The 54,955-nt window shown below is 69.6% G+C and carries 57 protein-coding genes and 2 tRNA genes (2 of these 59 running past the window's edge); 32 read left to right on the top strand and 27 right to left on the bottom strand.

Features of this window, described 5'->3' with window-relative positions; translation table 11 throughout:
* The 3 genes in view from KE274_RS10095 to mscL are tightly spaced (at most 25 nt apart) and all read left to right on the top strand, a layout consistent with a single transcriptional unit that may run on beyond the window.
* A protein-coding gene (locus tag KE274_RS10095) for a 5-formyltetrahydrofolate cyclo-ligase (RefSeq protein ID WP_211543301.1) crosses the window boundary here: on the top strand, positions 1-581 show its 3' portion. The gene continues 16 nt to the left of window position 1, outside the view; 581 of the gene's 597 nt are visible here — the last part of the coding sequence; its start codon lies off the left edge, out of view; its stop codon occupies positions 579-581.
* A 15-nt stretch (positions 582-596) separates the two neighbouring features.
* Entirely contained in the window at positions 597-869 is a 273-nt protein-coding gene (locus KE274_RS10090; protein ID WP_211543299.1) for an FmdB family zinc ribbon protein, read from the top strand.
* 25 nt (positions 870-894) lie between these two features.
* Entirely contained in the window at positions 895-1,308 is a 414-nt protein-coding gene (mscL, locus tag KE274_RS10085) for a large conductance mechanosensitive channel protein MscL (RefSeq protein WP_211543297.1), read from the top strand.
* A gap of 280 nt (positions 1,309-1,588) precedes the next feature.
* Here the strand turns inward: mscL and KE274_RS10080 are convergent, their stop codons facing one another.
* Positions 1,589-5,257, bottom strand: a complete 3,669-nt coding sequence (locus tag KE274_RS10080; protein ID WP_211543295.1) for an AAA family ATPase — start codon at positions 5,255-5,257, stop codon at positions 1,589-1,591.
* Positions 5,258-5,495: 238 nt separating this feature from the next.
* Here KE274_RS10080 and KE274_RS10075 point away from each other — a divergent pair, with 238 nt between their 5' ends.
* The gene (locus KE274_RS10075; RefSeq protein WP_211543293.1) at positions 5,496-6,008 is read left to right on the top strand and encodes a methylated-DNA--[protein]-cysteine S-methyltransferase; all 513 of its coding nucleotides are present in this window, start codon (positions 5,496-5,498) and stop codon (positions 6,006-6,008) included.
* A gap of 106 nt (positions 6,009-6,114) precedes the next feature.
* Here the strand turns inward: KE274_RS10075 and KE274_RS10070 are convergent, their stop codons facing one another.
* Positions 6,115-7,752 (bottom strand): solute symporter family protein, encoded by a 1,638-nt coding sequence (locus tag KE274_RS10070; protein WP_211543291.1) that lies wholly within the window; start codon positions 7,750-7,752, stop codon positions 6,115-6,117.
* Positions 7,749-8,096 carry a DUF485 domain-containing protein gene (locus KE274_RS10065; RefSeq protein ID WP_211543289.1) on the bottom strand — a complete coding sequence of 116 codons (348 nt, stop codon included), beginning with the start codon at positions 8,094-8,096 and terminating at the stop codon, positions 7,749-7,751. Before KE274_RS10065 ends, KE274_RS10070 begins: the two co-directional genes overlap by 4 nt.
* Positions 8,097-8,206: 110 nt before the next feature.
* On the opposite strand from KE274_RS10065, the gene KE274_RS10060 reads away from it, so the two are divergent.
* Together KE274_RS10060 and KE274_RS10055 are read left to right on the top strand one after the other, a co-directional pair.
* The gene (locus tag KE274_RS10060) at positions 8,207-9,064 is read left to right on the top strand and encodes a LuxR C-terminal-related transcriptional regulator (RefSeq protein ID WP_211543287.1); all 858 of its coding nucleotides are present in this window, start codon (positions 8,207-8,209) and stop codon (positions 9,062-9,064) included.
* Positions 9,065-9,137: 73 nt separating this feature from the next.
* Positions 9,138-9,491, top strand: a complete 354-nt coding sequence (locus KE274_RS10055) for a histone-like nucleoid-structuring protein Lsr2 (RefSeq protein ID WP_211543285.1) — start codon at positions 9,138-9,140, stop codon at positions 9,489-9,491.
* A 17-nt stretch (positions 9,492-9,508) separates the two neighbouring features.
* Here KE274_RS10055 and KE274_RS10050 read toward each other — a convergent pair whose 3' ends face one another.
* Positions 9,509-10,171 (bottom strand): MarR family winged helix-turn-helix transcriptional regulator, encoded by a 663-nt coding sequence (locus KE274_RS10050; protein ID WP_211543283.1) that lies wholly within the window; start codon positions 10,169-10,171, stop codon positions 9,509-9,511.
* 73 nt (positions 10,172-10,244) lie between these two features.
* Here KE274_RS10050 and idi point away from each other — a divergent pair, with 73 nt between their 5' ends.
* Genes idi through KE274_RS10010 form a run of 8 tightly spaced genes read left to right on the top strand, consistent with a single transcriptional unit; the run spans position 10,245 to position 18,166 of the window.
* Positions 10,245-10,766 carry an isopentenyl-diphosphate Delta-isomerase gene (idi, locus tag KE274_RS10045; RefSeq protein ID WP_211543281.1) on the top strand — a complete coding sequence of 174 codons (522 nt, stop codon included), beginning with the start codon at positions 10,245-10,247 and terminating at the stop codon, positions 10,764-10,766.
* Between the two features lie 3 nt (positions 10,767-10,769).
* Positions 10,770-11,852, top strand: coding sequence for a polyprenyl synthetase family protein (locus KE274_RS10040; RefSeq protein ID WP_211543279.1), 1,083 nt, complete (start codon positions 10,770-10,772; stop codon positions 11,850-11,852).
* The gene (locus KE274_RS10035) at positions 11,849-12,757 is read left to right on the top strand and encodes a phytoene/squalene synthase family protein (protein WP_211543277.1); all 909 of its coding nucleotides are present in this window, start codon (positions 11,849-11,851) and stop codon (positions 12,755-12,757) included. The genes KE274_RS10040 and KE274_RS10035 overlap by 4 nt, the downstream gene beginning before the upstream one ends.
* Complete coding sequence (crtI, locus tag KE274_RS10030; RefSeq protein ID WP_211543275.1) at positions 12,754-14,343, top strand: phytoene desaturase family protein; 1,590 nt, start codon at positions 12,754-12,756, stop codon at positions 14,341-14,343. Before KE274_RS10035 ends, crtI begins: the two co-directional genes overlap by 4 nt.
* The gene (locus KE274_RS10025; protein WP_211543273.1) at positions 14,343-14,687 is read left to right on the top strand and encodes a lycopene cyclase domain-containing protein; all 345 of its coding nucleotides are present in this window, start codon (positions 14,343-14,345) and stop codon (positions 14,685-14,687) included. The genes crtI and KE274_RS10025 overlap by 1 nt, the downstream gene beginning before the upstream one ends.
* Positions 14,684-15,043, top strand: coding sequence for a lycopene cyclase domain-containing protein (locus tag KE274_RS10020; protein WP_211543271.1), 360 nt, complete (start codon positions 14,684-14,686; stop codon positions 15,041-15,043). Before KE274_RS10025 ends, KE274_RS10020 begins: the two co-directional genes overlap by 4 nt.
* On the top strand, positions 15,040-15,933 hold the full coding sequence (locus KE274_RS10015; protein ID WP_211543269.1) for a prenyltransferase: 894 nt from the start codon (positions 15,040-15,042) through the stop codon (positions 15,931-15,933). Before KE274_RS10020 ends, KE274_RS10015 begins: the two co-directional genes overlap by 4 nt.
* A gap of 46 nt (positions 15,934-15,979) precedes the next feature.
* The gene (locus KE274_RS10010) at positions 15,980-18,166 is read left to right on the top strand and encodes an MMPL family transporter (RefSeq protein WP_211543267.1); all 2,187 of its coding nucleotides are present in this window, start codon (positions 15,980-15,982) and stop codon (positions 18,164-18,166) included.
* Positions 18,167-18,186: 20 nt separating this feature from the next.
* Here KE274_RS10010 and KE274_RS10005 read toward each other — a convergent pair.
* The 4 genes from KE274_RS10005 to KE274_RS09990 form a co-directional block, all read right to left on the bottom strand.
* A tRNA-Arg gene (locus tag KE274_RS10005) sits at positions 18,187-18,260 on the bottom strand.
* Between the two features lie 49 nt (positions 18,261-18,309).
* Positions 18,310-18,807: an HNH endonuclease gene (locus KE274_RS10000; protein ID WP_136031557.1), complete on the bottom strand. Its 498-nt coding sequence runs from the start codon at positions 18,805-18,807 to the stop codon at positions 18,310-18,312.
* Positions 18,808-19,111: 304 nt separating this feature from the next.
* Positions 19,112-19,861: a M23 family metallopeptidase gene (locus KE274_RS09995; protein WP_307872184.1), complete on the bottom strand. Its 750-nt coding sequence runs from the start codon at positions 19,859-19,861 to the stop codon at positions 19,112-19,114.
* Between the two features lie 353 nt (positions 19,862-20,214).
* On the bottom strand, positions 20,215-20,916 hold the full coding sequence (locus tag KE274_RS09990) for a metal-dependent transcriptional regulator (RefSeq protein ID WP_136031553.1): 702 nt from the start codon (positions 20,914-20,916) through the stop codon (positions 20,215-20,217).
* A gap of 99 nt (positions 20,917-21,015) precedes the next feature.
* On the opposite strand from KE274_RS09990, the gene serC reads away from it, so the two are divergent.
* Positions 21,016-22,128, top strand: coding sequence for a phosphoserine transaminase (gene serC / locus KE274_RS09985; RefSeq protein ID WP_211543263.1), 1,113 nt, complete (start codon positions 21,016-21,018; stop codon positions 22,126-22,128).
* A gap of 9 nt (positions 22,129-22,137) precedes the next feature.
* Here serC and KE274_RS09980 read toward each other — a convergent pair whose 3' ends face one another.
* Positions 22,138-22,740, bottom strand: coding sequence for a DUF3027 domain-containing protein (locus KE274_RS09980; protein ID WP_211543261.1), 603 nt, complete (start codon positions 22,738-22,740; stop codon positions 22,138-22,140).
* Complete coding sequence (locus KE274_RS09975) at positions 22,724-23,104, bottom strand: cold-shock protein (RefSeq protein ID WP_149083303.1); 381 nt, start codon at positions 23,102-23,104, stop codon at positions 22,724-22,726. Before KE274_RS09975 ends, KE274_RS09980 begins: the two co-directional genes overlap by 17 nt.
* Before the next feature lie 116 nt (positions 23,105-23,220).
* Here KE274_RS09975 and KE274_RS09970 point away from each other — a divergent pair, with 116 nt between their 5' ends.
* From KE274_RS09970 to KE274_RS09945, 6 genes are all read left to right on the top strand, one after another.
* Complete coding sequence (locus KE274_RS09970) at positions 23,221-23,496, top strand: multidrug ABC transporter ATPase (RefSeq protein WP_211543259.1); 276 nt, start codon at positions 23,221-23,223, stop codon at positions 23,494-23,496.
* A gap of 10 nt (positions 23,497-23,506) precedes the next feature.
* Entirely contained in the window at positions 23,507-25,216 is a 1,710-nt protein-coding gene (locus tag KE274_RS09965; protein WP_211543257.1) for a helicase-associated domain-containing protein, read from the top strand.
* 37 nt (positions 25,217-25,253) lie between these two features.
* On the top strand, positions 25,254-26,900 hold the full coding sequence (locus tag KE274_RS09960) for a DNA repair helicase XPB (RefSeq protein WP_211543255.1): 1,647 nt from the start codon (positions 25,254-25,256) through the stop codon (positions 26,898-26,900).
* Between the two features lie 73 nt (positions 26,901-26,973).
* On the top strand, positions 26,974-27,666 hold the full coding sequence (locus tag KE274_RS09955; RefSeq protein WP_211543253.1) for a response regulator transcription factor: 693 nt from the start codon (positions 26,974-26,976) through the stop codon (positions 27,664-27,666).
* A gap of 55 nt (positions 27,667-27,721) precedes the next feature.
* Complete coding sequence (locus KE274_RS09950; RefSeq protein ID WP_211543251.1) at positions 27,722-29,410, top strand: sensor histidine kinase; 1,689 nt, start codon at positions 27,722-27,724, stop codon at positions 29,408-29,410.
* Positions 29,411-29,554: 144 nt separating this feature from the next.
* Positions 29,555-29,842 (top strand): WXG100 family type VII secretion target, encoded by a 288-nt coding sequence (locus KE274_RS09945; RefSeq protein ID WP_211543249.1) that lies wholly within the window; start codon positions 29,555-29,557, stop codon positions 29,840-29,842.
* Positions 29,843-29,916: 74 nt separating this feature from the next.
* Here the strand turns inward: KE274_RS09945 and groL are convergent, their stop codons facing one another.
* From groL to KE274_RS09925, 4 genes are all read right to left on the bottom strand, one after another.
* The gene (gene groL / locus KE274_RS09940) at positions 29,917-31,536 is read right to left on the bottom strand and encodes a chaperonin GroEL (RefSeq protein WP_211543247.1); all 1,620 of its coding nucleotides are present in this window, start codon (positions 31,534-31,536) and stop codon (positions 29,917-29,919) included.
* 121 nt (positions 31,537-31,657) lie between these two features.
* Positions 31,658-32,236, bottom strand: coding sequence for a LytR C-terminal domain-containing protein (locus tag KE274_RS09935; RefSeq protein ID WP_307872183.1), 579 nt, complete (start codon positions 32,234-32,236; stop codon positions 31,658-31,660).
* A 68-nt stretch (positions 32,237-32,304) separates the two neighbouring features.
* Positions 32,305-32,562, bottom strand: coding sequence for a DUF3263 domain-containing protein (locus tag KE274_RS09930; RefSeq protein ID WP_211543245.1), 258 nt, complete (start codon positions 32,560-32,562; stop codon positions 32,305-32,307).
* 9 nt (positions 32,563-32,571) lie between these two features.
* Entirely contained in the window at positions 32,572-33,564 is a 993-nt protein-coding gene (locus KE274_RS09925; protein ID WP_211543243.1) for a DUF2332 domain-containing protein, read from the bottom strand.
* Between the two features lie 72 nt (positions 33,565-33,636).
* Here KE274_RS09925 and msrB point away from each other — a divergent pair, with 72 nt between their 5' ends.
* Positions 33,637-34,041, top strand: coding sequence for a peptide-methionine (R)-S-oxide reductase MsrB (msrB, locus tag KE274_RS09920; protein WP_211543241.1), 405 nt, complete (start codon positions 33,637-33,639; stop codon positions 34,039-34,041).
* Positions 34,038-34,763, top strand: coding sequence for a nitroreductase family protein (locus KE274_RS09915; RefSeq protein WP_211543239.1), 726 nt, complete (start codon positions 34,038-34,040; stop codon positions 34,761-34,763). Before msrB ends, KE274_RS09915 begins: the two co-directional genes overlap by 4 nt.
* A 1-nt stretch (position 34,764) precedes the next feature.
* Here KE274_RS09915 and KE274_RS09910 read toward each other — a convergent pair whose 3' ends face one another.
* The gene (locus tag KE274_RS09910) at positions 34,765-35,676 is read right to left on the bottom strand and encodes a DMT family transporter (protein ID WP_211543398.1); all 912 of its coding nucleotides are present in this window, start codon (positions 35,674-35,676) and stop codon (positions 34,765-34,767) included.
* Positions 35,677-35,852: 176 nt separating this feature from the next.
* Here KE274_RS09910 and KE274_RS09905 point away from each other — a divergent pair, with 176 nt between their 5' ends.
* Genes KE274_RS09905 through KE274_RS09890 form a run of 4 tightly spaced genes read left to right on the top strand, consistent with a single transcriptional unit; the run spans position 35,853 to position 39,528 of the window.
* The gene (locus KE274_RS09905) at positions 35,853-36,764 is read left to right on the top strand and encodes an ABC transporter ATP-binding protein (protein WP_211543237.1); all 912 of its coding nucleotides are present in this window, start codon (positions 35,853-35,855) and stop codon (positions 36,762-36,764) included.
* The gene (locus KE274_RS09900; protein ID WP_211543235.1) at positions 36,761-37,573 is read left to right on the top strand and encodes an ABC transporter permease; all 813 of its coding nucleotides are present in this window, start codon (positions 36,761-36,763) and stop codon (positions 37,571-37,573) included. The genes KE274_RS09905 and KE274_RS09900 overlap by 4 nt, the downstream gene beginning before the upstream one ends.
* A gap of 9 nt (positions 37,574-37,582) precedes the next feature.
* Positions 37,583-38,854, top strand: a complete 1,272-nt coding sequence (locus KE274_RS09895; RefSeq protein ID WP_211543233.1) for a sensor histidine kinase — start codon at positions 37,583-37,585, stop codon at positions 38,852-38,854.
* Positions 38,851-39,528 (top strand): response regulator, encoded by a 678-nt coding sequence (locus KE274_RS09890; protein ID WP_211543231.1) that lies wholly within the window; start codon positions 38,851-38,853, stop codon positions 39,526-39,528. Before KE274_RS09895 ends, KE274_RS09890 begins: the two co-directional genes overlap by 4 nt.
* Positions 39,529-39,532: 4 nt before the next feature.
* On the opposite strand, the gene KE274_RS09885 is transcribed toward KE274_RS09890, so the two are convergent.
* The 4 genes from KE274_RS09885 to KE274_RS09870 all read right to left on the bottom strand — a co-directional run bounded on the left by KE274_RS09885 (position 39,533) and on the right by KE274_RS09870 (position 42,721).
* Entirely contained in the window at positions 39,533-40,489 is a 957-nt protein-coding gene (locus KE274_RS09885) for an aldo/keto reductase (protein WP_211543229.1), read from the bottom strand.
* A 62-nt stretch (positions 40,490-40,551) separates the two neighbouring features.
* Entirely contained in the window at positions 40,552-41,397 is an 846-nt protein-coding gene (gene ppk2 / locus KE274_RS09880) for a polyphosphate kinase 2 (RefSeq protein ID WP_307872186.1), read from the bottom strand.
* A 258-nt stretch (positions 41,398-41,655) separates the two neighbouring features.
* Positions 41,656-41,728 (bottom strand) — tRNA-Thr (locus KE274_RS09875).
* A 39-nt stretch (positions 41,729-41,767) separates the two neighbouring features.
* Positions 41,768-42,721 (bottom strand): DsbA family protein, encoded by a 954-nt coding sequence (locus tag KE274_RS09870; protein ID WP_211543225.1) that lies wholly within the window; start codon positions 42,719-42,721, stop codon positions 41,768-41,770.
* 228 nt (positions 42,722-42,949) lie between these two features.
* Between KE274_RS09870 and KE274_RS09865 the strand changes: the two genes are divergently transcribed.
* The gene (locus tag KE274_RS09865; RefSeq protein ID WP_211543223.1) at positions 42,950-44,053 is read left to right on the top strand and encodes an ABC transporter ATP-binding protein; all 1,104 of its coding nucleotides are present in this window, start codon (positions 42,950-42,952) and stop codon (positions 44,051-44,053) included.
* Positions 44,054-44,126: 73 nt separating this feature from the next.
* Positions 44,127-45,431, top strand: a complete 1,305-nt coding sequence (locus tag KE274_RS09860) for a DUF4032 domain-containing protein (RefSeq protein WP_211543221.1) — start codon at positions 44,127-44,129, stop codon at positions 45,429-45,431.
* A gap of 9 nt (positions 45,432-45,440) precedes the next feature.
* On the opposite strand, the gene KE274_RS09855 is transcribed toward KE274_RS09860, so the two are convergent.
* The 5 genes from KE274_RS09855 to KE274_RS09835 form a co-directional block, all read right to left on the bottom strand.
* Entirely contained in the window at positions 45,441-46,082 is a 642-nt protein-coding gene (locus KE274_RS09855) for an NAD(P)-dependent oxidoreductase (RefSeq protein ID WP_211543219.1), read from the bottom strand.
* Between the two features lie 21 nt (positions 46,083-46,103).
* Complete coding sequence (gene rlmB / locus KE274_RS09850; RefSeq protein WP_211543217.1) at positions 46,104-47,108, bottom strand: 23S rRNA (guanosine(2251)-2'-O)-methyltransferase RlmB; 1,005 nt, start codon at positions 47,106-47,108, stop codon at positions 46,104-46,106.
* Entirely contained in the window at positions 47,101-48,501 is a 1,401-nt protein-coding gene (gene cysS / locus KE274_RS09845) for a cysteine--tRNA ligase (RefSeq protein WP_211543215.1), read from the bottom strand. The genes rlmB and cysS overlap by 8 nt, the downstream gene beginning before the upstream one ends.
* Positions 48,502-48,562: 61 nt before the next feature.
* On the bottom strand, positions 48,563-49,792 hold the full coding sequence (gene ispD / locus KE274_RS09840) for a 2-C-methyl-D-erythritol 4-phosphate cytidylyltransferase (protein WP_211543213.1): 1,230 nt from the start codon (positions 49,790-49,792) through the stop codon (positions 48,563-48,565).
* 68 nt (positions 49,793-49,860) lie between these two features.
* Positions 49,861-50,343, bottom strand: a complete 483-nt coding sequence (locus tag KE274_RS09835; RefSeq protein ID WP_025104308.1) for a CarD family transcriptional regulator — start codon at positions 50,341-50,343, stop codon at positions 49,861-49,863.
* Positions 50,344-50,477: 134 nt separating this feature from the next.
* On the opposite strand from KE274_RS09835, the gene KE274_RS09830 reads away from it, so the two are divergent.
* Positions 50,478-50,951, top strand: a complete 474-nt coding sequence (locus KE274_RS09830) for a DNA modification methylase (protein WP_211543210.1) — start codon at positions 50,478-50,480, stop codon at positions 50,949-50,951.
* Between the two features lie 59 nt (positions 50,952-51,010).
* Here KE274_RS09830 and KE274_RS09825 read toward each other — a convergent pair whose 3' ends face one another.
* Entirely contained in the window at positions 51,011-51,694 is a 684-nt protein-coding gene (locus KE274_RS09825) for a response regulator transcription factor (protein ID WP_211543208.1), read from the bottom strand.
* On the bottom strand, positions 51,691-52,911 hold the full coding sequence (locus KE274_RS09820; protein WP_211543206.1) for a sensor histidine kinase: 1,221 nt from the start codon (positions 52,909-52,911) through the stop codon (positions 51,691-51,693). Before KE274_RS09820 ends, KE274_RS09825 begins: the two co-directional genes overlap by 4 nt.
* A gap of 213 nt (positions 52,912-53,124) precedes the next feature.
* Between KE274_RS09820 and phoU the strand changes: the two genes are divergently transcribed.
* Positions 53,125-53,820, top strand: coding sequence for a phosphate signaling complex protein PhoU (gene phoU / locus KE274_RS09815; RefSeq protein ID WP_211543204.1), 696 nt, complete (start codon positions 53,125-53,127; stop codon positions 53,818-53,820).
* A 71-nt stretch (positions 53,821-53,891) separates the two neighbouring features.
* Here the strand turns inward: phoU and KE274_RS09810 are convergent, their stop codons facing one another.
* Complete coding sequence (locus KE274_RS09810; protein ID WP_211543202.1) at positions 53,892-54,641, bottom strand: phosphoglyceromutase; 750 nt, start codon at positions 54,639-54,641, stop codon at positions 53,892-53,894.
* 60 nt (positions 54,642-54,701) lie between these two features.
* On the opposite strand from KE274_RS09810, the gene KE274_RS09805 reads away from it, so the two are divergent.
* Positions 54,702-54,955, top strand: the 5' end (the start) of a protein-coding gene (locus tag KE274_RS09805; protein ID WP_211543200.1) for a class I SAM-dependent methyltransferase. It continues 577 nt past the right edge of the window; 254 of the gene's 831 nt are visible here — the first part of the coding sequence; it begins with the start codon at positions 54,702-54,704; its stop codon lies beyond the right edge, outside the window.

The raw sequence follows: 54,955 nt of genomic DNA, 5'->3' as shown, positions 1-54,955 counted from the left end.
AGCACGCCAAGCGAGCCCTGCGCGCGGAACTGCGTGAGCGACGCCAACTCCTCTCCGATCAGCAACGGCAAGCAGCCGCGCAGGCGATCGGCGAGCGACTCGACGCGCTCGTGGATGAGCTGAACGCGCGATCGATCTCCTGCTTCCTCTCGACGACCACCGAACCGGGGACCCGCGACTTCGTGACGCGCGCCGTGCGTCGAGGTATCCGCGTCCTCCTCCCGGTGACACGGTCCGACGGGCTGCTCGACTGGGCGGTCGCCGACGACACCGACGAGGTGACCGAGGGGCTGCACGGACTTCCGGAACCGACCGGAGAGGTGCTCGGCCCGATCGCCGTGAACGACGTCGACCTGATGATCGTCCCCGCCGCCGCTGTCGACCACACGGGCATGCGGATGGGCTGGGGCCGCGGGTACTTCGACAAGACGATCGGCTCGATGGAGAAGTGCCCGCCCGTCTATGCGGTCATTTATGATTCCGAGATACTCGACGACCTGCCTCGGGAGGTGCACGATCAGCCGGTGGACGGCATCGTCACCCCGACGCAGACCCTGAACCTGTCGCCTCGGCGACGCTGACCTGCAAGGACCGCTATGCCCACCTACGCCTATGCCTGCTCGTCGTGCGGACACCAGTTCGACGCCGTGCAGAGCTTCTCCGACGACGCTCTCACCGTCTGCCCCGAATGCGGCGGCGCCCTGCGCAAGCAGTACGGCTCGATCGGAGTGACCTTCAACGGCTCCGGTTTCTACCGGACGGACTCGCGTGCCGGAAGTGGCACTTCCACGGCGGGTTCGGCATCATCGAAGGCGGGTTCGTCGACGGGGGCCAAAACGGCCGCCGCATCGTCCCCGGCCTCGAACTGAGGTCGCACGCTATTTGGGGGTTCCCGTGATCAAGGGATTCAAGGAGTTCATTCTCCGCGGCAATGTCATCGACCTCGCGGTCGCCGTGGTGATCGGCGGTGCGTTCACCGCGGTCGTCAACGCGATCGTCGCGAGCATCATCAACCCGTTGGTGTCGCTGTTCTTCGTCGCTGACGAAGCCGGCAAGTTCGGGCCGAGGATCACCGGCCTCTACGGGCAGGAAGTCACCTTCCCGCTCGGTGACCTCATCACGGCGATCATCAGCTTCTTCGCTGTCGCCGTGGTGGTGTACTTCGCCTTCGTGATGCCGATGAACATCTACAAGGAGCGCCGCGCCAAGAAGAACCCCGTGGTCGAAGAGGCGGCGCAGGCCACCGAGGCCGAGCTCCTCGCGGAGATCCGCGACCTGCTCCAGCAGCAGAAGCAGCACCGCGCCTGACCGCCCGCCGCGCCCCCACGCGGCACGATCTCGAGACGCACGGTCCTCCCGAGGGCCGTGCGTCTTCGTCTTGCCAGGCCCGAGTCAGTAGTGCGGTGGCACGTCGCGCAGCAGCTGGTCGTCGTTCGGGCCCTTGGCACCTACTGGCCCCTTGTTCGGCTCCTCGCCCCGCGGTGTCGGAACGTCCGGGGCGGTGTCGCTCCCGGGGACCGGGGTCAACCGAGCTCTGCGCGCTCCCGGCACACGCACCACCCGCTGACGGGGCCCCGCGTCGTCGCGCTCAGTCACGCCCGCGGTCGCCGAGGTCGAGGGGCTGCGTGTCGTTCTCCGCGCGTGCCGCCGACTCCGCGATGCCGAGGACCGACGCGATGCGGGCAGCGACGGTGCGCGGATCGCTGTAGAGATCGAACGCGTGCACCCGCACGTAGTGCCACCCGAGCCGCCGCAGCACGTGCGGCCGCAGACGCAGCGTCTCGCGCAGCGACTCCCCCCGCGATTCCGGATCGGACTCGATGACGACCGCTTTGCCCCGATATTGCGCCACCAGCGGGAGCAGCCCGCGGTAATCCACGTCCACCGAGGCGCCGAGGCGGCGAAGCTCCCGTGCGAGCGCGAGCGTCAGCGGATCCGCGAGGTCTTCCAGCCGCGCGTCACGCGCGCGGGTGGCCAGGCCACCCAGGATCGACATGAGTGTGGCGGCACCGTGCTCCAGTCGCCCGTCGTCGAACGCCGACGGGCGGATCGACGAGACCAGGACCATCGACCGCCGCGCCCTGGTCATGCCGACCGTCAGCAGTCGCTCACCGTCCGGCGTGGACAGGTCGCCGAAGTCGCTGAGCACCCGGCCATGCTTGGTCAGGCCGAAACCGAGCGAGAAGATCACCCGGTCACGGCTCTCCGCGACGGACTCCTCGAGGGTCAACACAGCGAAGGGCTCGGCGGTGTCGCGACCGACGAAGTCCGCGACGTCCGAGCGGCCGGCGAACGCCGAGGTCACGGCTGCGCGCACCCGCTCGGCGTGGCGCGTGCTCGCGGTGACCACCATGAGCGACTCGGACGGACGATGCACCGCATGCTCCACGACGAGCGTCACGACCCGAGCCACTTCCGCATCCGGGCTCTCGACCGCTCCGGAGACGGGATCGGGCGTACCCGTACCGCCCTCCACGTAGTCGACGGTGAGACTGCCGCGACCGAGGTACGAGCCGGCCCACGGGAGCGACACGATCTCTCCGCCGTAGAACGCGTCGTTGATCAACTCCGCCAGGTCCTCGCCACCGGCGCGGTAGCTACGGGTGAGCGTCATCACCGGCAGCAGCTCGGACAAGCGCTCGAACACCGACACCTCGTCGAACGGGACCTCGGCCTCCCACTCCTCCGGCGGGTCGACGGCGATGTGGAAGGGCGTGGGACGCTGCGTCACGGGGTCGCCGAACGCGACAACCTGCCGTGCACGACGGATGGCCGGTGCGGCCTCCGCGAGGTTGATCGCCGCGGCATCGACGAGCAGGACGGTATCGAACTCGACGGAGTCGGGGATCTCCGGCACGAGGTACGGGGAGGAGATCCACACGGGAGCGAGCACGTCGACGAGTGTCGGAGCAGCGCTCACGACCTCCGCGGTCGTCGTCGACGGCTGCGTCAGAGCGCGGCGCAGATGCTGCGACTGCTGCGGCTCGTCCACGATCGCGATACGCCACTGGTTCGCCAGCTGCCATGCCAGCAGCGGTCCCGCCATCGCCGCGTGCGCCTCGTCCACCAGCCGGAAGTCGCGCTCGAGCCGATCCACGACGGCGGTGTTCGCGCCCAGCAGCGAGCGATTGTCCTGCAACGCCCGCTCCAGGAGGGACTGCCACCAGGCGAACTCGAGTTCCTCCCCCACCTGGGCCTCGGACACATGCCGCACCGACAGCTCGGTGAGCAGGGGCTCCAGGCCCAGCAGAGCCAGCTTGTCGCGCAGCTGGGCGCGCTCCACGAGGTTCTCGAAGACCTCGGACTTCGCCGCGAGGCCCGCCAGCAAGCGGACGAGCCGGGCGACGGGAAGCGACGACAGCGGCTCACGCCGCCCCAGCGCGGCATCGAGCTCCGCAAGCTCAGCCTCGACCCGCTGCCAGGACACGTACACGTCGGCCAGCCCGAGCGGGATCTCGGGCGCGATGCCCGCGTCGACGTAGCGCTGCCACTGCGTGCGCTGCGTCTGGATGCGCAGCAGTGCCTCGTGCATCTCGGTCACGTGCACGCCGGGACGCACGTACTCCTTAGCCAGACGTCGCAGCCGTCGCCGGTTCGAGCCCGACATCCCCGGGGCGTCCCGGCGCGAGCCATGCGCCTGGATCAGCTCGCCCAACGGACGCTCGAACACGGTCGGGCTGAAGCGGTCGAGCGTGTCGCGAATGCCCTGCAGCAGTCGCAGGTACTCCCCGAGCTCGTCGATCGTGGCGAACGGGCGCATGTGCGTCTGGGCGATCAGCTCATAACCGCGCTCGAGGAGAGCCGGGACACTCGTCGTGTGCAGTCGTCCGGCCAGTTCGTGTGCGGCGCGGGCCGCCTCCGTGCTGGCGAACGTGACGCCGTACCACGGCGAGTCGTTGGGCCCGACGCGGAACTCCCCGAGGCGCGCAGCCTGCGCGAGGGCCTCCGCCGCTTCCGTGCGGTCAGCGGCGAGGCGCCGGAGTGCATCGACCCCGAGGCGCGCGGTGGTCGAGGGCGGCACCGGTAGCGAGGCCAGGCGCGTGAGCTGGCGGGTGGCATCGAGCACAGACGCATCCAGCCCCGGAACGGGCGTGGTCAGCGCCTCGCGGTAGTCGCGCAGTACTGCGCGAAGCCGGACGAGCGCGTCGTCGACGTCACTCACCTTCGGGGCCGTGGCCTTCTCGTTGCGGCCGATCGCCTTGACGAGATCCCGCCGCACACTGGCGGGAGAGACCGCGAGGCTGTCCAGGCCGATGCCGGCCAGGCGGTGGCGCACGCCGTCGAGCGTCGAGCGCCGCGCCGACACCACGAGCACGCGCTTCCCGGCGCGCACCAGCTCACCCATCGCGTTGATGACCGTCTGAGTACCGCCGGTTCCCGGGAGCGTCGCGACCGTCAGGGAGTGCCCGGCCGCGATGCGCGCGAGCACGGCCTCCTGTTCCGCGTCGGCGTCGAGGAGAAGGTTGTCCGAGGCGGGAGCGCGGTCGTCGGGACCGGTGTGGTGCGGCACGGCCCGAGGCGCGGCGAGCTGCTCCCGATCGCCGACATGCCCGCCGAGCGCGTTGAGCACCGTGTGGTCAAGACTGCCGCCGTCGCGCGACATGGCGGCCCCCACGTCGGCGAACGTCGACACGACGAGGCGGGGCTCGACCGAGAACGTGTCGATCGAGCGCGTCAGCGCGCGCAGGCTGTCGATCACCGGCTGCGGTTTGAAGATGCCGCCGTCGTAGGCGAGAGCGGCGAGGGCTGTCGCGTCGATCGACAGGCCGAAGTGCTCCCTGGCGATGCGCACGAGCTCGGGGTTCACATCGAAGACGCCCTGGAGCTTGAGCTCGAAGTCGGTGTGGTGCCGGCGGATGGCGAGCGGCCTCAGCAACACCGGTGCTGCGAACCAGGCGCCCCCGATGCGCCACCGCGCGACGCCGACCGCGAGGTGGACGGCTTCGATGCCGCGAACCGTGCGCAGTTCGGTGTTCTTGGCGGTGATGCGCTCGGCGGCGAGTCGGGCGGTGCGCAGTCCGACCTCGTCGCGGAACAGATTCGACAGCAGCGTCGACTTACCGGTGATGAACTGCGGCAGGCTGCCGGGGTGGGCCTTCGAGATGTCGATGCCGGACTCCGGGCCGTCGCGGAAGCTAGTGAGCGGCGATGGCCCGCCGAGGTCGGCCGCCTCCGCCTTCAACCGGGTGCGTTCGGCCTCCGCCGCATGAGCGATGTCCACGCCGGTCGAGGTCTCGTGGAGGTCGCCGAGAGGCACAGCGGTCTCCGCCGCCGTGCCGTCCGCAGACTTCCCTTCACGTCGCCACACACTCACACCCTAGGCGCGTGACCGGCCGAGGTCGGTATCCCTGGCGGGTTTCCGCGAAAATCCGCGCTTCCCGCCGGTGCGGAACCCTTCCTGCCCGGTTGCGCGCAGCGCCCGCGTTGTCCACGGCCCGCGAAACAGCTCGGGAACGCCCGCACTCGACGTCGGCAGCGCCCGCCAGGATGGTGCCATGACGTTCCGCTACGACTTCGCCCCGACGCCATTCGGCGATGCCCTCGCGGTGTTCTCCGACGAGGGCATCGTGCGCTTCGATCTCTCCGAGTCGGAGGATCCGCACGTCCCGTGGTTGTTGGAGAGTGTGTCCCGCCAGTTGGGGGCGGTTCCGGAACCTGACCCCGGCGCGGCCGACGAGCTGGCGCAGCTGCTGGACGAGTACTTCGACGGCTCCCCCGTGCGGTTCGACACGCAGTTGCGCATCGACTGGCGACTCACGGACGGGTTCGCACGGCGGGCGCTGCGCGCGATCTGCGACATCGAGTGGGGGCAGACCCTGAGCTACGGCGAGGTCGCCGTCCTCGCCGGACACCCGGGGGCGGCCAGAGCGGTCGGCACCGCCTGCCGTATCACGCCGTTCTCGATCGTGGTCCCCGTGCATCGCGTCGTCCGCTCCGACGGTTCTCCGGGACAGTACGGTGCGCACCCCGAGCGCAAGCGGTTCCTGCTCGACCTCGAGTCCCGTTGACCCCCTCCCCCCACCCGAATCCCACGCACCCGACCCCACGCAGACGTGGACCCGGCGAGTAGGCCGCCGGGTCCACGTCTGGCTGCCGATGGGCGGCCGTCGCCTCCTAGTGGTCCACCGCCTTCTCGGCACCGAACCCGGTGAGCGAGCGGACCTCCATCTCCGCGGCGAGCTCCGGCGACTCCCGTCGACTGCTGGTGACCGTGCCGAGCCAGCCCAGGAAGAACCCCAGGGGGATGGAGACGATTCCCGGGTTGTTCAGCGGCCAGACGGCGATGTCGATTCCAGGGATCATCGAGGTCGGCGTCCCCGAGAAGACCGGCGAAAGGACGATGAGAAGGATCGCCGAGCCCAGGCCGCCGTACATGCTCCACACGGCGCCCCGGGTGGTGAACCGCCGCCAGAACAGCGAGTAGAGGATCGTCGGCAGGTTGGCCGAGGCGGCCACCGCGAAGGCGAGAGCCACCAGGAAGGCGATGTTCTGCCCCTGGGCGCCGATACCACCCACGATGGCCAGGATGCCGATCACGATCACGGTGCGTCGCGCCACGCGCACTTCGCCGTTCGGGTCGGCCTCGACGGGGTTGCCCGCCGCGTCTTTCCGCCCCTTCTGGATCACGTTCGCGTAGATGTCATGCGCGAACGAGGCCGCTGCCGTGATGGTCAGTCCCGCGACCACCGCGAGGATCGTGGCGAAGGCGACTGCCGAGATGAAGCCGAGCAGCACCGGGCCGCCGAGCTGCAGCGCGAGAAGGGGCGCAGCCGAATTCACGCCACCCGGTGCGGCGGCGATGACATCCGCCCCGACGAGCGCACCCGCGCCGTAACCGAGCACCAGCGTCAACAGGTAGAACCCGCCGATGAGCCAGATCGCCCACACGACCGAACGCCGCGCTTCCTTCGCCGTCGGCACGGTGTAGAAGCGCATGAGCACGTGCGGGAGCCCAGCCGTACCGAGCACCAGAGCCATGCCGAGCGAGAGGAAGTCCCACGGGTTCGCGCCGTACTGCAGCCCCGGCGCGAGCACCGCATCGCCCTTGTCGGAGTTGGCGACCGCGGCCTCGAGCAGGGTGTTGAGGCTGAAGCCGTTGAGCGCCAGCACCCAGATCGTCATGCCGAGCGCGCCACCGATGAGCAGAACCGCCTTGACGATCTGGACCCACGTGGTGCCCTTCATCCCGCCGATCAGGACGTAGACGATCATCAGGATTCCGACCACGGCGATGACGATGGACTGCCCGACGCGCCCGTCGATGCCGAGCAGCAGCGAGACGAGCCCGCCCGCGCCGGCCATCTGCGCGAGCAGATAGAAGAAGCACACCGCGAGGGTGGTGATGGCCGCCGCCATGCGCACCGGTCGCTGCTTCAGACGGAACGACAGCACATCGGCCATCGTGAACTTGCCGGTATTGCGCATCAGCTCGGCCACCAGCAGGAGCGCGACCAGCCACGCGACCAGGAATCCGATCGAGTAGAGGAAGCCGTCGTAGCCGTTGATCGCGATCGCGCCGCAGATGCCGAGGAAGGACGCAGCCGACAGATAGTCGCCCGCAATCGCGAATCCGTTCTGCGGGCCGGTGAAGGACCGGCCGGCTGCGTAATAGTCGGCGGCGGTCTTGTTGTTCCTGCTGGCCCTGATGACGATGAACAGCGTCACCGCCACGAAAGCCAGGAAGATCGAGATGTTGAAAACCGGATTGATCTCGAGCGCGACGCCGTCGGTCGCCATTCGGACGGCGTTCATGCGCCGCCCTGCGCCTTCTCCAGTTCGTCCCGGATCTCGGTGGCGAGCGGGTCCAGTTTCCGATTGGCGAATGCCACATACGCCATGGTGATGGCGAACGTGGTGACGAATTGGCCCAATCCGAAGAGAAGACCAACAGTGATGTCGCCCCACACCCGCTGCGCCATGAAATCGCGCGCGAAAGCGGCCAACAGCACGTAGACGAAATACCAGACGAGGAAGAATGCAGCGAGCGGGAAGATGAAGGATCTCTGCGTCCGCTTCAATCGAAGGAATCGTGGAGACTGCTCGACGGCGACGTAGTCGATCGCTCCGCTCTGCGGGGTCGGTGGATGGTCGTTCATGGGGCCTCCTTGCCACATGTCGAGTGCTCGCGCGGCTCGAACCGCCCGAATGATAGGGTCGACGCTACGAAACGGGGGACGGCGCCGTCACCCCCGAAAGTAGGTAACCCGTGACCTCTCCGATGCCCGTCGAATCCGAGGCGGAGCTCGTCGCCAACGCGGTGCGCGAGCTCGCGCGACGCACGCGCTTCCCCGTCGCGTTCGGCGGTCTGGTGGAGGAGGGGGTCGTCAGCGTCACGAGCATCGTCGGCGCGCGCACCCGTTCGCTCGACGGCCTGCGTGTGCGACCGGAGCGAGGCCTCGGCGGCCGCGCCATGATGGAGCTCCGTCCGCGCATGACCAGCGACTACGGCTCCTCACGCCAGATCACGCACGACTACGACGTGTTCGTGCTGGGCGAAGGCCTGCGCACGCTCCTGGCGTTGCCCATCGTGGTGCAGGGCCGATCGCGGGGCGTGCTGTACGCCGGGGCCTGGGATCACGAGCAGGTGGGCGGCGTCACCACGGCTCCCGCCATGCAGGTCGCGCAGTCGGTGGCGGATGAACTGCGCATCAGAGACGAGGTGCAGCGCCGGCTGTCCGCCGCCACCGGCGCGCCCCCGACTGTGGCGGCTCCGCAGCGTGAGGAACTGCGCGAGAGCTTCGCCGAGCTCCGCAGCATCGCCGCGACGGTGGCCGACGCCGAGGTGCGCGCGCGACTCGCGCAGGTGGAGCGCCGCCTGCTGGCCCTCGCCGGAGAGCCGGTGCCCACGGCGACCGCTCCGGTGCCTGTCGTGCACCTGTCCCCTCGCGAGACGGATGTGCTCGCATGCGCCGCCCTCGGCGCGACGAATGCCGAGATCGCTTCGCAGCTGGGTCTGCGTGAGGGGACGGTCAAGGCGTATCTGGGCACCGCGATGTCGAAACTCGACGCCTCGACGAGACATGCCGCCGTGACGAAGGCCCGCCGCGCCGGCCTCCTCCCCTGACCGCATTCTTTCTCCGCCCGGCAACGACCGTGAATTCTTGCCGCCTTTCCGGGGCGCGAGTACAGTCGCATTCATGGCGAGAAGAATTGTGCATCAGCTGGTCGACGATATCGACGGCAGTGTCCTGGAAGTCGGTGAAGGCGAGACTGTACATTTCTCGCTCAACGGCACCTCCTACGAGATCGATCTGAATACGGCGCATGCGGAAGAATTGCGCGCCGCGCTCGAGCCCTACATCTCCGCGGGGCGCCGCGCCGGAACCGGATCCTCGTCGGCATCGGCGCGTTCCACTTCTGCTCGGAAGCGCCCGGCACGCAACCCGGAGGTCGCCGCGATTCGGGCGTGGGCGAATGAGAACGGGTACACCCTCTCGGAGCGCGGGCGAATTCCCGCACCGATTCTCGACGCGTACAAAGCGGCCCATTGAGACGGTCCCGCCCCACCTCACGGTCGGGCGGGATCTTCTTTTGTGCCTCGTTTAGCCCAGGGCTCATCCCGCAGAGTGATCTCTTCCGTCATGTCCTTGAGGAAGCGGATCACGATGTCGCGCTCCGCCGCCGACAGCCGAGCCGCCGCGTAGAAACGCTTCGCCTGCTGCCGCCCCACCGTCTCCATGGCGGCGTGCCGCGTCTCCGGAGTGATGGTGATGGCCAGCGCGCGACGGTCGGTGGGATGCGGCGAGCGCCGGATGTGCCCTCCCTTCTCCAGTCGGTCGAGCAGTTTGGTCGTGGCCGCGGTCGACACTCCGAGGTGATGCGCGATACCGCTGGGGGTCGCGACGAGCGAGCGATTGGCGCACACGATCAGATAGTGCAGCGCGCGCATGTCGGTCTCGTTGAGCTGCATGTACCGCCGCGATGCCTGCGACAGGCGCTGCTCTGCGTCGCGCAGATCGCTCAGCGCCTCCATCACAAGCGCGATCTGCCGGAGGTCCTCCGGCGGCACACCGCTGCGATCGATCAGCATGCTGCGCGGGTCGCTCGCATCGACGTCGTAGATCGACGCATGACTCAGCCCGTCGGGCGTCTGACGCACCTGCCCCTCAGGAGCGGGTTCGGCGGCGACAGGAGCCCCGGAGCGCGGGGTGGTGCGGGGCTCGGTGTCCATGCGATCATGTTACACACGAACAGATTCATGCTAAGTTGATATTTCACTTAGTTAGCAAAAGGACGGGGATGTCATGGAGCAGGTCACGCTCCTCGCGGAAGACGGGACGGCCGTCGGCGTCCTGCCCAAGAGCGAGGTCCACACGTCCGACACCCCTCTCCACCTCGCGTTCTCGTGCTACGTCCTGGATCCCGCCGGGCGCCTGCTCCTGACCCGTCGAGCCCTGACCAAGCGCACGTGGCCCGGCGTGTGGACCAACAGCTTCTGCGGCCACCCCCAGCCCGGAGAGGACATGGCGGACGCGGTGCGGCGCCACGGTCTCCACGAACTCGGCCTCCGCGTCGACGAGCTGCGCCTCCCCCTCCCCGACTACCGCTACCGCGCCGTGGACGCGAGCGGCATCGTGGAGAACGAGATCTGCCCCGTGCACGTGACGGTGCTCGATCAAGACCCTGTCGCCAACCCCGGGGAGGTCTCCGAGTGGGAGTGGGTCGAGCCGGCGGCCGTCGCCGAGGCGGTCGCCCTCGCCCCCTTCGCGTTCAGCCCCTGGCTGGTCGAGCAACTGCCGCTCCTCCGGCGGCTCGGAGAGGTCTGAGCCATGAGCACCACCATCACGCAGGAAGACCTCGGCACCCGGATCGAAGAGGTGCTGCGCCGCCGGTTCGCGGAGCGCGCCGTCGCCGCGGAGCATCACGGAGCGGAATTCGCCGCCCTCTGGAACGAGGCCGCCCAGCACGCCCTCGGCGGCAAGCTCCTGCGCCCGCTCATGCTCATGCAGCTCTTCCCCTCCCTCTCAGCGACCGTGCCCACCGAGCGCGAGACCGCGGGCGCGATCGATGTCGCCGCGCACGTCGAGCTCCTGCACTTCGCGTTCCTCCTGCACGACGACGTGATCGACGGTGACCTCACTCGACGCGGACGTTCCAACCTCATCGGCTCGCTCGTGTCGCGGCGTCCCGACGAGACCGCCGCCTCCGCCCTGCACTGGGGCCGCTCGAGCGCGATTCTGCTCGGCGATCTGCTCCTGTCGACCGCGGTGCTCGGTTTCGCCCGTGCCGACGTGACCGCGGAGGGCCGCGAGCGCCTGCTGGCTCTGCTCGACACCACGGTCTTCGAGACCGTCGCGGGTGAGCACGCCGACGTCGCCCTCAGCGACGGCATCGTCACGCCGGACCTGCGCACGATCCTCGCCACGAGCGCCTCCAAGACGGCGACCTACTCCTTCGTCCTGCCCCTGCGCGCCGCGGCCGTGCTCGCCGGCGCCACCGCGGAGGCCGAGGAGCAGCTCACCCAGATCGGCACCCATCTCGGGCTCGCGTATCAACTGCAGGACGACCTCCTCTCGGTCTTCGGCGACCCGGAGGCACACGGCAAGGACGCCTTCTCCGACCTCCGCGAGGGCAAGGAGACCGCGATCATCGCCTACGCCCGCATGACCAGTCACTGGCCGAGCCTCGAACTGCGCTTCGGCACGGCGGACCTCAGTGCATCCGACGCCGCCGACATGCGCGACCGCCTGCGCGAGTGCGGCGCCGAGCGGTTCGTGCGCGGGCTCGTACAGGAACAGCTCACCGCCGTCTCGAGCGTGCTCGCGGAAGCCGAGGAAGCCGGGACGCTCAGCCCCGCGGCGGGACGAACGATCCTCGCTCTCGCCGACCGCATCGAAGGCCGACGCCGATGAGCTCGCGCTCCGTCGAGCGTCAGGACCCCGCGGCGCTGCGTCGATTCAGCCGTACCGCCGAGATCGCCACGACCGATGTCATCCGCACCTACTCGACGTCGTTCGGTCTCGCGACACGGCTGCTGGGTGCCCGGCATCGGCAGCACGTGCGCAACATCTACGCCATGGTGCGCATCGCGGACGAGATCGTCGACGGGGTCGCCGCCGAAGCCGGCCTCGACGCCCAGGCACAGGCCGCCGCTCTGGACTCCTACATCGCCGAGACCCACCGCTCGATGCGAACCGGATACAGCAGCGACCTGATCCTGCACGCGTTCGCCCGCACCGCCAGGGAGTGCGGGATCGGCGAGGACCTGACCCAGCCGTTCTTCGACTCCATGCGCGCGGACATCGCGCGCGACGCCGGATTCAGGGCGTACGACGCGGACGCCCACGCCGCCTACGTCTATGGTTCCGCCGAAGTGGTCGGGCTCATGTGCCTGCAGGTCTTCCTCCGCGACACCCGGCGCACGCCGCAGGAACTCGACCTCCTCCGCCGGGGAGCCCGCAGACTCGGAGCGGCCTTCCAGAACGTCAACTTCCTCCGCGATCTCGCCGACGACACCGACCGGCTGCAGCGGGGCTACCTCGGCGGCGCCGACCGCCTCACCGACGCCGACCGCGACGCCTGGGTCGCCACGGTCGAACGACAGCTGTCCGACGCGCGCGCAGCGATCCCCCTGCTGCCCAAGGACGCCAGGGCGGCCGTCCGCAGTGCCCTGGCGCTGTTCGCCGCGCTGACCAGCCGCGTGGCCAAGACCCCCGCCGCGGAGCTCTACCGGCGCCGCGTGCGCGTGCCCGATCCCGTGAAGGCTCTGCTCGCGGCACGAGCCGTCGTGACCACCGCCTGGGAGCGCGACCGATGAGCCGGGTCGTGGTGATCGGCGCCGGCGTGGCCGGCCTCGCGACCGCGGGGCTGCTCGCCCGCGAAGGACATGAGGTGGTCGTGCTGGAGCGCAACGACCGCGTGGGCGGACGGGCCGGAACCCTCGAGCGTGACGGATTCCGCTTCGACTCCGGCCCCTCGTGGTACCTGATGCCTGAGGTGTTCGACCACTTCTTCCGCATGATGGGCACCAGCACCGAGGAACAGCTCGACCTGACGCTGCTCGACCCCGGTTACCGGGTGTTCCGCTCGCCCGAGTCCGCGGAGGGCGATGTCACGGTGCCCGCCGGTCGCGACGCCGTGCTGCGGCTGTTCGACGAGCTCGAACCGGGCTCCGCGGCCGCACTCGACCGCTACCTCGACTCCGCGCATCACGCGGGCGCCATGGCACAGCGCTACTTCCTCTACAACCCCTTCACCCGCACCCGCTCGCTCGCTGCGCCCGAGGTGCTGCGCGCCCTCCCGCGGCTGTTCTCCCTGCTGGGAACACGACTGCAGGCGTTCGCCGCTCGCCGGTTCCGCCACCCCGTGCTGCGGCAGATCCTCGGCTACCCCGCGGTCTTCCTCGGCACCGACCCGCGCAGCGCCCCCGCGATGTACCACCTGATGAGCGCGCTCGACCTCGACCAGGGCGTGCTCTACCCGCAGGGCGGATTCTGGCGCGTGGTCGAGCGGATCGCGCAGCTGGCCGAGGAGGCGGGCGCACGGGTGGTCACGGGAGCCGAGGTCACCGGCATCCTCACGCTGGACGACACCGCCGGCACGCACGTGCGGGGCGTGGGGTGGACCGACCGCGCCGGAGAGCAGCACGTGACGGAAGCGGATATCGTGGTGTCCGCTGCCGACCTGCACCACACCGAGACCGTGCTGCTGCCCCCGTCGCTGCAGTCGTACCCCGAGTCGTGGTGGGCCCGCCGCACCAGCGGCCCCGGTGGCGTGCTCGTCATGCTGGGCGTGCGCGGGCGACTGCCACAGCTGCCGCATCACTCCCTGTTCTTCACGGACGACTGGGACGCGAACTTCGACGCCATCTTCGGCCACGACCCGCGGGTGCCCTCGCCGGCCTCGACGTACGTGTGCCGCCCGAGCGCGACCGATCCCGACGTCGCCCCGGCGGAGCACGAGAACCTCTTCGTCCTGATCCCGGTGCCCGCCGACGTGGACCTCGGTCACGGAGGGTCCGACGGAGCCGGCTCGCCGCGGATCGAAGAGGCCGCCGACGCCGCGATCGACATGATCTCCGCGTGGGCGGACATCCCCGACCTGCGCGACCGCATCGTGGTGCGTGAGACCGTGGGCCCCGCCGACTTCCGTGACGACTACCACTCCTGGCGCGGCGGGATGCTCGGCCCCGCGCACACCCTGTCGCAGAGCGCGATGTTCCGCGCTCAGAACGCGTCGCGGCGGGTGCGCGGCCTGTACTACGCGGGCGCCACGACCGCACCGGGCGTGGGCGTGCCGATGTGCTTGATCAGCGCGGAGCTCGTCCTCAAGCGCATCCGCGGCGACCACTCACCGGGCCCGCTGCCCGAGCCCGCACCGGCCGAACGGACCGGACGGCCGTGATGGGCGCGATCTACCTCGGCTCTCTGCTGGTGTCACTCGGATGCATGCTGCTGCTGGACTGGCGCTTCCGCCTGTTCTTCTGGCGCGACCCGTTCGCCGCCGCGATCGTGACGGTCGTGGGAGTGGTGTTCTTCCTGGTGTGGGACGTGGCGGGAATCGCCGCGGGGATCTTCTTCCGCGGGGATGCGGCGATCGCCACCGGCATCGTGCTGGCGCCGGAGCTGCCGATCGAGGAGCCGGTGTTCCTGCTGTTCCTGGTGCTGTGCACCATGGTCCTCTACGGCGGCGCCGTCCGGATCCTGGAGCGCCGCCGCGCACGGCTGAAGGCGGAGGCCACGCGATGACATATCTGCAGCTGTCCGCCGTGTTCCTGGTGGTGGCCGCGGGCGGAGGCCTCCTGGCCGCTCTCGTCGCGCGGCGCGGCCCGCACCCGGGCGCCCTGGGCGCCACCGCGCTCATCCTGCTGCTGCTGACGGCCGTGTTCGACACCGTGATGATCGCGACCGGGCTGTTCCACTACTCCACCGCGCATCTGGTCGGCGTGCACCTCGGTCTCGCGCCGGTGGAGGACTTCACGTACCCGGTCGCTGCGGTGCTGCTGCTGCCCGCGCTGTGGACCGCTCTTCGCGCCCGCCGATCGCGCCAGGACACGTCGGACGCGGGCGCGGAGCACGCCGGGCGACGGGAGGGGAGCGCATGAGCCTGCCGTCGGCACGCCGCACGGGGGTCGGACACGACATCGCCCAGATCGTGCTTTCGTCGCGGCCGATCAGCTGGATCAACACGGCGTTCCCGTTCGCCGCCGCCTACCTCTTGAGCACGCGCGAGATCGACGCGACCTTCGTCATTGGCACGCTGTACTTCCTCATCCCCTACAACCTCGCGATGTACGGCATCAACGACGTGTTCGACTACGCGTCCGACCTGGCGAACCCCCGCAAGGGCGGGATCGAGGGAGCCCTGCTGTCGCCCCGCATTCACCGGGCGACGCTGTGGGCCGCGGCCGTGACGAACGTGCCCTTCCTCGTGTACCTGTTCGCGGTCGGGAATCCGGGCTCCTGGCTGTGGCTGGCGATCAGCGTGTTCGCCATGATCGCCTACTCCGCGCCGGTGCTGCGCTTCAAGGAGCGGCCGTTCCTCGACTCGATCACCTCCAGCACCCACTTCGTCAGCCCGGCCATCGTGGGCCTGGCCCTGGCGGGAGCCCCGGTGTCCGCAGCGACGGTGATCACCCTGTGCGCCTTCTTCCTGTGGGGCATGGCGGCGCACGCGTTCGGGGCCGTGCAGGACGTGGGGCCCGACCGCGAGGGCGGTATCTCGTCCGTGGCGACCGTGATCGGCGCGCGCGCCACGGTGCGCCTCGCGATCGTGCTGTGGACGGTGGCGGGAGCCGCGATGCTCCTGACACCCTGGCCCGGACCCCTCGCCGCGGTGCTGGCCGTGCCGTACATCGTCAACGCCGCGCCCTGGTGGAACGTGACCGACGACACCTCGGGCGGAACCAACCGCGCCTGGCGCCGCTTCATCGCCCTCAACTACATCGCCGGCTTCCTCGCCACGATGATCCTGATCCTCGCCTGGGTCTCCTGACCCGGACGGCATCCGAGCCCACCCACTTCCTCCCGAAAGGAACCCGATGTCCCGCCCCGCCGCCGCGCCGACCCCGCCGACCCGTGAGCGCGTCCGCCGCCACTCCTGGCTGCGAGTCTTCCTGCCGGTTCTGCTGATCCTGGTGTGGCTCGCCGGTGCGTCCTTCGGCGGCCCGCTCTTCGGCAAGGTCGACGAGGTCTCCTCGAACGACCAGACCACCTACCTGCCCGAGTCGGCGGACGCGACGACCGTGCAGCAGCTCCTCGGCGAGTTCACCGACAGCGATGCGATCCCCGCGATCGCGGTGTTCACGTCGGACGAGAAGCTGACCGACGTTGAGCTGGACGCCATCGCCGACGCCGTCGCGGACGCCCCGTCAGTCGAGGGCGTCGGGAGCGACGTCTCCCCGGCGCTCCCGTCGGACGACGGCCTGGCGGTACAGGCGTTCATCCCGATCGACGGCGACGCAGAGCTCGCCGACACCACCACCGCGCTCGGTGAGGAACTGCGCGCGGCGGTGCCCGACGGGGTCACGGTCTACATCACCGGACCGGCCGGGTTCAGCGCCGACCTGGTCGCGGGCTTCGCGGGGATCGACGGGCTGCTGCTCGGGGTCGCGCTGCTCGCGGTGCTGGTGATCCTGGTGCTGGTGTACCGGTCGTTCCTGCTGCCGCTCGTCGTGCTGTCCACCAGCCTGTTCGCGCTGTGCGTCGCACTCCTCGTCGTGTGGTGGCTGGCCAAGTGGGAGATCCTGCTGCTGAGCGGACAGACCCAGGGCATCCTGTTCATCCTCGTGATCGGCGCTGCGACCGACTATGCACTGCTCCTGGTCGCCCGCTTCCGTGAGGAGCTGCGGGTCGCGCAGGACAAGGGCGTCGCACTCCGCGCGGCGTGGATGGGATCGGTCGAACCGATCGTGGCGTCGGGCGGCACCGTCATCGCGGGCCTGCTGTGCCTGCTGCTCAGCGACCTCAAGTCGAACAGCACCCTGGGCCCGGTCGCCGCGATCGGCATCGTGTTCGCCATGCTGTCGGCGCTCACCCTGCTGCCTTCGTTGCTGCTGCTGTTCGGCCGGGCGGTGTTCTGGCCGCGGCGCCCGCGGTTCGAGCCCGAGGTCGTCGCGGAGGAGCACGGCATGCGCACCACGGGACTGTGGGCGCGGCTCGCCGGAGCGGTCAAGAAGCGTCACCGGGCGATCTGGATCGTGACCACGCTGGTGCTGGTGGCCGGTGCCGCCGGAGTGACCCAGCTCGACGCGGTGGGCGTGCCGCAGTCCGACCTCGTGCTGGGCGCGTCCGAGGCGCGCGACGGACAGGTCGCGCTCGGTGAGCACTTCCCCGGTGGATCGGGCAGCCCGGTGTACGTCGTGGTCGATGAAGACCGCGTGCAGGACGCCGCGGACGTGCTCCTCACGAGCGACGGGATCGACGGAGTCACCGTGACCGCCGCCGATTCCCCGAGCGGCTCCGCCCCCATCGACGAGGACGGCATCACGGCCGTCGGCCCTCCCGGGACGCCCGCCCCCGAGCCGACGGTGGTCGACGGTCAGGTGCTGCTGCAGGGAACGCTGACCGACGCCGCTGACTCTCCCGAAGCCGCGGCGACCGTGCGAGACCTCCGTGCCGAGCTCGACGACATCGGCGCGATCGTCGGCGGGGTCACCGCGACCTCGGTGGACACCAACGACGCCTCGATCCACGACCGCAACCTGATCATCCCGGTGGTCCTGGTCGTGATCATGCTGATCCTGATGCTGCTGCTCCGGTCGGTCCTCGCGCCGGTGCTGCTCATCCTGACCACGGTGCTGTCGTTCGGGACCGCCCTGGGTGTGTCGGCGCTCGTGTTCAACGGGATCTTCGCGTTCCCCGGCGCGGACCCCGCTGTTCCGCTCTACGGCTTCGTGTTCCTGGTGGCGCTCGGCATCGACTACAACATCTTCCTGATGACGCGAGTGCGCGAGGAGTCGAAACTGCACGGGACGCGCGAGGGCATCCTGCGCGGACTCTCGATCACGGGCGGGGTCATCACCTCCGCCGGTCTCGTGCTCGCCGCGACGTTCGCCGCCCTGTCGGTGATCCCGATCCTGTTCCTCGTGCAGCTCGCGTTCATCGTCGCGTTCGGCGTGCTGCTGGACACCTTCGTGGTGCGATCGCTGCTCGTGCCCGCCCTCACGTACGACATCGGCAAGGCCATCTGGTGGCCGTCCGCGCTGTGGCGCCGCGGGAAGCCGTGACCGGCGACCCGACGGGGAAGTGCCCTCGACAGGATTCGAACCTGCGACCTGCCCTTTAGGAGAGGGCTGCTCTATCCTGCTGAGCTACGAGGGCGCGCCTCCCAGTCTACGGGACCGGGATGCGCGCCCTCGGCCGCACGGCGTCAGGCCGCAAGCGCAAGGTAAGGCTCCCAGCGCGGATCACTCCGCTCCGACCCCCGCACCGTCCACGCGGTGCCGTGGGGCGGCCGGGGCGTGAACCGCAGCTGCCATCGCATCTCCTGGGGCGTGCGGTTGCTCTTGAGGTTGTTGCACCGCAGGCAGCACGCGACGAGGTTCTCCCACGAGTCCGCTCCCCCGCGCGACCGCGGCAGCACGTGATCGATGGTCGACGCCGACTTCCCGCAGTATCCGCAGCGGTGGTCGTCCCGTCGGAGCACCCCGCGGCGTGTGACGGGGACGCGCCGGCCCGTGGGAACGCGCACGTAGCGGGAGAGGATGATGACGGCCGGTCGGTCGTACACGCCGTGCGTGCCCCAGACGGGGTCGTCTTCGACGCGCTCGATCACGGTCGCCTTCTCGTTCATGACCAAGACCAGGGCTCGCTTGAAAGACACGATCGCCAGCGGCTCGTACCCGGCGTTCAGGACCAGTGTGCGCATTCGTCATCCTCTCGATCCGCCGGGACGGCTTCCCGGCACTCTCGACTCACACGGCATCGCACAGGTGTGAAGTGCTCGCGGGGACGAAAAAAGGCGCTGTCTAGAGACAGCGCCTTTCGCGCGCGGCCGAACCGCGGCATCCCTGCGGGCGATGCTGAAGGACGTGACGACCGAGGGCATCCATGGTTCGGATGGTCGGTATTCGCTCCATCAGCCTCTCCCGCCTGTTCGACGACGGGTTCAGGCTAACCCATCCCGCAGGGTGCGGGGCCGAACAGCGGATGAACGATCGGAGGTGTGTCCGTCAGCCGGCGTTGATCGAGAGCCACGAGCCGGGCTCCACGAGACCGCCGTTGATCCACACCTCGAAGTGGAGGTGGTTGGCCGTCGAGCGTCCCGTGCTGCCGACGTAGCCGATGAGCTGACCGGCCGCGACGCTCTGACCCGCCTGAACCTGACGCGACCCGTAGAGCATGTGGCCGTACGTGGTCTGCACACGCTGGCCGCCCACGACGCTGTCGAGCATGACGCACACGCCGTAGCCGCCGATGTTCTCGGCCGAGGCCCGGACGACGCCGGCTGCTGCCGCGTAGATCGGAGTGCCCGCCGGCGCGAGCATGTCGATGCCGTTGTGACCGCCACCGATCGTCCGGCTCACGTGCCAGGAGCCGAGCGGCAGCGGGTAGCGCACCTCACCGGAGCCCGGTGCGGTGAGCGCATAACCGGCGGTGTTGAAGCGGCCGGAGGACCCGGCGGAAGCGGAAGCTGCGGCCGCGGCCGCACGAGCGGCTGCGGCCTCCTCGGCCTTCTTCTTCGCGATCTCGTCGGGCGTGGTGGCGCTGAACGTGCCACGCGCCACGGGAGCGGCGGTGGCCTCGGAGGCGACGACCAGCGACTGCGCGTCGACGGCGGCGAGCTGCTGCACCGTGGGGGTGTCGGCGTCGGCCGGCTTGGATGCGGCGTAGGCGGGGAGCGCGACGGCGGCGACCAGCGCACCGACGGCACCGAAGATCGCCACCGACCGGAGAGGCTTGACGATCTTTCGCGCCGTCACCTTTGGTGGGGTGCGACGAGCGGGAACTCGATCTTCAGGTGTCTTCTCGGTCGGTTCGATGTCTGCGGCCAAAACGTGGTCCTCCTGGGCCTTCGCACCTCGGGTGTGCTGGCTCACCGGCGTTCTCCCCACTGGCACGGACATCGCTTCGGGTGCGTGTGACGTTCGTGCCGAGAAGATGGTGAGCCTGAAGGCGTGTCTTCGCGGTCCATCCTCAACGGGCTTCTTCGCTGAGGACCTGACCGAGGTTACCGGAAGATAACGATCATGTCACCCTGGGAAACTGGCAATCCTCGGTGAGGCGGAACGGGGCATCGTGACCGATCGCACCGAACCCTGATTATGCGGCGCGATCAGGCCGGTTCCCCGACGAGGAAGATGTGCGACGCCAGCTCGACCGGAAGCTCCAGACCCTCGTCCTTGCCGTCCATCTGGATGAGCACGTAGCCCTCGTTGAATCGGAAGTCGCCGCGCGCGCCCGGCACGACGCCGGCGTCGCGAAGCTGCTCGAGCAGTTCCGGGTCGACCTGTGCCGGCTCCGCCAGACGGCGCACCGTGCCCTCGACCGGTTCGCCTGCCGCGTTCAGACGCTGCACCAGACCGACGACGCCCTCGTCGAACGTGCGTGCGGGAAGGTCTCCGAGCTGGTCGAGTCCGGGGATCGGGTTGCCGTAGGGCGACTCGGTCGGGTGGCCGAGGAGCTCGACAAGGCGCCGCTCCACCTGCTCGCTCATGACGTGCTCCCAGCGGCAGGCCTCCTCGTGCACGAACGCCCAGTCGAGCCCGATCACGTCGGACAGCAGGCGCTCAGCGAGGCGGTGCTTGCGCATCACGTCGACAGCCTTGCGGCGCCCGGCGTCGGTGAGCTCCAGCGTGCGATCCTCGGAGACCACGACCAGGCCGTCGCGCTCCATGCGCCCGACGGTCTGCGACACGGTCGGACCGGAGTGGCCGAGGCGCTCGGAGATGCGCGCGCGCAGCGGAACGATGTTCTCCTCTTCGAGTTCGAGGATGGTGCGGAGATACATCTCCGTGGTGTCGATCAGATCGGTCATGTGCGGGCCCTCCGAAGTTCTTAGGCAAGCCTACATTCCCGCGGCGACATCGGATCGACGAGGGATGGGCGTCGCGCCCGCTCCCCCTAGAATCGACCCATGGCGATCGAGATTCCCGGTGACCTCCTGCCCGCTGACGGGCGCTTCGGCTGCGGCCCCTCGAAGGTGCGGCCCGCACAGCTGGAGGCGCTCCTCGCCTCCGGCTCGAGCATCCTCGGAACGTCGCATCGCCAGGCGCCGGTGAAGAACCTGGTCGGCAGCGTGCGGGAACGCCTCGCCGCCCTGTTCCGCATCCCCGATGGCTACGAGATCCTGCTCGGCAACGGCGGATCCACCGCGTTTTGGGACGCCGCGGCGTTCGGCCTCATCGAGCGACGCAGCCAGAACCTCGTGTTCGGCGAGTTCGGCGGCAAGTTCGCCGCGGCCGCCGGCGCACCGTGGCTCGAGGCGCCTGATGTGCGCAAGGCGGAGCCCGGTTCCCGCGCCGAGGCCGTGATCCTCGACGGCGTCGACGTGTACGCCTGGCCGCACAACGAGACCTCGACCGGCGTGAGCGCGCCGGTGTCACGCGTCGCCGCCGACGGAGCGCTCACCGTGATCGACGCGACGAGCGCCGCGGGCGGCATCGACTTCGACGTCGCGCAGGCCGACGTGTACTACTTCGCACCGCAGAAGAACCTCGGCTCCGACGGTGGACTCTGGTTCGCGGCCGTGTCCCCCGCCGCGGTCGAGCGCATCGAGCGCATCGCTGCCTCCGGTCGCTACATCCCCGAGTTCCTGAGCCTGAAGCACGCGGTCGATAACTCGCGGCTCAACCAGACGCTCAACACTCCCGCGCTGACCACGCTTCACCTGCTCGACAGTCAGCTGCAGTGGATCCTCGACAACGGCGGCCTCGCCTGGGCCGCCGCGCGCACCGCGGAGTCGTCCTCCGTGCTGTACGACTGGGCCGAGGCCACCGCGGTGGCGACGCCGTTCGTCTCCGACCCCGGGCACCGCTCGCCGGTCGTGGCGACGATCGACTTCGACGACAGCATCGACGCGTCCGCGATCGCGAAGACTCTCCGCGCCAACGGCATCGTCGACACCGAGCCCTACCGCAAGCTGGGCCGCAACCAGCTCCGCGTGGCGACGTTCGTCTCGATCGAGCCGGACGACATCCGCCAGCTCACGCGGGCGATCGACTACGTGCTGGAGAACCTGGGCGCCTGAGGCCCCGGCTCACTCCTCTTCGTCGTCTTCGCCGGCGTCCGCATCGCGGGCGTCGGCGTCGTCGTCTTCCGAGGTGTCCTCGTCGGCGTCGTCCTCCGGCGCTGAGTCGTCGAGCTCATCGATGTCGACGCCGTCGAGATCACCGGCGTGGAGGATGTCCGACGCATCGTCGTCCTCATCGAGCTCGTCCAGTTCGTCGTCCAGGACGCCCTCGAGATCGTCGTCGCCGGACGGCGCGTCCTGGTCGACCTGATCGCCGTCCGCCGCCGCTGCAGCCGCCTCGGCGAGCTCGGCCTGGTGCGCGCGGTACTCCGCCAGGCGCTCGGCCCAGGGGACCCATTCGGGGGCCAGCAGAGCCCCGTCGCCCGGCAGCAGCTCGGCTTCCAGCACCGTGGGCTCTTCGTCGTCGACACGAGCCACGGTCACCGTCCAGTACCACCCCGGGTAACCGGCCAGCCGGTTCTGGAACCTCAGGGACACCGAACCGTCGTCTTCGGCGATGTACCCGGCGGCCGGACCGATCGTCGACGCGGGCGTGATCTCACGCAGGGCCGCGAGCGCGAGGTCGTGCGCCTCGACCAGGCGGGCGTCGGCCTCAGGCTTCGAGGTCATCAGCGACCTTGCGCAGAACCGCCGCGATCTTGCGACCGTGGCTCGACGACGGGTAGCGGCCGCGACGCAGGTCACCGCCGATGCCGTCGAGCAGCTTCACCAGGTCCTCCACGATGATCGCCATGTCGTCGGCGGGCTTGCGCTTGGCCTTCGCCAGACTGGGCGGTGCCTCGAGCACCCGCACCGAGAGGGCCTGCAGGCCGCGCTTGCCGTCGGCCACGCCGAACTCCACGCGTGCACCGGCCTTGACCGCGGTGCCGGCCGGCATCGCGGAAGCGTGCAGGAAGACGTCCTGGCCGTCATCGCTGGCGATGAAGCCGAAACCCTTGTCTTCGTCGTAGAACCTGACCTTGCCGGTGGGCATGGGTGAACCTCGCTGGGATCGAAAAGCAGAACAGAGCGCGCTCGTGCGCGTGCGTCCAGCCTACCGGTCGCGGGCCGAGCCGAGCCGACCGCCGCAGGGCGAGTAGTCTGGACCGGATGAGCACGCAGAGCCCCGGACCGGAGGTCCCCATCCGCCGGATCGACCGCATCCTGGCGTTCACCGCACTCGGGATCGCCGCCGCCTCCGTGGTGTGCTTCTTCGCGATCATCATCGGCACGGCCACGGGCATGGACCGTGCTGCGTTCGGGGAAGGTGCGTGGCCCGTGGTCGCCGCCATTCCGTACTGGGGCCTGCCGCTCGCCTTCGTCCTGATCATCACGCTGCTGGTGATGAGCTTCATCCGGAAGGGCCGCGCGCAATCGCGTCGCTGAGCCACCGCCCATGAGCACGTACGCACGACCGCTGGCCGATCGCCTGGCCCGGGCGAGCGATGCCGAACTCCAGACGATGTTCGCCGCCCGCGGCGTGCGGCCCGACGCGGCGTGGCAGGACTTCTTCGACGCAGCGGAGGCGCTGCTGGAGCCGTCCTCCGTGAACCGCGCGCTTCCCACCCTGACCGCCGCGGAAGCAGCTTCCCTGGTGGACGCCGTCGCGGGCGATCGACCGGGCGACGGCCGAGAGCATCTGGTGTCGCTCGCGCTCCTGCGGCCGGACGGCACGCCGCAGCCGCCCGTCGAGCTCGCTGTCGACGGGCGAGAGCGACCGGCGCTGCCCGACGACACCGCCCCGACGCCGTCCTCGGAGACCACCGCCGCGCACGCCGCCGAGCGTGCGTTCACCACCGTCGCGCGGCTCGCCGACCTGCTGCTGATAGCCAGGGAGCGGCCGTTCGCCCTCCTGCTCGGCGGAGCGGTGAGCGCCGGGGAGAAGCGCCAGCTCGCAGAGGCCGGTCTGCCCGCCGAGATCGTCGACCAGCTCGCCGGCCTTGCCGTCCGCGCCCGCCTGGCCGCGACGGCCGATCGGCAGCTTCGGACGACGGCCCTCGCCGAGGAGTGGCTGCGCTCGTCCGCCGCCGACCGCTGGACGCTTCTCGCTACCGCCTTCCGTGGCTCGCTGCCACGCGGTCTGCGCTCCGCGGCCGGCGGGTGGATCCCGGTGTCGCAGTGGCCTCTGGCACACCCGTGGGACGCGTCGTGGGCGGAGCAGGCCGACGGGCTCGCGGAGTCGGCACGACTGCTCGGCCTGATCGCCGACGACGGCACCGAACCTCCGTGGGGCGAGCCGCTCCGCCGGGGCGAGCCCGCCGATGCCGCCGCCCTCACCGCGCTGCTGCCGTCCGAGGTCGACCGGATCTTCCTCCAGAACGACCTCACGGCGATCGCTCCCGGGCCGCTGCAACCCGCCCTTGACGTGCGCCTTCGCACGATCGCCGTTCGCGAGTCCGCCGCGCAGGCCTCTTCTTACCGGTTCACGGCGGAGTCCGTCGCGCACGCCTTCGCCGCCGGCGAGAGCGAGGAGTCGATCATCGCCTTTCTCCGGGAGATCTCCCTCACCGGGATCCCGCAACCTCTCGAGTATCTGGTGGCGCAGACCGCCCAGCGACATGGGCTCATCCGGGTCTCGGTCGATGAGGAGACCGGACGGACACGGATCGAGAGCGGCGACCCGCACCTGCTGGAGGCCCTCTCCGTGGATCAGGCGCTGCGGCCCCTGGCCCTCTCCACGCACGTCGGATCCCTCACCACGCGCGTCGCGCAGGACACCGTGTACTGGGCCCTCACCGACGCCCGCTATCCCGCGAGCCTGGTCGGGCCGGACGGTGCGATCGTGGTGCGTCACCGTCACACTGCCGCCCCCGTGCCGGACGAGGACGAACACGCCGACGACTACGGCCCACTGGTCGCCCGGCTGCGGGAGCACCAGGGGCCGGATGCCGACGCGGCGTGGCTCGACCGGGAACTGGAGGCCGCAGTACGCGCCAAGGCCGTGCTCCGAGTGACCGTCGGCATGCCGGACGGCTCGACGCGCGACCTGCTCCTGGAGGCGACGGGCATGGGCGGCGGCCGGCTGCGCGGACGGGACAGGGCCGCCGACGTGGAACGCACCCTCCCGGTGTCGAGCATCCGCGCGGCCACCGTGGTCACCCCGTGAGGCCCTCCCCTCTGCATGCCCGGTAGACTGGTCTGCTATGTCTGATGGCCCCCTGATCGTCCAGAGCGACCGCACCGTGCTGCTCGAGGTCGCCCACGCCGACGCCGAGAGCGCCCGGCACGAGCTCGCCATCTTCGCCGAGCTGGAACGCGCGCCGGAGCACATCCACACGTACCGCATCACCCGTCTCGGGCTGTGGAACGCGCGGGCCGCCGGGCACACGGCCGACGACATGCTCGACACGCTCGACCGCTGGTCGCGGTTCCCCGTGCCGCCGTCGGTGGCCGTCGACCTGCGCGAGACGGTCAACCGCTACGGACGTCTCGTGATCGAGCGCGACGACGAGGGCGTGCTCATTCTGCGGTCGACCGACCCGGCGGTGCTGGCTCAGGTCGCCAACAACAAGCGCATCCAGCCGCTCCTGATCGGTCACCCGACGCCCGAGACCTTCGTGGTCGACGCCTGGGCGCGCGGACAGATCAAGCAGGAGCTGCTGAAGATCGGCTGGCCGGCGGAAGACCTCGCCGGCTACACCCCCGGCACCCCGCACGAGATCGAGCTCGCCGAGGACGGCTGGCAGATCCGCCCCTACCAGCAGGACGCCGTGGACGCGTTCTCGAAGGACGGCTCCGGCGTGGTGGTGCTCCCCTGCGGCGCGGGCAAGACCATCGTGGGCGCGGGAGCCATGGCTGCGACGAAGACCACGACGTTGATCCTCGTGACCAACACGGTCTCGGCACGGCAGTGGCGCGACGAGCTCCTCAAGCGCACCAGCCTCACGCCCGAGGAGATCGGCGAGTACTCCGGGCAGTCGAAGGAGGTCAAGCCGGTCACGATCGCGACGTACCAGATCCTCACCGCCAAGCGGAAGGGCGAGTACGCGCACCTGGCTCTCCTCGACGCCCTGGACTGGGGCCTCATCGTCTACGACGAGGTGCACCTCCTGCCTGCTCCGGTGTTCAAGCTCACCGCCGACCTCCAGGCGCGGCGCCGCATCGGGCTCACGGCGACCCTCGTGCGCGAGGACGGGCGCGAGGGCGACGTCTTCAGCCTGATCGGGCCGAAGCGCTTCGATGCCCCGTGGAAGCAGATCGAGGCGCAGGGGTTCATCTCCCCCGCCGTCTGCTACGAGGTGCGCGTCGACCTGCCGCCGAGCGACCGGCTGGAGTACGCGGCCGCGACCGACGACGAGCGCTATCGCCTCGCCGCCTCGGCGCCCGCCAAGATCGACGCCGTCCGCGAACTGATCGCGAAGCACGAGGGTGAGCAGATACTCGTCATCGGACAGTACCTCGATCAGCTCGACTCCCTGTCCGACGCCCTCGACGCTCCGCAGATCACCGGCTCGACGCCGGTCGAGGAGCGGGAGGAGCTGTACCGCGCCTTCCGCGAGGGAGACATCTCGCTGCTCGTCGTGTCGAAGGTGGCCAACTTCTCGATCGACCTTCCGGAAGCCTCGGTGGCGATCCAGGTGTCGGGCTCGTTCGGCTCGCGGCAGGAGGAGGCGCAGCGCCTCGGACGACTGCTCCGGCCCAAGCAGTCGGGGCACACGGCCAGCTTCTACACGCTCGTCGCCCGGGACACGATCGACCAGGACTACGCGCAGAACCGCCAGCGGTTCCTCGCCGAGCAGGGTTACAGCTACACGATCATGGACGCCGACGCGATCGCCCAGGCGGCATAGGCCGCGGAGCTTCGGCTCCCGGCGCTCCGAAGGTAATCAGCAACCGCATGGCCGAAGTCACCATAATGGGGACATGACTGCTGCGCGCATCCTGGTCGTCGACGACGAGCCCAACATCCGTGACCTGCTCTCCACGGGTCTCAGCTTCGCCGGGTTCCAGGTGAAGACGGTCGCCAACGGCGCCGCCACGATCTCGGCCGTCCTCGAGGAGGAGCCCGACCTCATCATCCTGGACGTCATGCTGCCCGACATGAATGGCTTCAGCGTGACCAAGCGCCTCCGCGGCGCCGGCTTCACCGCTCCCATCCTGTTCCTCACCGCGAAGGACGGCACGGACGACAAGATCGAGGGCCTGAACGCCGGCGGCGACGACTACGTCACCAAGCCGTTCAGCCTCGACGAGATCGTGGCCCGCGCCCAGGCCATCCTGCGCCGCACGATGCAGGCCGACGAGGAGTCGATCATCCGCGCGGGCGAGCTCTCGATGGATCAGGACACTCACGACGTCCACGTGGGCAAGGAGCCCATCGAGCTGAGCCCCACCGAGTTCAAGCTCCTGCGCTACCTGATGCTCAACCCCAACCGCGTGCTCTCGAAGGCGCAGATCCTCGACCACGTCTGGGAGTACGACTTCAACGGCGACGCCGGCATCGTGGAGAGCTACATCTCGTACCTGCGCCGGAAGATCGACCCGCACACCGAGGAGTCGCTCATCCAGACGAAGCGCGGTTTCGGCTACATGCTCAAGGTCGGCAAGACGGTCTGACGACCACGCACGAGTCCGCCGTCGTCGGCGCGATCGTCACAGCAGGGAGGGCCGCATGGCGCACAAGCCGGATGCGGTGACCACGTGGTGGCGCCGCATCAGCCTCCGCGCCAAGGTCACGGGCGTCACGGTCGCGGTGCTCGCGCTGGGCCTGCTGGTGGCCGGGATCGGCACGGTTCCGCTGCTGCGCAACGCGCTCGTCGAGAACATCAACGCGCAGCTTCCCGCGCTGGTCACGAGCAACCTGATCGAGCGCTACTTCGACACCACCACGATCGACGGGGTCACCACGTACACGCCTCGCGACGAGAAGCCGCGAGACTTCTCCTTCGCGGTGTACGACGCCGAGGGTGCTCTCCGCGCGACCGCCCCGAGCGCCTCGGGCCGCGCGCCCTTCTTCCCTGCGGAGTACTCGCTCTCGGAAGCCCAGGCCAACGAGGACAAGGTCCTTTCCCTGGAAGGGGACAACGGCAGCGTGTATCACGGCGCTGTCGCGCTGGTGCAGCAGGAGGGCACGCCGCTCAGCATCCAGATGGTCGCGCTGCCGCTGGCCGAAGCGGATCGCATCATCAGTCAGTACTTCGGCATCTACATCACGATCGCTCTGATCACCATCTTCGTCGCGGCTCTGCTCACTCGCGGTCTGGTGACCCTGACGTTCCGACGACTGGGCCAGGTGGAGCAGACGGCCATGTCGATCGCGGCGGGCGACTTCCGGCAGCGGCTCACCGATCTGGAGCCGACCACGGAGGTCGGTCGCCTCAACGCGGCGATCAACACGATGCTCGACCGCGTCGATCGGTCCCTCGCCCAGCGCGACCGCACGGTGCAGCAGATGCGCCGCTTCATCGGCGATGCGAGCCACGAGCTGCGCACTCCGCTGGTGAGCGTTCGCGGATACGCCGAGCTCTACCGCATGGGTGCGATCACGGGCGAGGAAGACACCGCCAGGGCAATGGAGCGCATCGAGAAGGAAGCGATCCGGATGGGCGTGCTGGTGGAGGATCTGCTGGCCCTGGCGCGCTTGGACGAGGAGCGGGAGCCGCAGATCGAGCCGCTCGACCTGCGGCCCATCGCCCGGGATGCGGCACTCGATGTCCGCGCGGCGGCTCCCGGTCGCGTGATCTCGGTGATCGATCGGACCCTGGAGAACGTGCCGACGGCTCCGGTGCGGACGCCGGTCGTCCCGATCGAACCAGCGCCGGCACCGCGCGTGCGCCCGCTCGCCCCGCTGTCGCGCCTGCGCCGTCGCGCCAAGCAGACGGAGGAGCCGCCCGCGATCGACTTCAGCGAGGTGCAGGACATCCCGGTGCGCACCCCGCCGATTGTGCTCGGCGAGGAGAACAAGGTACGCCAGGTCGTGACCAATCTCCTGGGCAACGCGCGGCGATTCTCCGCCGAGGACAGCCCGATCGAGATCGTGGTGGATTCGGACCGTGTTGCGGGCACCGCGAGCATCGCCATCGTGGACCACGGCGAAGGTGTGCCGCCGCAGATCCGGGAGCAGATCTTCGAGCGGTTCTGGCGGGCGGACACGTCGCGCGCCAGGGAGACCGGTGGGTCCGGGCTGGGCCTGGCGATCGTGGCGTCGATCCTCAAGGCGCTCAACGGCGACATCGCGGTGTCCGAGAGCCCGGGTGGCGGGGCCACGTTCACGGTCACGCTGCCCCTCGCACCGGCACAGGCCACCCCGGCGCACCTGCTCGAGGACACACAACCGATCGATCCGCTCGACCTTCCGTGACCTCGGTGGCCGCCGCGACTCGGACTCTGCACGAGGCGGCGCGAGACCACGCTGTCCCCAGGAGCCGGCCGCGAGACCGCTGGGACGCTTCGACCGACGGGCCGCGCGCCTAGGTTCGGAAGCTCCGAGATGAAGGAGCTTCTCATGACCGTATTCACCGTCGACACCGATGCCGTTCACGCCGCACACGCGGCCACCCGCGCGACCATGGAGCGTCTGCGAGCCGAATCGTCGACTCTCATGGCGCAGCTTCGGGCGCTGCAGTCGTCCTGGGCCGGCGCGGCGTCCACCGCGTTCCAGGGCTGCGCCGAGCAGTGGCAGGGCGCGCAACTGCACGTCGAGCAGGTGCTCGACGGCATCGGCACGTCGCTCGGCTCCGTGGCGACGCAGTACGCAGACGCGGATCAGTACTCGGCAAGCCTGTTCCGCTGACCGCCGCCGCGTCCGCGCCTGAAACACAGAACGCCCCCGGCCGGAGCCGGGGGCGTTCTGTCAGTGTGGCGGGATCAGAAGTCCATGCCGCCCGAGGGGTCGCCCACGGGTGCCGGAGCCTTCTCCGGCTTGTCCGCGACGACGGCCTCGGTGGTGAGGAACAGGCCGGCGATCGACGCAGCGTTCTGCAGCGCCGAGCGGGTGACCTTCGCCGGGTCGATGATGCCCTGTGCGAACATGTCGCCGTACTCGCCGGTCGCGGCGTTGAGGCCCTCGCCCGCGGGGAGCTCGGAGACCTTGTTCGCGACGACACCCGGCTCCAGACCGGCGTTCAGCGCGATCTGCTTGAGCGGAGCCTCGATCGCGACGCGGACGATGTTCGCACCGGTCGCCTCGTCGCCTTCGAGCGACAGAGCGTCGAGCGCCTTCGTGCCGGACTGGATCAGCGCCACGCCACCACCGGGGACGATGCCCTCCTCGACCGCCGCCTTCGCGTTACGGACGGCGTCTTCGATGCGGTGCTTGCGCTCCTTGAGCTCGACCTCGGTCGCCGCTCCGGCCTTGATGACGGCCACGCCGCCGGCCAGCTTGGCGAGACGCTCCTGCAGCTTCTCGCGGTCGTAGTCGGAGTCCGTGTTCTCGATCTCGCGACGGATCTGCGTGACGCGACCCTCGATCTGGTCGGCCTCACCGGCACCCTCGACGATGGTGGTCTCGTCCTTGGTGACGATGACCTTGCGCGCGCGGCCCAGGAGGTCGAGCGTCGCGTTCTCGAGCTTGAGGCCCACCTCTTCGGTGATGACCTGGCCGCCCGTGAGGATGGCGATGTCCTGCAGCTGAGCCTTGCGGCGGTCACCGAAGCCGGGAGCCTTGACGGCGACCGACTTGAAGATGCCCTTGAGCTTGTTCAGCACGAGCGTCGCAAGAGCTTCGCCCTCGACATCCTCGGCGATGATGACGAGCTCCTTGCCGTCCTGGATCACCTTGTCGACGATGGGCAGCAGGTCCTTGATGTTGGAGACCTTCTGGTTCGCGATCAGGATGTACGGGTCCTCGAAGACCGCCTCCTGGCGCTCCGGGTCGGTGACGAAGTACGGGTTCAGGTAGCCCTTGTCGAAGCGCATACCCTCGGTGAGCTCGAGCTCGGTGCCGAACGTCTGCGACTCCTCGACCGTGACAACGCCCTCCTTGCCGACCTTGTCGATCGCCTCGGCGATCAGCTCGCCGATCGCGGGGTCCGCAGCCGAGATGGACGCGGTCGCGGCGATCTGCTCCTTGGAGTCGATCTCCTTCGCGCTGCTCAGCAGCTCCTCCGTGATCGCGGCGACGGCCTTCTCGATGCCGCGCTTGAGGGAGATGGGGTCAGCGCCGGCTGCGACGTTGCGCAGACCCTCGCGAACCAGGGCCTGGGCGAGCACCGTGGCGGTCGTCGTGCCGTCACCGGCGACGTCGTCGGTCTTCTTGGCGACCTCCTTGACGAGCTCCGCGCCGATCTTCTCGTACGGGTCGTCCAGCTCGATCTCCTTGGCGATGGAGACACCGTCGTTCGTGATCGTGGGGGCGCCCCACTTCTTCTCGAGCACGACGTTGCGACCACGCGGGCCGAGGGTCACCTTGACCGCGTCGGCGAGGATGTTGAGGCCACGCTCGAGGCCGCGGCGGGCCTCCTCATCGAAGGCGATGATCTTTGCCATGAGTTTTGTCGTCCCTCCTGGACGTAGACGGTGGGTTTAGCACTCAGAGTAAGAGAGTGCTAACGCCATTCTGGCACTCGACACCATCGAGTGCAAGCCGCGCCGCCCGTCCTCGGAGGGCTCAGGGAGCGGGAGTGTCCTCCGAGTCCTCGGGTGCGGATGCCGAGCGATCGAGACCGATCACCACGGTCAGCTGCTTGCCCCCTGTGTCGTTCAGATCGGCGTAGAAGTCGCCCTGCTTCACGGATGCGCCACCGATCACACCGGCGAGCCCCACGGCCGCCTGCTCGTCGGCGTCGTCGACGTAGTAGATCGTCGTGGTCGAGAAGTCATCGCTCGCGCTGTCCGTGGCGAACACGATGCCGGCCGGCCACCCGGCGTTGATGAGCGTGTCGCGCATCTGATCGTCCAGGCCGGAATCCGGCGTCGCGTTGAGGATCATGACGGAGTAGCTCGGGTCGATCACACCGGTCTCCTCCGGCGTGGGCGCCGCGCTCGGCCCCGCCTCCGGGAACAGCTCGATGCGACCCATCACCACGAGGGAGCCGAAGATGCCGGCGATGATCAGCACGAGAGCGGCCACGAACGACCACAGCAGCACGACCCAGCCGTTCATGCCAGGGGCTTCAGCACGGTGGGCTCCCACGCGGCCGGAGGAGCGGGGAACGTCGTCGAATCGGTCACGGGAGGGCTTGGACACCCCTCGATGCTAGCGGCACGACCCTGGCAATCCGCGACCCGGGTGTCCGCGCACGGTGCGGGAGCGCGTCAGCCGACGAAACCCGGCATGCGGGCTGCCCGACGAGCGCCCCGGGTGTCGCGGAGACGACGCAGCCGACGCACGAGGACGGGATCGAACGCCAGGGCCGCCTCTGAATCGATGAGCCGCCCGAGCAGCTGGTAGTAGCGCGCCGCACTCATGCCGAGAGTGTTGCGGATGACCTCTTCCTTCATGCCGCCGTGCCGCGGCCACGCGGCTTCGAGGGCGAGGATCGCGCGGTCGCGCTCCGTGAGGTCTCCGAGCATGGCTCCAGGTTAGGACGCCGGGCCACGTTCCCCCGCGCGCCACTCCCACCAACTCCCGAGCGGATCGGCGGCTGCCCTGACCCGCCGGTCGAGCGCCACGACGAAGCCGGGCCAGGTCGCCGCGTCCACCGCCGGCTCCCACACGTCGAGCAGCCCCGGAGGGTCGATCGTGATCCACCGTGCCCGCTGTTCGCCGATGCGCGCGACGAGGGCTTCCCTCGCCGGACGCGGCACGTGCACCAGCACCCCCGGGGTCGTGATCACCAGCGTCGCGTCCTCCGGGGCCAGCGCCACGAGCTCGTCCAGCCGATCCGCTGCGTCGCCCGCCAGCAGCAGCGGCGGATCCGCGGACGCGATGTCGAGCGCGGCTTCCATCCGGCTCTCGCGCCCCGTCTCCCCCGGCCACACGAGCCCGCGCAGCCACTGCCGATCCGCGGCGTTCGCGGCGTCGAGCGGCGCCAGGTCGATGCCCGCGCGCCACACGACGTCGGGCAGTCGCAGCGCCGGCATCGGTCCCGTCACCCTGCTCTCGAGCACCACCTCCGACGGACCGTCACGAGGATCGAGGGCGAGCCGCACCGCACCGTCGGCCGTGAGGTATCGGTAGGAGTAGCGGTCGGGATAGAGGCACAACCCCGCCGACGCCCCGACCTCGAGCAGCGCGATCGGCCCCTCGATCTCGGACAGCGCCGGAAGCAGCGCCGCCAGCCGCAGCGGCTCGTTGGTCTGCAGCGAGCGCACCGTGCATTCGGCAACCAGCGGCTCCGCGTGCGACAGCACGAAGTTCCGCCACGGGGCGTAGCCCTCGAGCGGCGCCCCCAGGAGTCGTGACACGGCGAACACGAGCGGCGGCTGGCGATGCGTCTCCGGGATCCGCCGCAGAAGGTCGCGCATCTCCCCGTCTTCTGCGACACCGGCGGCCCACTCGCCGTACAGGGCGCTGCGCCCCGGCGCCTCGTCGCGCGCGAAGCGGAGGTAGCGTTCCCGGATCGCGTCGGTCATGCGTCCATTCTGACGCGCAGCGCCGAGACCCCGCCCCAGCGTGGAGAATGGAGACGACCCGAGGAGGACGCAATGCCGTACAGCGTGGACAAGACCGAAGACGAGTGGCGCAAGGAGCTCGGCGAAGAGCAGTATGCCGTGCTGCGACAAGCCGCCACCGAGCGCGCCTGGACCGGCGAGCTGCTGGACGAAGAGCGTGCCGGGCTCTACACGTGCGGAGCGTGCGGCGCCGAGCTGTTCAAGAGCGGCACGAAGTTCGACTCCGGGTGCGGCTGGCCGAGCTTCTATGAGTCCATCCGGCCGGACGCCGTCGAGCTTCTGGAGGACGACAGTCTCGGCATGGTGCGCACCGAGGTCCGCTGCGCCACGTGCGGCTCGCACCTCGGGCACGTCTTCCCGGACGGTTTCGGCACGCCGACGGGCGACCGCTACTGCATGAACTCGATCGCGCTGAACTTCACGCCAGACGAGTCGTGAGCGCGCTCGACGCCGTGCGCGCACGGCAGTCCTGGTCGAAGGTGGGCGACACCGCGCCGGGCCGGGAGGAGCTGCTGACTCTCGTGGCGGCGGCGGGGCGCGTCGCGGACCACTCGTCTCTGCGCCCGTGGCGCCTGATCGAGCTGCGGGGTTCCGACCGCGAGGCGCTCGGCGCGGCGATCGCGCAGGCCCAGGGGGACGACGCGCCATCGACGAAGCCGCTGCGGGCTCCCCTGCTGATCGCGGTGGTCGCAAGCTATCGGCCCAGCGAGAAGGTGCCGCGGTGGGAGCAGGAGGCGGTCGCCTCCGGTGTCGCCCACGTCCTCAGTCTGCTGCTCGATGAGGCTGGCTGGGGCGTGATCTGGCGGACCGGCCACTACACGCGTTCGCAGCCGGTCGCCGCGATGCACGGCCTCACCGACGACGAGGAACTGCTGGGCTGGCTCTACGTCGGCGACAAGCCGCACGGGAAGTCGCCGGGACGGCGCAAGGCCGTCGACGCGCGCAGACTGCTGACGCGGCTCCCCGCCGGTGCCCCGGCCGAGGCACTCGCGGACTCCCCGGCGCATGATGCGACGTCCGGGGCAGCCGACCGGGACGCTGCCGCGCAGACCGAGGCCGAGCGTGCGGAGAAGAAGGCGAAGAAGGCCGCCAAGAAGGCGAAGAAGAAGGCGAAGAAGGCGAAGAAGAAGGCCAAGAAGGCGAAGAAGAAATCCGCCTGAGTCAGCGTCGGCGCCGCCACGGCACCGCCACCACGACCGACCCCACGGCCACGACGACCATCGCGATGACTTGCCACAGCGCCGGCCCCGCCTCGGTGGGCCACAGCACGTCGATCACCACCGAGGTCACGAGCTGCCCCAGGACCGACCCGAGGCCCATCAACAGCACCCCGGTGTGCGCCACGATGAACGCGCCGAGCAGGATGTACGCCGCGCCGAGGAAGCCGCCCAGGTAGAGCCACGGTTCCAGCGGAAGGGGCTGCGGAGTCCCGCGCACGGCAACGCTCACCCCCGCGGCGACCGCGAGGACGAGTGTTCCTGCGATGAAGCTCATGAGCGTGGCGGCGATGGGCGACTGCACCCGCTGTGCCAGACGCCCATTGGTCGCCGCCTGCCACGCGATACCCACTCCGGCGAGGAACGGGAGCACGACCATCCACAGCGGCGCCGAGGCCAGCACGTCGCCCGACAGGGAGATCCCCACTGCGGCGAGCGCCAGAGCCCCGCCGAGGAGCCGGCCGGGGGTCACCGCGACCACGCCCGCTGGTCCGAACCCGATCCGGTCGAGCACCAGGCCGTGCAACGTCTGCCCCGCCACCACTCCGACGGTGAACAGCGAGACTCCGAGAACTCCGGCGGTCAGTCCCTGGGTCGACACGGTGAGGGCACCGCATGCCCCGCCCAGGAGCATCCAGAACGGCACCGTCCGTGCACGGATCCCCCGCCACAGACGCAGCGCCCCGCGCCGCGCGGACGGCAGCAGCGAGATCACGACGGCGAGCGCCACGAGGCCGACGGAGAAGGACAGGAACCCCGCGACGATGCCGTTGTCCACCCGCACCCCGAGAACGCCGTTGATCCGCGCCTGGATCGCGGTCATCACGCCGATCGCGACGGCTCCGCCGAGAGCCAGGGGCGCGGGCAGTCGACGGGCGTGGGTCACTTATCGACCCTATCCGAGCGGCGCGTGTGGTGATCCCGCCTCCGACGGGACGCCGTGGGTGCCCTCCGCCCACGGGAGGATGCGCGACGCCGGAAAGGTACCGCGGTCGGACGCGCCAGCGCGGTGACGTCCGTAGCGTGGAGGGCATGATCACAGCAGAAGGTCTCACCAAGAGGTTCGGGGACAAGACGGCCGTCGACGGCGTGTCGTTCACGGTCCAGCCGGGCACCGTCACCGGGTTCCTCGGCCCGAACGGCGCGGGCAAGTCCACGACGATGCGCATGATCGTGGGGCTGGACCGTCCCACCTCCGGTCGCGCCGCCGTCGCGGGCCGCGAGTACCGCAAGCTCCGCGCGCCGCTGACGGAGGTCGGGGTCCTGCTCGACGCGAAGGCCGTGCACACGGGACGCACGGCACGGAATCATCTGCGAGCGATGGCGGCCACGCACGGCATCCCGGACTCACGCGTGGACGAAGTGATCGACCTGGCCGGGATCGGCTCCGTCGCCCGCAAGCGGGCAGGGAAGTTCTCGCTCGGCATGGGGCAGCGCCTCGGCATCGCCTCCGCGCTGCTGGGAGACCCGCACACGCTGATCCTCGACGAACCCGTCAACGGCCTCGACCCGGAGGGGGTGCGCTGGGTGAGGCAGTTCGTGCGTCATGCCGCCTCCGAGGGACGTACCGTCCTGCTCTCGAGTCATCTGATGAGCGAGATGGCCCAGACCGCCGACCATGTGATCGTCATGGGTCGAGGGAGGGTTCTCGCGGACGCACCGCTCTCGGAGCTCGTGCGGTCGTGGACCAGGAACACGGTGCGGGTGCGCACGCCGCGTCCTGCGGATCTCGCCGCCGCGGTGGGTGCACCGGACGTCGAGATCGTCAGCTCGGCGCCGGACCTGCTCGACATCGTCGGGCTCCCCGCCGCGCGCATCGGCGACCTGGCCGCCGAACGCGGTATCCCCCTGCACGAACTCACGCCGACCACCGGTTCCCTCGAAGACGCCTACCTCGCTCTCACGGGCGACGCCGTCGAGTACCGCACGAAGGAGCTCTCATGACCACGCACGCCCCCGCTGTCGCTGCGCCGCGCGTCGACACCGGTCATCGACTCACGTTCTTCCGAGCCGTTCGCAGCGAGGGCATCAAGCTCGCGACCCTGCGCTCGACCTGGTGGTCGATCGCCATCGCCGCGGTGCTGACGATCGGTATCGCTTCGCTGATCGCGCAGGCGGTCGACCTGCCCGGCTTCGATCCCATCCAGGCTGTGGTCATGCCGATCCAGTTCACCATGCTGCTCGCCGGCATCATCGGCGCGATCGCGGTGACCGGCGAATACTCGACGGGCATGATCCGCTCGACCCTCACGGCGGTCCCGCTGCGCGGCACCGTGCTGCTGGCGAAGTCGCTCGTCCTGGCGATCTTCCTGTTCGTGTCGTCGCTCGTGATCTTCGGCGTCGCCGCTGTCGCCGTCGGAGCGATCGTGGGGGGCCGTGATCAGAGCATCGACTGGTCCGACCCGTCCGCGTCGCTCCTGCCGATCGTGGTCGCGTCGCTGTCGATGTCCGTGTTCGCGCTGATCGGCGTCTCCTTCGGGTTCATCCTCCGCTCGGGTGCCGGCGCGATCGCGGCGACCGTCGGACTGCTGTTCGTGCTGCCGATCGTCGCGAACTTCTTCGCGATGGCGGGCGAGGCCTGGGCCTGGGTCGTCGATACCGCCGCCTACCTCCCGGTGGCCGCGGCGCAGAGTGCGATCCTTCCGGGCGAGGGTGCCGCGCTCGATGCACCGGTCGCCTTCCTCACCCTCGGCTGCTGGGTGGTCGCCGGGCTGCTGGCCGCCTCGGCCGTGCTCCGCTCGCGCGACGCGTAGAGTCGGCCCGTGAGCAGAACGCGCAGCCGCAGCGACTCGATCCGGGAGGACGAGGAGCTGCGGCTTCCGCGTCCTCCCGGTCTGTTCCGGCGCTTCTGGGCCCGACACCCCGTGGTCGCCGACGTCCTGCTCACCGGGTTGTGCATCCTCCTGACGCTCACTCCCGCGGCACGCCTCGACGACAGGCTGCCGGCCCCCTGGGCCATGACACTCGCCGTCCTCTGGCCCGCCGCGGTCATCGCCGCCTGCGCCACGTTGCTGTGGCGCCGACGCGTGCCGCTCGTGCCGGCGATCGCGGCGTATGCGCTGGACGTCTTCTTCCTCCTCTCGGCTTCCCCCGGGGGTAGCCCGCTCCTGCTCATCGCCGGTTTCTCCCTGGCCGTCTACGGCTCGTCCCGGGCAGCATGGACCGCCTTCGGGTGGGGTCTCGCTGCCGTGTCGGCGGTCGCCGGGCTGCTGCTCCTGAGCGGCGTGATCACCCTGCAGTCGGGGCTGAACACTGTTCTGAGCACGGTGGTCCTCGGACTCATCGGCACCCTGATCGGCGTGAATGTGGGTAACCGCAAACGGTACCTCGACGCCGTGATCGACCGGTCGCGACAGCTCCTGGTCGAACGCGACCAGCAGGCCCAGCTCGCCGCTGCGGCGGAACGCGCGCGCATCGCTCGCGAGATGCACGACATCGTGTCGCACTCCCTCACGGTCATCGTCGCCCTGTCGGAGGGTGCTGCTGCGACCTCGGACCACGCGCAGGCTCGCGCTGCGGCCTCGACCGCGGCGGAGACGGCACGCAGCGCGCTGGCGGAGATGCGGGCCATGCTGGGGGTCCTTCGCGACGATGACTCGCCGCTGCCGCTCGCACCGGTGGAGCCCACGCTGCCGCGGGAGACGGTCGAAGCCGCTCAGCGCGCGGGTTATCCGGTGACGCTCACGGTGACCGGCAGCGCAGAGGTCCCGCCGACCGTCGCTCACGCGCTCGGGCGAATCGTGCAGGAGGGCGTGACGAACGCGATGCGCCATGCGCCCGGGGCGTCCGCCATCGAGGTCTCCATCGCATATTCCGCGGACGCCGTGACTATCGACGTCCTCAACGACGAAGTCTCCGGCAGCCTCGTGGACTCGGGCGGTTTCGGTCTGCGCGGACTCTCGGAGCGCGCGACACACGTGCACGGCGATCTGCACTCCGGCCCCGACGGCCCGGGGCGATGGCGCCTGCGGGCCCGGCTTCCCCTCGCTCCCCCCACCCTCGAGCACACATCCACCACGGAGAACCCCTCATGACATCGCCGATCCGCGTCCTTCTCGTCGACGACCAGGAACTGATCCGTCTGGGCTTCCGGATGGTGCTGGAGTCCGAACCGGACATCGAGGTGGTCGGGGAGGCGAACAACGGCCGGGCCGCCATCGCGCAGAGCGCCGCGCTTGCGCCGGACCTCGTGCTGATGGACATCCGCATGCCCGAGCTCGACGGTATCGCCGCGACCACGATGATCGTGCGCGACCGTCCGGCCACCCGGGTCCTCGTGCTCACGACGTTCGACCTCGACGAGTACGCGTTCGGCGCGATCCGCGCGGGAGCGAGCGGATTTCTGCTGAAGGATGCGCAGCGCCACGAGATGCTCGCCGCGGTACGGGCGGTCCATCGCGGCGACGCGGCGCTGTCCCCTCGGATCACCCGCCTGCTGCTGGAGCACGTCGGACCCCGGCTCGGCTCAGGAACCGCGCCGGAACCGGATCGCGAGGACGCGGCGCGTTACGCCTCCCTCACCGATCGGGAACGGGAGGTGTTCCTCGCGATCGGCGAGGGTCTGACGAACGCCGAGATCGCGCGACGCCTCTATGTGGGCGAATCCACCGTCAAGACGCACGTGGGACGCGTGCTCGCGAAGCTGGACGCACGCGACCGCATCCATGCCGTGATCCTCGCGTACCGGCTCGGGCTGGTGGGCGACTGAAGCCTCAGCCTGCGTGCGTCGGCGTCCACGCGGAGATGTCGTTCAACCGGCGTACCTCGTCGGACGACAGCTCCAGGCGCGCGCCCGCCAGCAGGTCGGGAACTTGTTCGACCGTGCGCGCGCTCGCGATGGGAGCGACCACGGTCGGCTGGGCCCTCAGCCAGGCCAGCGACACGGCGGCGACCGATGCCCCGCGGGCGTCCGCGATGTCGCGAAGGGTGTCGATGATGCGAAGTCCCTGTTCGGTGGCGTACTTGGCGGCGCCCGCGGCCCGCGGCGAGCCCTCCCCGGTCGCGTCGGTGGACCGGTACTTCCCCGTGAGGAAGCCGCTCGCGAGGGCGTAGTACGGCACCAGACCGAGGCCGAACTCCTCCGCGATCGGGATGATGGTGTCCTCCACGACGTTGCGGTGCACGAGGTTGTAGTGCGGTTGGATGGCCACCGGCCGCGCGACGCCGAGCCGCTCAGCGATGTCGATCCACTCCCGGATGCGCTCGGCGGAGTAGTTGGACACCGCCACATGACGCACGAGACCGTCGGCGACGAGCTGCCCGAAGGCGGCGACCGTCTCCTCCAGCGGCACGGACTCGTCGTCGAAGTGCGCGTAGTACAGGTCGAGCTCGTCCACGCCCAGGCGCTTCAGTGATGCCTCCGCCGCCCTCCGCACCGTGGCACCGGAGAGTCCGCGGAACTCGGGGTGCTGGCTCACCTTGGTCGCGACCACGACGCCCTGCGGACGGCGCGAGGCGAGCCACTCCCCGATGATCGTCTCGCTCTCTCCCCCGTTGTTGCCCTCGACCCAGGCGCTGTAGGAATCCGCCGTGTCGATGAAGTCGCCGCCGCCGTCGACAAAGGCGTCGAGGACGGCGAAGGACGTGTCGCGATCGGCGGTCCAGCCGAACACGTTGCCACCGAGGGCGAGAGGAAGAACGTCGAGGTCACTGGTGCCGATACGTGTCATGATCACGTCAACCACGACCACCGGGCCTCGCATTCCCGCGAATACGGCGAGGTGCGCTGGACTTAGGCGGCAGTTTCGCCCTGGTCATAGATCTGCGAAGGGCGTCCCACCAGTCGACTGTCGGGTGCGTGCGCGATCCGCGTGTCTTTCCCGTCGTATTCGAAGCGCGACAGCACGTAACGGATGGCTTCGAGTCGGGCACGCTTCTTGTCGTTGGACCGGACGACGATCCATGGTGTGACCGGCGTATCCGTATGGAAGAACATGGCTTCCTTTGCGGTGGTGTAGTCAGCCCACCGGTCCATGCTCGCAATGTCGGTGGGGCTCAGCTTCCACTGCTTGACCGGGTCGTCGCGACGGCGGTCGAACCGGCGGCGCTGCTCGGCCTCCCCTACCGAGAACCACAGCTTGATCAGGCGAATGCCCGAGCCCACCAGCATGCGTTCGAGCTCGGGCGCAGTCCGCAGAAACTCCTGATACTCCTCGTCGGTGCAGTAGCCCATGACACGCTCGACCCCGGCGCGGTTGTACCAGGAGCGGTCCATCAGCACCATCTCGCCCCCTGAGGGCAGGTGCGCGATGTACCGCTGGAAGTACCACTGGGTGCGCTCGGCCTCGGTGGGCTTGTCGAGAGCGACGACGCGCGCACCGCGCGGGTTCAGATGCTCCATGAAGCGCTTGATCGCGCCGCCCTTACCCGCCGCATCCCGCCCTTCGAACAGAATGAGCACACGCTCTGCACTGTGCTTCACGTATGCCTGCAGCTTCAGCAGTTCGATCTGCAGGAGGCGCTTCTCAGCCTCGTACTCGGCACGAGAGAGCTTCTCCGTGTAGGGATAACCCTGCTGCCACGCGGGAACATCCACTGTCGGCCTCCTCGAATCGGCACGGCCGCGCGAGGGCCAGATCGGATGCGCGCAGGTGGCCGGGGCGGGGTGCCGGCCACCTGCACGTAAGTAACATAACACTTACCAACGTGTTACGCAAATGGCCGGTTGTCATCGCCACTCCCGGCCGAGGAGGAGCGGGAGAAGGCAAGAGTCACGGGCGTCGTCGACGGATCGGCGCCCGGGCGGGTAGGCAGGATCGCACCACGATGGCGTCAAGGGCAGACAAGAGCGCTCGTGAGGATCTCGAAAGGCGCCCGCAGCCCCATGCGGAGTGAGAGCCGACTACGGGACTCGAACCCGTAACCCCCGTATTACAAGTACGGTGCGCTACCAATTGCGCCAAGTCGGCGGATGCCATCAGCTTAGCGATGGCGGAGACGGCCTCGCGTTACGGCGTCGGCGTCTCGGTGGACGACGGAGTCGGAGTGGGGGTCGCGGTAGCCGAGTCGTAGTACGCCTCGCTCGCGACCGACATGACGAACGTCGACAGCTCCTGCGGGTCGTCCAGCGCACCGACATAGGCCTCGCCGTTCACGACGATCATCGGGGCCGCAGTAAGGACGAGGTCATCCGAACCGGCGAGCGGCCCCTTGAGCGCACGCGTCGTCGCCTCCTTCGCCCAGTTCACGAAGTCGCCCTCCTGGATGCACTTGCGCACCACCTTGGCGTTGTCGACACCGACCGCACCCGCGAGGTTCGCCAGCTCCTGATCGGAGAGGCCATCGCTGCCGACCTCCGGCTGATCGTCGAGCAGGTCGTGGTTGAACGCGTAGAACTGGTCGGGCGAGTGCGTCGCCACACAGGCGGCCGCCGCAGCCGAACGCAGCGAGTACTTGGTCCCGTTGGAGCTCGCGGTCAGCAGCGCCACCGGGTGATAGCTCACGGTTGCCGCACCGTCCTCGATCCACTGGGCGAGCAGCCGCGCGTTCGCGCGCTCGAACTTGCCGGCATCGGGCGACAGGTAGTCGACATAGACGTGCACGTCCACCGCCTGCGACGCGGTGGGGTCAGGCGTGGGGGACGCAGTGCCCGCCTCCGACGGCTCGGGCGTCGGAGTGGCCGGGGCCTCGGCGGAAGCGGACATGGACGAGATGTCGGTCACGACGACGCCGTCTGACTCCATGCCGCTGGGGCTGAGCTGCGGCTTGGAGACCTGCGAGGTGACGGCGAGCGTGACGGCCGTGCCGATCGCGCCGACAGCGATCACCGCGACCGCGCCGATGATGATTCGTCGCATGAGGCGCGCCCTCGACTGCTGGGCATGCACCTTCTGGGCCTTCTCCCGCACGACCTCGCGGGAATTGCGAGGTGCGGGGACGTTCGGCGTTTCGTCGCTCGACATCGTTCCTCTTGAGTCTCGGGGGGTCCGGGTTGGCCCCGACCGCCATCCGGCGGCGACCGCCGCAGAGCGCGGCCGGGTTCGATGCTAGTCATCGAGGCTGAGAAATACCCAGGTACGTCCGATCGTGCCATACTGAACCCGACCCGATGGCGGGTCACGGCGGGTCGCTCCGCCGCTTCATTCACTACGGATCGTCCGGCACGTACCTGCCGGTGAAGGAGAAACACGATGGCATCTGTGACTTTCGACGAGGCCACCCGCCTCTACCCCGGCGGAACCCGTCCGGCCGTCGACAAGCTCAACCTCGAGGTCGGAGACGGCGAGTTCCTCGTCCTGGTCGGCCCCTCCGGTTGCGGCAAGTCCACCTCCCTCCGCATGCTCGCCGGCCTCGAGGAGGTCAACTCCGGCCGCATCCTGATCGGCGACCGTGACGTCACCGACGTGCCGCCGAAGGACCGCGACATCGCCATGGTCTTCCAGAACTACGCGCTGTACCCGCACATGACGGTCGCCGAGAACATGGGCTTCGCGCTCAAGATCGCCGGCGTCGGCAAGGAAGAGCGTGCCGCCCGCGTGCTCGAGGCCGCCAAGCTCCTCGACCTCGAGCAGTACCTCACCCGTAAGCCGAAGGCCCTCTCGGGTGGTCAGCGTCAGCGCGTCGCGATGGGCCGCGCGATCGTCCGCCAGCCGCAGGTGTTCCTCATGGACGAGCCGCTGTCGAACCTGGACGCGAAGCTCCGCGTGCAGACCCGTACGCAGATCGCATCCCTGCAGCGTCGTCTCGGCGTCACGACCGTCTACGTCACGCACGACCAGACCGAGGCCCTCACGATGGGCGACCGGATCGCCGTGCTCAAGGACGGCCTGCTGCAGCAGGTCGGCTCGCCGCGCGACCTGTACGAGAAGCCGAACAACGTGTTCGTCGCCGGCTTCATCGGTTCGCCCGCCATGAACCTGTTCGCGGCGGACCTCGCCGACGGCGGGGTGCGCTTCGGCACCGAGGTCGTGCCGCTCGACCGCGACACGGTCGGCCGCGCCAACGGCTCGCAGGTCACGGTCGGCGTCCGTCCGGAGGACATCACCGTCGGTCCCGCCGACGGCAAGGGCCTCTCCGTCGTCGTCGACCTCGTCGAGGAGCTCGGCGCGGACGGCTACCTGTACGGCCACACCGAGATCAACGGCAAGCGCGCCGACCTCGTGGCCCGCGTCGACGGCCGCAACCACCCGAACGCCGGTGAGACCGTGACCCTCGCGGCCAACCCCGGCCACGTGCACGCCTTCGACCAGGAGACGGGCGACCGCCTGAACGACAAGCCGGTCGTCTCCGCCTGATCGGACACACCATCCGCGGCGCGGGCTGACTTCGGTCGCCCGCGCCGCGGTCTTTTCCCCACCAGGAGCATCCATGCAGGACTCGCTGCGGATCACCGCCAGCACCGTCGACCCCGGCCTCCTCGCCCTGCCCTGGTCGACCAGCCTCGCGAAGTGGCCCTCCGAGCACATCGTGTCGCTGCCGAAGGGCCTCTCGCGTCACCTCGTGCGCTTTGCGGACCTCTCCGGCCGCGTGGTCGCGGTGAAGGAGACCACCGCGGCGATGGCACAGCGCGAGTACGACATGCTCGGCAACCTCGCCCGACTCGATGTCCCGTGTGTCTCACGGGTCGCCGTGATCGCCGGGCGCACCGATGCCACCGGTGAGCCCCTTCCCGCCGCTCTCGTCACCTCGCATCTGCGCTTCTCCATGCCCTACCGTGCGCTGTTCACGCGGGTGCTGCGGCCCGACACGGCGACGCGGCTCGTGGACGCGCTCGCCCTGCTGCTCGTCCGCCTGCACAACGTCGGGTTCTACTGGGGAGACGTCTCGCTCTCCAACACCCTCTTCCGTCGCGACGCCGGCGCCTTCGCGGCGTACCTCGTCGACGCGGAGACAGGAGAGTTGCACGAGGAGGGACTGACCGACGGGCAGCGCGCATACGACCTCGATCTCGCCCGCACCAACATCGCCGGGGAGATCATGGACCTGGCCGCCGGCGGACGCCTCGAACACGGCGTGGACGCGATCGCCATCGCCGACGGCATCGTCTCCTCATACCGCTCGCTGTGGGCGGAGCTCACGGCGCAGGAGTCGTTCTCCGCAGCCGAGACCTGGCGCATCACCGAGCGCGTCGAACGTCTCAACGCACTCGGCTTCGACATCGACGAGATGTCGATGTCGACCACCGCCGACGGGACCGTGGTGGAGATCCAGCCGAAGGTCGTGGACGCCGGGCACCATCAGCGTCGCCTCATCCGACTGACGGGGCTCGACGTGGAGGAGAACCAGGCCAGGCGGCTGCTCAACGATCTGGACGAGTTCCGCGCCCGCTCCACCAAGCAGTGGGCCGACGAGGAGATGTACGCGCATGAGTGGCTCACTCGCGTGTTCGAGCCCGTCGTGCGCGCGATCCCCTACGATCTCCGCGCCAAGCTGGAACCGGCCGAAGTGTTCCACCAGGTGCTGGAGCATCGGTGGTACCTGTCACAGGCGCAGGGACGCTCCGTCGCGATCGCCGAAGTCCTCACCAGCTACATCAACGATGTGCTGCGCCACCGCCGCGACGAGGCCACCATCATGGGCCCGCCCACCGAGACGATGAGCCTCCCGGTGATCACGGGCACGCTCTCGCTCGCCGACGACGACGATCAGGTGGACTGGCGCGATCTCGTCTGAGACCGCGACTCAGTACCCCACCGTGAACCGCTCACGGTGATGGTTGCCCTGCTCGATCTCATCCACGACGGCCACCGCGAAGTCCGCGCCGGAGATGAACGACTTCCCCGCCCCATCGCGCACGAGAACGTCGCCACCGTCGCGGTAGTGTCCCGTCCGCTCGCCCTCCGCCCAGGGCCCGAACACCTCGGCCGGGTGGATGAAGAACCAGTCCAGCGTGGGTTCGGTGTCCTCGAGCAGCGCGAGCGAGTCGATGCCGACCTGCGCCTCGTGCTTGTACTCCTCGGGGAAGTCGAGGTCGAACAGCCGCGGTCCCCCGGGAGCGACCAGGCTGCCCCCGGCCCCGCCGACGACGCCGAGTCGCGTCTCCGTTCCCTGGAGGAGACCGACGACGGTGCTGAGGGCGTCGAGCACCCGATCCTCCATGTCGCCCCGCGGCGACAGCGCCGACACCACCGCATCGGCACCCGCGAACGCCTCCGTCAGCGACGCCGGATCCAGGGCCGAGCCCTGCACGTACGCCGCCCCCGCGACCGGATCGGCCGGTACCGAGCGTGAGATCGCGACGACGGCGTGATCGCGGCTCACCGCCTCCGACACGATGTGCCGTCCGGCGTAGCCGGTTCCTCCGAGGACGATGATGCGCGCCATGCTGTGCCCTTTCTGGTACGGTCAGTCGGCTGCGCGAACCGTCGCCACCTGGTAGAGAGCGACGGACGCGGCGATCCCGGCGTTCAGCGACTCCGTCGCCGCCGAGATCGGAATGGAGACGATCTGGTCGCAGGTCTCGGTCACCAGGCGGGACAGGCCCTTGCCCTCCGAGCCGACCACGATGACGACGGGACGGTCTGCCAGCTGCAGCTCCGGCAGCGACACATCGCCGTCACCGTCGAGCCCCAGCACGAACACTCCCTGCTTCTTGAACTCCTTGAGCTGCGTGGTGAGGTTCGTCGCGAGGGCGACGGGGATGCGCGCGGCGGCACCCGCACTGGTCTTCCACGCCGCCGAGTTCACCCCGGCGGAACGGCGCTGCGGCAGGATGATGCCGTGACCGCCGAACGCGGCGGTCGAGCGGATGATCGCGCCGAGGTTGCGCGGATCGGTCACCCCGTCGAGCGCCACGAACAACGGCGTCTCGCCGCGGTCGATGACCTCCTCCAGCAGATCCTGCGGGTGCGCATACTCGTACGGCGGGACCTTCAGCGCGACGCCCTGGTGCACGCCGTCGAAGCCCGCCATGCGGTCGAGCTCCTGCCGCGTGACCTCCAGGACCGGGATGTCGCGGTGCGTCGCGATCGACAGCATCTCCTTGACGCGGTCGTCCATCTCGACCCGCTGCGCGATGTACATCGCCGACGCGGGGATCTTGGCCCGCAGCGCCTCCAGGACCGAGTTACGGCCGGTGACCGTCTCGGTGTCGGTCGTGTTGTCCTTCGCCCTGGCCGTGCGGTTGGGGTTGCCGCCCGAGGACTGACGTCCGCCGGGCTTGCCCTTGCCGCCCGCCGCCGCGTAGCGCTCGGCCGCGGCCTTGCGCTTCCCGGCCGGGTGCCACGCGCGGTCCTCGGCCTTCGGGGTCGGGCCGCGCCCTTCGAGCGCCTTGCGCCCGAGGCCACCGGTGCCCTTGGTCGGGCCCTTCTTCTTGCCCTTGCTCGCGCCCGGGCGTCCTGGCTTAGCCATCGATACTCCAATGAGTTCCGGCCGGAGTGTCCTCCAGCGTGATTCCTGCGGCGGCGATCGCGTCACGAATACGATCCGCCGCCGCCCAGTCCTTGTTCGCCCGCGCCTGAGCACGCTGCGTGATCATCTCCCGCACCAGCGCGTCGAGCGCGGATGCGTGGGCGCCGGCGACGCTCGTGGGTGTGCTCGGCCGCAGGCCCAGCACCGTCGTCATGGCGAGAACGGCTCGCGCCGCCGCGATGGCCGCCTCGCCGTCCCCGGCATCGAGCGCGGAGTTCCCTGCGCGCACCGTCTCGTGCACGACCGCGAGAGCCTGCGGAACGCCGAGGTCGTCGTCCATCGCGTCGGCGAAAGCTGCCGGCAGGTCGACCCCGGTGACGGACGCGTCGGCGTCGACGACTCGCGACGCCCGCTCCAGGAACGAGCGGATGCGCCCGAGCGCGGCCTCCGCTTCGGCCCACGACGACTCGGACAGATCCAGGCTCGAACGGTAGTGCGCGGCAGCGAGCGCGTACCGCACCACCAGCGGGTCGTGGGCGTCGAGCACGTCACGAGCGAGCGTGAAGTTGCCGAGCGACTTCGACATCTTCTGCCCGTCCACCGTCACGAGCCCGTTGTGCACCCAGTACCGGGCGAAGCCGTCGCCGGCCGCGGTCGACTGGGCGAGTTCGTTCTCGTGGTGCGGGAAGCGGAGGTCGAGCCCGCCGCCGTGGATGTCGAACTCATCGCCGAGGTACCGCTTCGACATCGCCGAGCACTCGATGTGCCACCCGGGGCGACCGGGACCCCACGGCGAGCTCCACGTGGCATCTGCCGGCTCCCCCGTCTTCGCGCCCTTCCACAGCGCGAAGTCCTGCGGGTTGCGCTTGCCTCGCGGATCCGCATCCTCGGCGGCTTCCATCGCGTCCACCGACTGATGGGTCAGCGCGCCGTAGTCCGCCCAGGACCGCACGTCGAAGTACACATCGCCGGAGCCGTCCGGGGCCGGGTAGGCGTGGCCGCGCTCGATGAGGAGTGCGATGAGCTCCTGCATCTGGGGCACCGAAGCCGTAGCCCTCGGCTCATAGGTCGGCGGAAGGATGCCGATGCCGGCGTAGGCCGCGGTGAACTCCTGCTCCATCCGGTAGGCGAGCGCCCACCAGGGCTCGGCCGAGGTGGCGTTCAGCAGCACCTTGTCGTCGATGTCGGTGACGTTGCGCACGAACGTCACGCGCCCGAACCGGTGCTCGAGCCACCGCCGCAGCAGGTCGAAACTCAGCGCCGCCCGCACGTGACCGATGTGCGGCCCCGACTGCACGGTGGGTCCGCAGACATACATCGTGATGTTCTCGGGGTCGAGAGGCACGAAGTCGCGCAGCTGCTGTGCGCGGGTGTCGTAGAGGCGGAGGGTCACCGGTCAAGCCTACTCGGCGGCCGGGCGGGGCTCCTGATCGTGTCGCCGATCCACTCGGGAGTCAGCTCCCCCGCGTGCCCTCCGACACCACCAGCGCAACCGCCGTGACCGCGACGCCCTCGCCGCGACCGGGGAAGCCCAGCGCGTCGGTCGTCGTCGCCGAGACCGCGACCGGGGCACCGCCGAGAGCCGCCGACAGCGTGCGCTCAGCCTCGACTCTGCGGGCGCTGAACCGCGGACGGTTGCCCTGGAACTGCACCGACACATTGCCGATCACGAAGCCCGCATCGGCGAGCAGCTCCCTCGTCCTCGACAGGAACACGTCGGCGTGTGCACCGGCGTACTCCGGGTGCGCCGTGCCGAAGTGCGTCCCGATGTCGCCCAGGCCGGCGGCGGCGAGGAGGGCGTCGACGATCGCGTGCGCAACCGCGTCGCCGTCCGAGTGCCCGGACAGCGCCTGTTCCCCCGGCCACTGCAGCCCGGCGAGCCAGAGGTCGCCGTCGCCGCCGAACGCATGCACGTCCGTGCCGACCCCGACGCGTGGCAGACCGAGAGCGCCGGGGTGGTGCCGGACCTCCGTGGTCGCCTGCGGTGCTGCGGCGAGCAGGGTCCTGGCCCGCTCCAGGTCGCCCGGCGTCGTGATCTTGAACGACCGCTCGGAACCGGGGACCAGCCGCACGGCATGCCCTGCGGCGGCGAACAGCGCTGCATCGTCGGTGTAGTCCGCGCCTTCCTCCGCGGCACGCGCGTACGCCGACTCGAGCGTGCCGCGCGGAAAGCCCTGCGGCGTCTGCGCGGCGGCAAGCTCCGAGCGGTCGACAGCACCGGTCACGACGCCATCGCTCACACGCTTGAGGGTGTCGACCACGGGCAGCACCGGAAGAGCGGCTGCCTCGTTCGTGACCGCCGCCGCGACGGCATCGATCACGGAGGGCGGGGTGAGGGCCCGCGCGGCGTCGTGCACGAGCACCGTGGTCACGTCGCCCCACAGGGCATCGAGACCTGCGGCGACGGACTCCTGGCGGGTGGCCCCGCCGGTGACGACGCGGCCGAGGTCCACGCGGTCGCCCGCCGCGGCGAGCAACTCGGACTCCGCGTCGCCCTCGTACCCGGCCGGGGCGACGACGATCACCTGCATGGGCTCTGCGGCGAAGACGCCGTCGAGCGCGTGGCGCAGGATCGTGTGGTTGTCGATGCCGACGAAAGCCTTGGGCGCCCCGGCCTCCAACCGGGTGCCGGACCCTGCGGCGACGACGATGATCGCGGTGTGCGGAACGGGAAGGATGCTCACGTGTTCACGTTACCCGCGGGAACGACGAAAGGCGGATGCCGCAGCATCCGCCTTTCCTCGTGAAGGAGTCAGGAAGCGAGAACCTCGTCGAGCAGCGCGCCCGCCTTGTCCTCGTCGATCTTCTCGGCCAGAGCCAGCTCCGAGATGAGGATCTGACGCGCCTTCGCCAGCATCCGCTTCTCGCCCGCGGACAGCCCGCGGTCCTGGTCGCGACGCCACAGGTCACGCACGACCTCGCTCACCTTGATGACGTCGCCGGAGGCGAGCTTCTCCAGGTTCGCCTTGTAGCGACGGGACCAGTTGGTGGGCTCCTCCGTGAAGGGTGCGCGCAGCACCTCGAATACGTGATCGAGGCCCTCCTTGCCGATCACGTCGCGAACGCCGACCAGGTCGACGTTCTCGGCCGGGACCTCGATGATGAGATCGCCCTGCGTGACGTTGAGCTTCAGGTACTTCTTCGTCTCGCCCTTGATGACGCGCTCCTTGACCTCGATGATGGTCGCAGCGCCATGGTGCGGATAGACGACGGTCTCGCCAACCTCAAAAAGCATAAAAACATGTCCTTTCGGCAACCTCAAGGATACCACAGGGGATATGCGCTAAGGTTCGCGCTCCCTGGTCCACGGGTCGTGGACGCGTACCCATAGAATGGGTACGGATATCCCGTCGGACCTCAGGAGGACCCGTGAAATCGCGCCTTGTTGCGTCTGCCGCCATCAGCGCCCTCGTTCTGCTCGGCGCGACCGGGTGCACGTTCATCACCCCGCAGTCGACCAAGATCGAGTACGCGGCCTCCGACGGCGTGAACGTCTCCGACAAGGACGGCCCGATCGACGTGCGCAACGCCCTCGTCATCGCCAACGAGGACGGCACCGTCGGCAACTTCATCGGCGCGATCGTGAACCCGACGCAGGACCGCGCCACGCTCACGATCTCCCTCGAGGGTGGCGACCCGTTCACCGTCACGGTCTCCGCGGGCAAGACCATCAGCCTCGGCTCCGACGAGGAGCCGCTGCGTATCGTCGGGCTCGACACCAAGCCGGGCGCCACGGTCGACATCCACTTCCAGTCGGGCGACTCGGCCGGCGTCACCACCGCGGTGCCCGTGCTCGACGGCACCCTCCCCTACTACGCGGACCTCGCCCCCGAGGGCGACTGACACCGCACGACCACGAGGCCGGCACCCCAGGGGTGCCGGCCTCTTCGCGTCTGCCGTGCTCAGCCCTCGAAGCGGTAGCCCAGGCCCCGCACCGTCACGAGCATCACGGGCTCGCTCGGGTTCTCCTCGATGCGCGAGCGAATACGCTTGATGTGCACGTCGAGCGTCTTGGTGTCCCCGAAGTAGTCACTCCCCCACACCCGGTCGATCAACTGCCCGCGCGTGAGCACCCGACCGGAGTTGCGCATCAGCACTTCGAGGAGCTCGAACTCCTTCAACGGCATGTTGATCTGCTCCCCCGCGACCGACACGGTGTGACGGTCGATGTCGAGCGAGACGCGACCGCCCTCGAGCACCCTCTCGTCCAGCTCCCCCTCGGCCTGGACGACTCGACGCAGGACCGCACGCATCCGCGCGAGCAGCTCCCGCGATGAATACGGCTTCGTGATGTAGTCGTCGGCACCGAGTTCGAGACCAACGACGATGTCGACCTCCGAATCCTTCGCCGTCAGCATGATGATCGGGATGGTCGAGGTCGACCGGATCTGACGGCACACCTCGGTGCCCGGCATCCCCGGCAGCATCAGGTCGAGCAGGACGATGTCCGCGCCGCGCTCACGGAACGCAGCCATGGCGCCGGGACCGTCCTCGGCGATCTCCACCTCGTAGCCTTCGCGACGCAACAGGTACGCGAGCGGGTCGGCGAGGTCGGGCTCGTCTTCGACCAGAAGGATGCGGGTCATGCGGTTTCTCCGTTTCGGACGCGCGCACCGGTGGCTTTGACCGCCTTGCGCGCGCGCTTCTTCTTGTTCTTCTTGTCGCGATCCGCGTTCGCGGGGGCATCGATCTGCGGCAGACGGATCGTGAACGTCGAGCCGCGACCGGGCCGCGACCACAGGCGAACCTCGCCGCCGTGGCGCTGCGTCGCGTGCTTCACGATCGACAGGCCGAGGCCCGTGCCGCCCGTGCGCCGCGACCGTGCTTCATCTGCCCGGTAGAAGCGCTCGAAGATCCGTTCCCGGTCGGCCTCGGCGATCCCGATCCCCTGATCGGACACCGCGATCTCGACCACCTCGTCGTCGGCGCGGACGCCCACCCCGACCCGCGAGCCTCGCGGGGAGTACACGATGGCGTTGGCGATGAGATTCCCCACCGCCTCGATGAGGATCTGGGCGTCGCCCCGCACCCACACGCCGCGATCGCCGCCGCGCGCGAGCTCCACACCGGCGGAGTCGGCCTGCACGACATGCGCTTCGATCGACGACGCGATCACCTCGTCGATCGCGACCGGGCCGACCTCCGTCAGCCCGTCCTCCGCCTGCAGCCGGGAAAGGCTCATGATGCGCCCCGTGAGCTGACCGAGCCGGCTGGCCTCTGCCGAGATGCGGGCCGCGAATGCCCGAACCTGTGCCGGGTCGTCGGCGGCCGACTCGATCGCCTCCGCGAGCAGGCTCACGGCCCCGACCGGCGTCTTGAGCTCGTGACTCGTGTTCGCCACGAAGTCGCGACGCATCTGGTCCAGGCGCTCCTGCTCCGTCACGTCACGCACGATCAGCAGCACCAGACGCGCACCGATCGCACTCGCCCGGGCCGACACGAGCCGGGGGTCGAGACTCAGGCCTCCGCGTGTGATCCGCAGGGACTCCGTCGCGGTCTCGCCGGACGCGCGCACGCCGCGCACCAGCTGACGCAGCTCCGGGTTGTCGAGCGTGGACCCCACCTCGATACCGAAGCGCGACGCGGCGCGCGAGGTCGCGAGCACCAGACCGGAGGCATCGACCACGCAGGCCGCGTCGTCCATGCTGCCCAGCACGTCGGTCATCCCCTGCGGGATCGACGTCGACGTCTCCTGCTCGGCACGCGCCCTGGCACGGTACGCCCAGGCCACGAGAAGCGAGAGCCCGACGCCGATCACCAGCCCGATGGCAAGGGAGGACAGCGCGAGCTGCGGGAGCGTCATGACACCAGCGTAGAGCGCGTTCACCGCCCGTCCGGCGGGTTTCCGCGGTCTGACGGGGACGCGAGACGTACTATTCACTCGCTGGGCACCGTTCGTTAACCTTCGGAGCAGACAATCGCTTCGGGCCTGCGCGCGCGGGCCCACACTCGTGCGGACGCCCCGCCGCCTCGCGCTGACGACTCAGCAGAGATCCGAACGAAAGGTTGCGCCCCCATGCGCGAAGTCTTCCACCAGTCCCTCGAGGACCTGCAGTCCCGCCTCGTCGAGATCGCCGACCTCGTCACGGTCTCGATCGACAAGGCGACGCGGGCATTCGCGACCAGCGACGTCGCCCTGGCCGAGGAGGTCATCGCCGACGACGCCAAGATCGACGAGCTGGCCGTCGCCCTCGACGAGCAGGCCATCGAGATCCTCGCGCGGCAGCAGCCGGTCGCCCGCGACCTGCGCATCGTCGTCACGGCGCTGCGGGTGAGCGCCTCCCTGGAGCGCATGGGCGACATGTCGGAGCACATCGCCCAGCTCGCGCGTCTGCGGTTCCCCGAGCGCGCCATCCCGAAGGGCCTCAAGGGCACGTTCGTGCGGATGGGCGAGCTCGACGTGGAGATCTCCCGCACCCTCGCCGAGCTACTCCGCACGCAGGACCTCAAGTTCGCCGACCAGATCCGCAATGCCGACGACGACGTGGACGAACTGCACGCCAGCGTGTTCGAGAAGGTGCTCAGCGACAACTGGAAGGGCGAGGCGGTCGCCACGGTCGACGCCACCCTGGCCAGCCGCTACCACGAGCGCTTTGCCGACCACGCGGTCGCGGTCGCCAAGAAGGTGGTGTACCTCTCCACGGGCGACTGGCACGTCGAGGAAGAGGACATCGCGCTCGCCGTGGAGCAGCAGGAGCTCGGGCACGCCTGAGCGCCCCCGCACACGAAGAGACCCCCTGCGCCTTCCCGTGACAGGGGGTCTCTTCGCGGTTCGGGCGGAGGTTACTTCTTGCCCTGCGCGGCGACGGCGGCGGCACCGGCAGCGGCGGCCTCCGGGTCGAGGTAGCGGCCGGGTCCGGTCGGCACATTGTTCTCATCGAGCTCGTAGACCAGCGGGATACCCGTCGGGATGTTGAGGGCGGCGATGTCGTCGTCGCTGATCCCCTCGAGGTGCTTCACGAGTCCGCGCAGGGAGTTGCCGTGCGCCGTCACCAGGACGGTCTTGCCTGCCTCGAGGTCGGGCACGATCGCGTTCTCCCAGTACGGCAGCAGGCGGTCGATCACGAGCTTGAGCGACTCGGTGCGCGGGACCTCGCCGTCGATGTGCGCGTAGCGCGGATCGTTCACCTGACTGAACTCGCTCTCGTCGGCGAGCGGGGGCGGCGGCACGTCGAACGAACGACGCCACAGCTGGAACTGCTCCGGACCGAACTCCTCGAGCGTCTGCGCCTTGTCCTTGCCCTGCAGCGCCCCGTAGTGGCGCTCGTTGAGTCGCCAGGAGCGCGTGACCGGGATCCACAGCCGGTCGGCCGCGTCGAGGGCGATGTCGGCCGTCTGGATCGCGCGGCTGAGCAGCGAGGTGTGCAGCACGTCGGGGAGGATGCCGGACTCGGCGAGCAGCTCACCGCCGCGACGGGCCTCGCCCTTGCCCTGCTCGGTCAAGCGGACGTCCACCCAGCCGGTGAAGAGGTTCAGTTCGTTCCACTCGCTCTGGCCGTGGCGGAGCAGGATCAGGGTGCGCTTCGCAGTCATGCGGCCAGTTTATCCGGGGCCGTGGATCGCGCAGGGCTGCGGACGGGAGAGGATGGACGCATGGCGTCATCTCCGCTCGGACGGCCGACCCGCGGCACGACCGGGACGAATCGACTGCGTCGCAACGACCGCTGGATCGCCGCAAGCCCGGCGCTGCGGCGGGCCAGAGACCCGCTGGTCGTCGACCTCGGCTATGGCGCGAGCGGCGTCACAGCGCTCGAGCTCGCGGCGCGTCTACGCCGTGCCCGCCCGGACGTCGCCGTCGTGGGGCTGGAACTCGACCCGGAGCGCGTCGCGACCGCGAAGACACAGCT

It is taken from the genome of Microbacterium paraoxydans (assembly GCF_018224615.1).
Lineage (GTDB): Bacteria > Actinomycetota > Actinomycetes > Actinomycetales > Microbacteriaceae > Microbacterium > Microbacterium paraoxydans_B.
The sequence above is the reverse complement of the archived record's forward strand: the minus strand, read 5'-3'. Positions and strand labels throughout refer to the sequence as shown.

What these genes read in the sequence shown, in the direction of transcription:
- KE274_RS09885 (WP_211543229.1), bottom strand. Translation starts at nt 40,489, where the DNA reads ATGACACGTATCGGCACCAGTGACCTCGACGTTCTTCCTCTCGCCCTC.
- KE274_RS10040 (WP_211543279.1), top strand. Translation starts at nt 10,770, where the DNA reads ATGAGCACCACCATCACGCAGGAAGACCTCGGCACCCGGATCGAAGAG.
- KE274_RS09865 (WP_211543223.1), top strand. Translation starts at nt 42,950, where the DNA reads ATGGCATCTGTGACTTTCGACGAGGCCACCCGCCTCTACCCCGGCGGA.
- KE274_RS09930 (WP_211543245.1), bottom strand. Translation starts at nt 32,562, where the DNA reads ATGCTCGGAGACCTCACGGAGCGCGACCGCGCGATCCTCGCCCTCGAA.
- KE274_RS09955 (WP_211543253.1), top strand. Translation starts at nt 26,974, where the DNA reads ATGACTGCTGCGCGCATCCTGGTCGTCGACGACGAGCCCAACATCCGT.
- KE274_RS09925 (WP_211543243.1), bottom strand. Translation starts at nt 33,564, where the DNA reads ATGACCGACGCGATCCGGGAACGCTACCTCCGCTTCGCGCGCGACGAG.
- KE274_RS09820 (WP_211543206.1), bottom strand. Translation starts at nt 52,911, where the DNA reads ATGACGCTCCCGCAGCTCGCGCTGTCCTCCCTTGCCATCGGGCTGGTG.
- KE274_RS09825 (WP_211543208.1), bottom strand. Translation starts at nt 51,694, where the DNA reads ATGACCCGCATCCTTCTGGTCGAAGACGAGCCCGACCTCGCCGACCCG.
- KE274_RS09980 (WP_211543261.1), bottom strand. Translation starts at nt 22,740, where the DNA reads ATGACCTCGAAGCCTGAGGCCGACGCCCGCCTGGTCGAGGCGCACGAC.
- phoU (WP_211543204.1), top strand. Translation starts at nt 53,125, where the DNA reads ATGCGCGAAGTCTTCCACCAGTCCCTCGAGGACCTGCAGTCCCGCCTC.
- serC (WP_211543263.1), top strand. Translation starts at nt 21,016, where the DNA reads ATGGCGATCGAGATTCCCGGTGACCTCCTGCCCGCTGACGGGCGCTTC.
- KE274_RS09945 (WP_211543249.1), top strand. Translation starts at nt 29,555, where the DNA reads ATGACCGTATTCACCGTCGACACCGATGCCGTTCACGCCGCACACGCG.
- KE274_RS10065 (WP_211543289.1), bottom strand. Translation starts at nt 8,096, where the DNA reads ATGAACGACCATCCACCGACCCCGCAGAGCGGAGCGATCGACTACGTC.
- KE274_RS09905 (WP_211543237.1), top strand. Translation starts at nt 35,853, where the DNA reads ATGATCACAGCAGAAGGTCTCACCAAGAGGTTCGGGGACAAGACGGCC.
- KE274_RS09975 (WP_149083303.1), bottom strand. Translation starts at nt 23,104, where the DNA reads ATGCCCACCGGCAAGGTCAGGTTCTACGACGAAGACAAGGGTTTCGGC.
- KE274_RS10035 (WP_211543277.1), top strand. Translation starts at nt 11,849, where the DNA reads ATGAGCTCGCGCTCCGTCGAGCGTCAGGACCCCGCGGCGCTGCGTCGA.
- KE274_RS10050 (WP_211543283.1), bottom strand. Translation starts at nt 10,171, where the DNA reads ATGGACACCGAGCCCCGCACCACCCCGCGCTCCGGGGCTCCTGTCGCC.
- KE274_RS09810 (WP_211543202.1), bottom strand. Translation starts at nt 54,641, where the DNA reads ATGACTGCGAAGCGCACCCTGATCCTGCTCCGCCACGGCCAGAGCGAG.
- KE274_RS09970 (WP_211543259.1), top strand. Translation starts at nt 23,221, where the DNA reads ATGAGCACGCAGAGCCCCGGACCGGAGGTCCCCATCCGCCGGATCGAC.
- KE274_RS10025 (WP_211543273.1), top strand. Translation starts at nt 14,343, where the DNA reads ATGGGCGCGATCTACCTCGGCTCTCTGCTGGTGTCACTCGGATGCATG.
- KE274_RS09950 (WP_211543251.1), top strand. Translation starts at nt 27,722, where the DNA reads ATGGCGCACAAGCCGGATGCGGTGACCACGTGGTGGCGCCGCATCAGC.
- KE274_RS09965 (WP_211543257.1), top strand. Translation starts at nt 23,507, where the DNA reads ATGAGCACGTACGCACGACCGCTGGCCGATCGCCTGGCCCGGGCGAGC.
- KE274_RS09890 (WP_211543231.1), top strand. Translation starts at nt 38,851, where the DNA reads ATGACATCGCCGATCCGCGTCCTTCTCGTCGACGACCAGGAACTGATC.
- groL (WP_211543247.1), bottom strand. Translation starts at nt 31,536, where the DNA reads ATGGCAAAGATCATCGCCTTCGATGAGGAGGCCCGCCGCGGCCTCGAG.
- KE274_RS10015 (WP_211543269.1), top strand. Translation starts at nt 15,040, where the DNA reads ATGAGCCTGCCGTCGGCACGCCGCACGGGGGTCGGACACGACATCGCC.
- KE274_RS10020 (WP_211543271.1), top strand. Translation starts at nt 14,684, where the DNA reads ATGACATATCTGCAGCTGTCCGCCGTGTTCCTGGTGGTGGCCGCGGGC.
- KE274_RS09860 (WP_211543221.1), top strand. Translation starts at nt 44,127, where the DNA reads ATGCAGGACTCGCTGCGGATCACCGCCAGCACCGTCGACCCCGGCCTC.
- KE274_RS09835 (WP_025104308.1), bottom strand. Translation starts at nt 50,343, where the DNA reads ATGCTTTTTGAGGTTGGCGAGACCGTCGTCTATCCGCACCATGGCGCT.
- KE274_RS09990 (WP_136031553.1), bottom strand. Translation starts at nt 20,916, where the DNA reads ATGACCGATCTGATCGACACCACGGAGATGTATCTCCGCACCATCCTC.
- KE274_RS10010 (WP_211543267.1), top strand. Translation starts at nt 15,980, where the DNA reads ATGTCCCGCCCCGCCGCCGCGCCGACCCCGCCGACCCGTGAGCGCGTC.
- KE274_RS10055 (WP_211543285.1), top strand. Translation starts at nt 9,138, where the DNA reads ATGGCGAGAAGAATTGTGCATCAGCTGGTCGACGATATCGACGGCAGT.
- idi (WP_211543281.1), top strand. Translation starts at nt 10,245, where the DNA reads ATGGAGCAGGTCACGCTCCTCGCGGAAGACGGGACGGCCGTCGGCGTC.
- rlmB (WP_211543217.1), bottom strand. Translation starts at nt 47,108, where the DNA reads ATGGCTAAGCCAGGACGCCCGGGCGCGAGCAAGGGCAAGAAGAAGGGC.
- KE274_RS09855 (WP_211543219.1), bottom strand. Translation starts at nt 46,082, where the DNA reads ATGGCGCGCATCATCGTCCTCGGAGGAACCGGCTACGCCGGACGGCAC.
- KE274_RS10070 (WP_211543291.1), bottom strand. Translation starts at nt 7,752, where the DNA reads ATGAACGCCGTCCGAATGGCGACCGACGGCGTCGCGCTCGAGATCAAT.
- KE274_RS10075 (WP_211543293.1), top strand. Translation starts at nt 5,496, where the DNA reads ATGACGTTCCGCTACGACTTCGCCCCGACGCCATTCGGCGATGCCCTC.
- KE274_RS09870 (WP_211543225.1), bottom strand. Translation starts at nt 42,721, where the DNA reads ATGTCGAGCGACGAAACGCCGAACGTCCCCGCACCTCGCAATTCCCGC.
- crtI (WP_211543275.1), top strand. Translation starts at nt 12,754, where the DNA reads ATGAGCCGGGTCGTGGTGATCGGCGCCGGCGTGGCCGGCCTCGCGACC.
- KE274_RS09960 (WP_211543255.1), top strand. Translation starts at nt 25,254, where the DNA reads ATGTCTGATGGCCCCCTGATCGTCCAGAGCGACCGCACCGTGCTGCTC.
- KE274_RS10000 (WP_136031557.1), bottom strand. Translation starts at nt 18,807, where the DNA reads ATGCGCACACTGGTCCTGAACGCCGGGTACGAGCCGCTGGCGATCGTG.
- KE274_RS09900 (WP_211543235.1), top strand. Translation starts at nt 36,761, where the DNA reads ATGACCACGCACGCCCCCGCTGTCGCTGCGCCGCGCGTCGACACCGGT.
- KE274_RS10090 (WP_211543299.1), top strand. Translation starts at nt 597, where the DNA reads ATGCCCACCTACGCCTATGCCTGCTCGTCGTGCGGACACCAGTTCGAC.
- msrB (WP_211543241.1), top strand. Translation starts at nt 33,637, where the DNA reads ATGCCGTACAGCGTGGACAAGACCGAAGACGAGTGGCGCAAGGAGCTC.